This is a genomic window from Solirubrum puertoriconensis (assembly GCF_001483135.1).
Taxonomy (GTDB): domain Bacteria; phylum Bacteroidota; class Bacteroidia; order Cytophagales; family Hymenobacteraceae; genus Solirubrum; species Solirubrum puertoriconensis.
On the sequence record NZ_LNAL01000008.1, the window covers coordinates 285818 to 342612 of the forward strand.

A 56795-nucleotide genomic window follows, 5' to 3' on the forward strand; every position below is an offset into this window, starting at 1 on the left:
TCGAGCACCTAGGGGAAAAGGAGTATGCTGCCCGCATCGAAACTGCCCTGAACGAAACGCTGCGCCACAAAGAGCAGTGCACCGGCGACCTAGGTGGCCCTGCCACTACGCAGCAGTTTGCCCAAAACGTAATCAACAACCTGCGCTAACCCGCTGACAGTTGTATATTTGACGGAAAGCATGCCGTGCTGCCGGTAAACAGTGGCGCGGTTTTTCCCTCTTCTTGATTCCATGAAACGCACCTTGTTTTCGACCTTTCTGGTAGCCGGCCTGCTCTTTACGGGTGCTTGCAACCAGCAAAAAACCGAGGTAGGCGAAGCCGGTATGAACGTGGCGGCCACCCAGGCTGCCGATGCCGCTAATCCTACGGTAGACAACCCCAACGTGGCAACCGAATCGGAAGCCCCGAACCCGAACGCACCGGTAATGACTTTTGCCGAGGCAGAGCACAACTTCGGCGACATTCAGCCTAACTCGGTAGTAAAGCACACCTTCGAGTTTACCAACACGGGCAAAACCCCGCTGCTGATCGACAATGCGCAAGCGTCGTGCGGGTGCACGGTGCCCAACTGGCCCAAAGACCCCGTAGCACCGGGCCAAAAAGGCAAAATTGAAGTGCAGTTTGATGCCCACGGCAAAACGGGCATGCAAAACAAGCAGATTACCATTACGGCCAACACCCAGCCGAGCACTACGCAGCTTACCATTAAAGGCAACATTCTGCCTGATGGCGCCAGCGGTCCGGTTCGCCAGTAATTACTAAACCACGAAAAAAGGCCTGCGGCAACTGCCGCAGGCCTTTTTTATTGTAAACTTGTCTTTCTTCAACCATTTCTCTTCTGCCGTGCTTCTCACGCTCTTGTTGCAAGCTTCCGCCGCTAGCGGCCCGTTGCAGTACCTGTTTCCGCTGCTGCTGCTGGCCGTATTTTATTTCTTCATGATTCGGCCGCAGCAAAAACGGGCGGCCGAGGCACGCAAGCTGCGCGAAGGCCTCAGCAAAGGCTCGCAGGTAGTAACCATTGGGGGCCTGCACGGCCGCGTGGTGGAGCTCAGCGACGACAAAGTGGTGTTGGAAGTTGATAAAGGCACCCGCCTGACCTTCGACCGTACCGCCGTAGCTCGGCAGCTGAATGCAGGTAAGTCGGCCGAGGCAACCGCCTAGGTAGCTTTATCCAATGTTGTTCGTAACGCGCCATGCCGCTACAAACCGCACGTTCGCTGGCCCGCTGGTTTGTCCGGCCGCTATCGGAGCCGGAGCGTAGCTTTTGGCGCGTAGTTACCAGCTGTTTTTTGGCAGCCGTAACGCTGTGGGTGCTCAACGCGCTCAACAAAAACTACACCACGCGCGTGAGCTACCCTTTGCAGTGGCAGTACAACGACGCGCAGTTTATTCCGGTTAGGCCGCTGACCGAAAGCGTTTCGGTGCAGGTAACTGGGCGGGGCTGGAAGCTGTTGCGCATCGCGCTGGGGCTTGATATTCGGCCTGCCGAGGTAATCGTGCGCCGCCCAGGCGGTGCCGGAGCAGTGCCGGGTACGGCACTGCGCAGTGGCCTGATTGGCGCCATGGACGGGCTACAGCTAAACGCCGTACTAACGGACACCATCTATTTCGAGTTTGATCGGTTGGTTACCCGCCGGTTGCCGCTACGGCTCAGCCCCGATGCCACCGGCGAGGCGCTGCCGTTTGATGCGCGGTTTGTGCCCGCAGACATCACCTTTAAAGGCCCGGCAAATACGGTAAATGCATTGCCCAGCCCGTACCCGGTGCACCTACCGCAGGCCCCGGCCGGGAGCACCGATGGCAGCATCAGGGTACCTGTGGGCGGCCCGGCGTTGGTGCAGACCGATGTGCAGGAGGTGCAAGTAAAACTGCAGCCCCGGCAAGTGCACACCCGCACCATTATTGTGGAGCCCCAACTGCACCACTTTCCCGGCGACAGCACCGTAAAGCTGTGGCCAGCCCAGGTGCCGGTGGAGGTGCAGTTTTTTCCCGAAGACTCGGCCAAACTCAACACAAGCCAGGTGCAGGTGTTTGCCGACTACCGCCAGCTTCGCGAAGATGACTCGACGGTGCAGCTTTCGTTGCGCCCGCTGCCCGTCGTGATTCGGGGGGCGCGCATTGGCGTAACTACCGTGCGGGTATTGTCGGGTGCCAAATACAAGTCAGTACCTAGCCGCTAGCGTATGCTGAAAGTAGGAATAACCGGGGGCATCGGCTCGGGCAAGTCGGTAGTGTGCCGCTTGTTTGCGCTACTAGGTGTGCCCGTGTACGATGCCGATACCCGCGCCAAATGGGTGATGCACCACGACGCAATATTGCGAAGTAGCCTGCTAGCCGCCTTCGGTTCGGAGGTGTATGCTGCCAACGGCGAGCTGAACCGTACCTACCTAGCTGGCATGGCTTTCAGTAACCCCGAAAAGCTTGCCCGACTCAACGGCCTGGTCCACCCGCGCGTGGGCCACGACTTTGCACAGTGGGCCACCGCGCAGCAGCAAGCCGGGCATGCGTACATCTTGAAGGAGGCCGCGCTAATGTTCGAATCGGGCTCGTGGCAGCAGCTCGACCGTATTATCACGGTTTATGCGCCGCAGGAGCTTCGCCAGCAGCGTGTGCTACGCCGCGATGCGCATCGCACCCTGACCGATGTTACGGCTATCATCAGCAAGCAGCTCAGCGAGGAAGAAAAACTGAAGCGGGCCGATTTCGTCATCTACAACAACGACGAGCAATTGGTGCTGCCGCAGGTGCTGGCCCTGCACGAGGCATTTACGGCATTGGGTACTGCACCTGCAGCACGCGTAGCGCAATAATGCCATCGGCAGTGATTTGGTGCAGTGGGGTAGCGGGCGGCAGCGGCAAAGAGGGCGGCGACAAACGCTCGGTAGTGAGCAGGTACTTGGCCTGCGCGGGGCTGCTGAGTACTACCCGCTCGCGCTCGGCAGGGCGCAGCAACAGCCGGGCGTTGTAAAGGGGCATAAAGTGGGGGCCGCTCACGCGTAGCGGGCCCGAAGGGTAACGGCGCAGAAGCCATTCCAATCCCTGTCGGTACGATACGCCCCAATAGTCGCGCTCAAATAACCCGGCCGCGAAGGTGTTTGGGATGGAGAAGTATAGCTGCTGCTGCGGGTGCGCACGCACCAAGTAAGCCAAGGGGGGCAGCAATAGGCCGGCCGTAAGAAGGCTCGCCAAGGTTGCTCGTTGCCTAGGTGCCCAGCGCGTAAGGGCCTGCAAAAGAGTCCGAAATCCAGCTGCCATTAGCAGCACCAATGCCGGGTATACAAAGTACAAGTGGCGCCATCCATCGTAAATAACCGAGCGAAACACAATTACGGAGAGCAGCGGACCGAAAAGCCATGCCGCAACAAGCAAATCGAAACGCGTGGCAACGGGTACCGCCCATTGCCGCATGCTCCGCCAGGTGTCAGTTATCGTTCGGCCTAACCCAAGCAATGCCAACGCTATGAAAGGCAGGGGAGTAGTTACCACAATCCATACTGAGGCGTAGTGCCAAGGCAGGTGCCGCGCCGAAATAAGCTCGCCTAGGTAGAAGTTGTGAAGGGTGGAGCGGTAGCGGCTAAAAGAGCGAAACGCCAACAGGAAGTTCGCAAAAGGTGCTTCCCACAAATAAGGCCAGCCAGCCACCGTGAAAGCGGCCATTAAAGGCAGGTAGGCCGCTACGGCTAATAGTAGAGCGCGGCGGCGGGTAGGCTCTTGCCACGTTTCGAGTAGCCCAAACCCTACGGTGAGAGCTGGGAGCAGCACGCCCATGGTACGCACATCGATAGCAAAGGCCGAGGCAGCGGCATGCAGCAGCACCCACCATATATTGGGTCGCTGCAGCATCCGCCAGAGTGTGAATACACCTAGGATAAACACCGAGGCAAATACTACATCCTTGTAGTTGACGAATGCTTCGGCGAAAAAGCGGGGCGTAAGAACTAACAGAGCCGCGGCCAACAGGCCGGCTCGCCAATCGGAAAACCGCCTACGCGCCAACGCATAAAGTGCGGCCGCACCGGCCACAAAAAATAAAAAGTTGACAAAGTGGCGCAGTAAGTAGATAGCGCGCTGGTCGTGCGCTCCGCACAGGCGTTCGAGTGCGAGCAAAAGCAATTGGTAGGCTACGCCGTGGTCGGCGTCGGGCGATGCTGCCAACTCGGGCACAAGGTGGTAATTGGGTTCTTGCTGGGCCAACTGCCCAAGCCCTAGGTGCTGGGCTACGTATTTGGCATTAATGATGCCGTTGATGCGCTCCGTCGATTCATCCCAGCCAATGCCGTAGTCTTGGTGCAAGGCCGCGCCCAGAGCCAGCAGTGCCCCAAAAAACAGCGGTACTACCCAGCGCCGCACCGAGTCAGACGATAAATCAAACATAGAAACGAACTCATGAAGCCTACTGGCTGGAGCGGGGCAAAGGTAGCTTAGCGGGGCACAGCGTTACTTTGTGGTTTTCCTTGCTGGTTATGCTGCGTCGCCTGCCCTACGCTCTTTGGCTTGTTGCCTTGCTGCTGATTGCCTTGCGCCTGGGGCTGCTGTGGCACAACAACCCAGGGCTCGAGCTAAACTGGGACGAAGTGCGCAACGCCCGTATAGCCGATAACTGGCTGCAGGGCAAAGGCTACGTCAGCTACGATCATGTGCGGCAGCAACTGCGCCCGGATGCGTTTCATGCCACGTTTCCGGTGTGGGGGTATGCCGCATGGACTTGGCTGGGTTTGCCGCGGTACTACCTCGTGGCTGGCCTGATGCTGCTGATGGCAGTTGGCGGCGTTGTTACGTTGCTGTACGGGCAGCGCATTCTGCGGTGGTATGGGCTACCGCTGCGCTGGGCGTGGCTTGGCGCGGGGCTACTGGCCTTTTACCCCTCGGTGCTGTGGTACGTAGGAGCGTGGTTCTGGTACGAGAACCTTTGCCTGCCGGCCTTGGTGTGGGTTACGTACCAATTGCTGCGCCTGCAGGCGGGCCGCCCGCTGCCCCTTGCCAAAGCCCTGCTGCTAGCATTGGTGGTGGTAGTGTCGTGTTTGTTGCGCGGCTATTTGCTGGCCGTATACGGCCTGATGTTCGCGCTGGTACTTTGGCGCGGGTACCGGGCGGGCGCAGGTGTGCTGCGCCACGTATGGCGCCCGGCCCTGCTAACGCTCGTGCTAACGGTCGTGTTGCACCTCCCCATCCTGGTTAAAAATCACAGCTTGTTTGGGGCCTACATTCTCAGCACCCAGCCCGGGTTCGAGTTGCTGCAAGGGCACAACTTTGCCACCAAGGGCAAGTTTATGTTCAACTGGGACGAAGCCGACGAGCCGTTTGGCCGCTGGGTATTGCAGTCCATTCCCCGTTTGCATGCGCTTAATCAGTACCAGGAAAGCCAAGCCCGGGCCCGCTTGGCTCAGCAATGGATAGCTCATCACCCAGCTGAGGAGGTTCAGCTAATTGGGCGCAAGCTGCTAATGTTTTTCAGCTCCGAGAACTTTGTGGCCGATGCCGACCGCACGGGTTATCATCCCGTAACGGCCGCAGCGCACCTAGGCTTTCTGCTGAGCCTGCTGCTCACGGCACTACGCTGGCGCGGATTGCGGTTTCGGCCGGCCGATGCCCTGCTGCTTGCCCCGTTTGCCGTGGTGCTATTGCTCAGCTTGGCTTTCTTCGTGGGTTACCGATGGCGCCTGTTTGCCGAACCCGCCTTTGTGCTCTTCCCGCTGATTACGCTGTGGCGGCTGAAGGTGGCCCAATTGAAGAGAATTGCCGAGCCAAAGGCGGACCATAGGTAGTGCCGAAGCTAAACCAACTATGGCTATAGCCTTGCGTATGCTAGGCGAACGGCTCCGCACTCATGTCACAACTCCTGTACCGCACACCCTCCATCGAAATTCAGCTCGACCCGCTCAACGAATGGCTTTATGTAAACTGGGTAGGTAACCAAACCGAGCAATCGGTGCGCGAGGGTGCTACCAAAATACTGGATTATGTGCAGCAGGAGCAAGTGTGCAAAGTGCTGAACGACAACACCAACGTAACCGGCATGTGGGGAGGAGCGGCCGAATGGGTTGGCAAAGAGTTGATACCGGCGTTGAACGCGGTCGGGCTTCAATACGCCGCCTGGGTTTATTCGCCTGATATCTATAGCCGCCTGTCAACCGATAGCTCGTTGCAGCACGTGGCAGGCGGTGTAATCGTGCTGCCCTTCGACGATGTCGAAACCGCTGCCAGCTGGTTGCGGCAGATGTAGCAGCTACTGCCAGTACACGCGGGCAACACTGGCGAAAGTGTTATAAAGCAAAACAGCCACTCAGTTTTGCAACTAAGTGGCTGTTTACCAGTGGTGGGAGATGACGGGTTCGAACCGCCGACCCTCTGCTTGTAAGGCAGATGCTCTGAACCAGCTGAGCTAATCTCCCATTTACTACCGGGCTTGTTTCCCGATTGCGAGTGCAAATATGGGGGGTGTTTTCGGAAACCGCAACAGTTTGCCGACATTTCGGCGAAGAAATTTCTGCGAAAAAGTCGCGTTTTAGCGCAAGGGATTAATAATCAAGCTTAAAAATTTTGGAGTGCGGGCGCTAAAATGGTTAGGGTATGGGCTGCTGAGCGTGCTTTTGCTGGTGGCAGGGCTGGCCACAGCCTTATGGCTGGGCGAAGACCGCATCATCGATCTGTTTGTAACGGCTGCAAACCGGCACCTGCGCACGCCAGTGCAAGTGCAAAAGCTCGAGCTTTCGTGGCGCGCCGACTTTCCACGCGTGAGCATCTTGCTCAGCAATGTGCGGATAGGGGGCTCATTGCCGCTTGATACGGCTGCGCTGGCCCGCGTGCGGCGGCTGCACTGCTCATTCAACGCGTGGGATGTACTTAGCGGCCGCTACCACATCCGTACCCTCACGGTTGAGCAAGGCGCCGTGCAGGTGCGGCTCGATCATCGCGGGCAGCCCAACTACTTCGTGCTGCGGCCCGATACGGTAACTGCCGACGATGAGCCCCTGCGCTTTGATTTCGAACGTGTACGCGTGCGTAACGTAGCCGTGAGCTACGCCGACTCCTCGATGCGGCAGCGCTATGAATTACAGGCCCACGACCTAACGGCTGCCTTGCTGATTGCCGGGGACACAGTGCAAGTACGTGCCACGGGGCCAATGCGCGTAGAAGGCTTGCGTGTAGGCAAGGATACCTACTTTCGGCAGCGCGAACTAACCGTAAACACAGCGTTGGCGGTGAACAGGGCTACCCGGCAGGTGCGCGTTCAGCCATCGGAGGTACAGGTGGGAGCGGCCGTGTACACGGTGGCCGGCACCGCAGGCTGGCGCGGGCCCACGCAATTGGCGCTGCAACTCGGCGGCAAAAACACCGATGTGCAAAGCCTGCTCGCCTTACTGCCCCCTAGGTTCAGCAAGCCCCTGGCTGTGTACCGCAGCGAGGGTGCAGTGTACTTCGGTGGCACTGTTAAGGGCGAACTGTCGGCCAAGCGCTACCCGCAGATAGACGTGCGCTTTGGCAGCCGCGACGCTTCGTTTGTGCACCCCGAAACAAAGCAGCGCATCGAGCATGTGTTTCTGACGGGAACTTTCCGCAACGGTCCGCAAGCCTCGGCGCGCTCGGCCGTGCTGGAGCTAAGCAGCATTCGCGGGCGCCTGGGTGGCAAGCCGTTCAGCGGCAGCCTTAGCTACCGCAACTTCCACGACCCCTACGTGCGGCTGAACGTACGTGCCGAGCTGGATGTGGCCGATGCATTGCGTTTTTACCCAGTAGCCGCCCTGCACCAGGCAAGCGGGCAATTGCGCATCGAGGCGAAGCTGGCGGGTAACTTGCGCACCTTCAGGCTAAACCCAGCCCGGGCAGCGGGCGAGGCTTCGGGCGAGTTGCAGCTGCGCAACGTGAGCCTACGCCTGTGCAAACCGAACCTAGGGCTAACGCAGTTGAACGGTAGTTTTTTGCTGCGCCGCAACGATGTGGCCGTTAGCAATTTCATGGGGCGCGCCGGCCTTTCCGATTTTCGCCTGAATGGCTTGTTTCGCAATGCGTTGGGGTGGCTGCTGTTGCCGCGGCAGCCCTTGCGGGTTGAGGCCGATGTGGCCGCGCGCTTCCTTAACCTTGATGAGCTGTTGCAAGCTGGCTCCTCAGTAGCGGCCACCAACTCGGCACCCAGGGCTGCTAAGCGCAGCAACAACTACGCCCTGCAGCTGCCCGCCAACATCGACCTCGACCTGAACGCAACCGTGCAGCAATTGCGCTTTCGTCGCTTTCATGCCCGGGCGCTGAGCGGGGCGGTCCGGATGCACAACCAGGTATTAACGTCGCCCGGTATTGCTCTTGCAGCCGCGGCCGGGCGCCTGCAAATGCGTGGCGCGCTGGATGCCCGCCAGCGCGAGCTGCTGAAGGTGAGTATCGTAGCCTCGTGCCAACAGGTGCAGCTAGACAGTTTGTTTTACGCGTTTGAGGATTTCGGGCAGCACTTCATCACCAACCGGCATTTGCGTGGGCAACTTACCGGCACAGCCGAGGCCGATATGTACTTCGGCCCGCAGCTGCAGCCCCTCACTAACAAGCTGGAGGCCGAAATACGAGCTACCGTACGGAACGGCGAGCTGAACAACTTTGGGCCGGCCCAGCAGCTGAGCATGCTGGCCAGCCGGGAGCAACTGCGCCACCTGCGCTTCGACGAACTTACCAACACCATCTACATTCAGAGCCGTACGGTGTACGTGCCCGAAATGGAAATCCGTTCCAATGTGCAGCGGGCCTCGGTTATCCGCGTTACGGGCACCCATACCTTTGATCAGCAAATGGACTACCACCTGATCATTCCGCTATTGCCTGGGCTGCGCCGCCCCGTGCTAGCCGGTGCCGACGGTGGTTTAGCCAAAGGGCCCGATTTGTTGCTGCGCGTTTGGGGCAACGAGGATAAGTTTCGGGTGGCCTACGACCGGGAGCGGGCGGTGGCTCGGCGGCGCGAGGCAGGCGGTTCGGCGCCGGTTGATACCTCGCCAGCACCAGCGGCCAACAATGGTGGCGGAGCTGCGCCTGCTGCTCGTGTGCCCGCCGTACGTAGCCGCCAGCCCACGCCCACGCCGCCGCACCAGAAAAAGCCTGCTCAGCCACAACCGGGCGAGTATTTCGAATTCTAGCCCAGGGCCGAGTCGTCAACATTTAAGCTAGGCGTGCGTTTAGAGGCAACACCAGCGGACGGTGCGCAGTACTGTGAGTTACAGTGCGCGCTGTGCGCTGGTTTCCCACACCCAAAACCCCTAGCGTATGCAACCCGAAGAAGTATTTAGCCAGTATTCCGAGCAAGAAAAAACCGCTTACCTCAGCGTAATTGCCAGCCTCGCTACCGCCGACCGCCAAGCCACCCAGCACGAGGCCGAGTTTCTGCAGCAAATGGCGCAGGTGGCTGGTCTTTCAGGCCAAGGCACGCAACAGGTGCTCGGTGCCGCCCAGGATTCAACCAACGAGAGCATCAAAGCCAACCTCGATGTGCTGCGCAACAGCAACCTGCGCTACTCGTTGGTAACCGATTTGGTAAGCTTTGCCCGGGCCGATGGCGCTTACTCTAACGAGGAAGAAGCCATGGTTAACAAAATGGCTTCTTACTTAGGCCTGAACCAGCAGCAGGTGAGCACCATCGAAAATGTGGTGTCGCAAACCCAGCAGGCACAGGCCCAAAACCCGCAGCAAGCCCCTCAGGGTCTTATGGATTCGCTCGGTGATAAGCTGCGTTCGGTGGGCATTCCGCCCCAGGCTGCGCTTACGGGTCTGTTGGCTGTGGCTGCTCCCATGGTGCTTTCGCGCGTAATGGGTGGCAACCGCGGCGGCGGGATGGCCGGTGGCATGATGGGCGGCGGCGGCGGCACCCTAGGTGGTTTGCTTGGCGGGGCCGCTGCCTCAATGGGCGGCGCCGGCACCATGGGCGGCCTGCTTGGCGGCCTGCTCAACAGCGGCGGCCTAGGCGGTATGCTCGGCGGCGCAACGGGCGGCTACGGCACACGCCCGGCCGGCTACGGTGTGCCCGGCGGCGGCTTAGGCGGACTTATGTCGGTACTGGGCGGCTTGGGCGGCGGCGCGCACATGGGCCCGCGCAGCACCGGTGGCGGCGGCCTGGGCGGCCTGATGGGCGGTGGCATGGGCAGCCTGCTCGGCGGCTTGCTGGGCGGCCGCTAGGCCAATTCTCAGTAGATATAAACAACAGAAGCGGGCGGAGGTAGCTACCTCCGCCCGCTTCTGGTTTTCAGTCTAGGCCGTATTTAAATGATAGAGCCATCGGAGGCCTGGCCGGTGCCGGAGGTAATGCCTGGGTCGGTTACCATGCGCACCACCGTAGTGTTGGTGGCAAATACGCCGTCGTGCTCTTCCACTATCTCCAGGATGCGGTAGTTCACGGCTTCCTTCACCGTGAGGTACTCGTCGTAGGTGGCTACCTGCACAAAATACTGCACCGATAGGTCGCGGCCGGTTTGAGTGAGGGCGGCTAGCTTAATCTGCACTTCCTCGGGCATAATAAGCGGGTGCTCATGCAGATAGGTGCGCAAGTCGGCGGCAATGCTCAGTAGCTGCTCGCGGGTGGTTTCGTGGCCGAAGTTGAGGGTGAAACTGACGCGGCGCGCCGTACGCAACGAGAGGTTATCGAGCGGCTTGTCGATCATCGACTTGTTGGGCACCGTTACGTAGCTCTTCTCGGCCGTGCGCAAGCGGGTGCTCCGGAAACCCACTTTCTCCACCGTGCCCGTAATGCCACCGACAGTTACTAGGTCGCCTACCTGAAAAGGACGGTCGAGGAAAATAGTGAAAGAAGCAATCAGGTTTTCGAGGCTCTCCTTAGCCGCAAAGGCTACGGCCAAGCCACCGATACCTAGGCCACCGATCAGAGCCGTTACGTTTACGTTGAACACCTGGCCCAGCATCACCAGAAAAGCGAAAATCAGGATCATCACCTTCGCAAAGTCTTTGGCAAACGGGATGAACTGCGCATCGAGGCGGGTGTTGGTGGAGGTAAGAAGCTCGGCCCGGCGGCGGTATACCAACTCGGCAAAATCGATGAGGCGCAGCACCACCCACGTCAGCGCTGATATGACCCCAATCTGGTACACGGCAAAGGCCAAGCGCTTGGGCCAGGTTACGCTATGCGCCAAATCGTGCGTAACCGAGGTAGGGTAATCGAGCACGTTGAAGGCCAGGAACAACGTGAACAGGAACAGCACCACCGAGAGCGGCTGAATCAGAAAATCATTCAGCTCTTTTTCCGACACGCCCGCCGTATGACGCTTAATGATGCGGAAGAAAATGCTCGAAACAATGCGCGACAGCAGCCGACGCAAGCCAAAACCCAGCAGCAAAATCGCGCCGCAGAGTAAGTATTGACCTACCGTATTGCCCAAAAACTGTTGGTTCAGAAACTCCTTGGTGCTCATAGCAGAACAGGGATGAAAGCAACAGCGCCGCCGCACCCTAGGGAGGCGAAGCGGCGCCGGTAAATCGCGGGAGCGTAGTCGCTTATACGAGCTGACGCAACGCCAACTCGAACGACGTGCGTGCTACTTGGTTGGCATGGCCTTGCGAATGCGTGCGCTCCAATGCCCGCAAAATGGTGCGCGAAATGTCGCCAAAGATGGCTTGGTCGGTGATTTCGGCGTTGGTTTCCATCAGGTAGGCAAATACCCGGGCCATGCCGCAATTGGCAATAAAGTCGGGTACTACAGCCGTATGGGCATCGGCAAACTCGCCCGTAGGGCCGAAGAAGATTTCGGGGTCAGCAAAAGGTACGTTGGCGCCGCAGCTTATTACCTCGAGCCCGCCCGCGAGCAGCTGCTCCAACTGCTCGCGCGTAACAAGCCGCGAGGCCGCTGCTGGCACGAATATCTCAGCGCCCGACGACCAGATCTGCTGGTTTACTTCTTCAAATGAAAGCAGGTTGTCGGCCGTAAGAGCATTGCCCTGGCGGTTGAGCAGCAAAGCCCGGATTTCCTCGAACGAGAAGCCCTCGGGGCGCATTAAGCCACCGGCCCGGTCGATGATGCCGGTGATGATGGCACCTTGCTGCGCCAAGTAGTAAGCTGCCGCGGCCCCCACGTTGCCCCAGCCCTGAATAATGGCGCGCTTGCCGGTTACTTCTTGCTCGGGCCACAAGCGGTAGTAGTGGCGCACAGCTTCGGCCACGCCGTAGCCGGTAATCAGGTCGGCTACGGTGTAGCGGCGGGCGCGGTCGGGCGTAAACTGCTCGTCCTCTACTACTTTGATAACACCTTGGCGCAGTTGGCCTACCTTCTGGATCTTCTGCGGCTCGCTGGCGCGGTAGTGGCCCGTTACAATACCCTCCTGCGGGTGCCACAGGCCGTAGTCTTCGGTGATGGGGATTACCTCGTGAATTTCGTCCACGTTCAGGTCGCCGCCAGTGCCGTAGTAGTTCTTCAGCAACGGAATAACGGCGCGGTACCAGCGCTCCAGCACGCCGCGCTTGCGGGGGTCTTGCGGATCGAAATTGATGCCCGATTTAGCGCCGCCAATGGCCGGGCCCGACACGGTGAACTTTACCTCCATCGTTTTGGCCAAACTCTCTACTTCGCGCTTATCAAGGCCTTTGCGCATGCGCGTGCCACCGCCGGCTGCGCCGCCACGCAGCGAATTAATTACCACCCAGCCTTCGGCCTCGGTTTCGGAGTCTTTCCACTCAAATACGATTTCGGGGCGTTTGTTCTCGAAGGTGGCGAGTAAGTCGCGCATAATCAGCGGGTAAGAAGTTGGGTGGGAGAATTACTGGAAGATATAGGGCAGGCGGCCCCTCGGGCCCTTGCCGGCGCTCAAAGGTACAGCGACCTAGGCAATGGGGCGAAAATACATGGGCGGTAAACTCCCTCTGGAAGGCAGTATTCGCGGAAACGGCCAAAAATTTCGGCTGCGGGGGCCTTGTATAGGAACTTTACACTATAGGTAGCACGTATTACGCGTACTGCTCACCCAGAGTAATATTTCCACCTTGCAAGCCTCCATGAAACCACTGCTTTCGCGCGTAGAATCCAAGAAAGTGGATAAGGCTGCAGCGATGCTAAAAGTGCTGGCTCACCCCAAGCGTTTGGCCATCGTTGACCTGCTCGGCAAAGAAGATAAAATGACCGTGACGGAAATATACCGCACGCTCGGATTACCGCAAGCCATAGCTTCTCAGCACCTTATCACCCTTAAAGACCGCGGCATCTTGTCGTCGTTTAAGGTCGGCACCAAAATCTACTACTCCCTTTCCATCCCCAAACTGCTCGACGTGATTGATACGCTCGAGGGGTGCTGCGACACGATGTAAGGGACCTAACCCGCCTAGCTTCACCAAGCTCGAAGGCCCTGCCTCTAACCACGAGGCGGGGCCTTTGTGCGTTTAGACGGGTTAGTGGTACTTGCCCTATGTGCCCCCCAACGACAGCGCCCCCGCAAAAGGCGGGGGCGCTACATCAAATAGGCGGTACGTAGGAAATCTAAGCGGTGGCTTGCTGGCGCTCCAGATCGAATAAGTCGTTCAGCACGTCAATCATCTGGTCGGCGTCGTCGCGCTTGCAGGCGGCCTTGAGTTGCAACACGTGCTGCTTCAGGATTTTCTGCATTAGCGACTTGGTAACGTCGTCGAGGCGCTTGGCTTCTTCGGCCGATACTTTCTTCTGGTAGCGGTCCAGTTCTTCCTGGCGCAGCTGCTCTAGCGCACCTTTAATCTTCTGAATCACGGGCGACACCATCATTTCGCGGCTCCACTCGTCGAGGCCAGCAATACTGTCGGCAATGATGGCGCGCACTTGTGGCACGGCAGCCAAGCGGCGCTCCACGGCTTCGGAGGCGCGACCCTGAATAGCGTCGATGTTGTAGAGCAGGATGCCGGGCACTTGCTCTACCTCAGGCTCGATGCTGCGCGGCACCGACAAGTCGATGAAGAACTTGTAGCTGAGCACCTCTAGGCGGCCAACCATATCGGCCGTAAAATAGGGCGTGTCGCGGGCGATGGAGGAGATAACTACATCGGCCTCTTGCAGCGCATCTACCAGGTTCTCGAAGTCAATCACCTTCAGGCCTTCGCATTCGGCGGCCAATGCCTCGGCTTTAGTGCGGGTGCGGTTGCAGATGGTGACATCGGCAAACGACTTGTTATTGGTAAGGTGGCGGCACACATCGGCGCCAATCTCACCTAGGCCAACTACCAGCACGCGGGGGCTGGCAAAGTCGGTGGTTAGCTCCTCAACCAGCTCCACGGCCGCGTACGAGGTAGAAGCGGCCCCGTCGCGGAACGAGGTTTCTTGCTGTACGCGCTTGTTGGTGAAGAATACCGAGTGCAGCAGGCGGTGCAGGAAGGGCCCGGCCGCATCGGCATCGGCCGACCACTGGTAGGCCGTCTTCACTTGGCTGGCAATTTGCAAATCGCCGATTACCTGCGCATCCAAGCCCATGGCTACCTCAAAGAGGTGCTGCACGGCCTCGTCGGCAGTGTTGTAGAGGTTAAAGTACTCGTAGTACGACACCATATCGGCCACGCCCTTAAGGTTGCCCAGCGCCTCAATAATGGCGGGGCTCTGGTCGCGGTCGGCGGCGTAATAGATTTCGGTACGGTTGCAGGTGCTCAGCACGAGCAGGTCGGACAAGCCGAGCTCCTGATGAAGCGTGTCGAGAAAGCGACGGCAGGCCGGTTCATCCAACGCAATCAGCTCGCGAATGGCGAGCGGTGCGGTTTTATAGGATAGCCCTACGGCCTTAAACGGGTGGGTCATAGCTAGTGCTACGGGCGACGTAGAAGTGGAATGCAAAATTACGGCGCATTTTGCTAGGGAAAAACACCGAAAAATGTAAAGCGGTTCGAGCAAAAGGCGAAGTGCTGTTTTTTACCGTTAAAGCGGCATTGCGCCTCGGTGGGTTGATAAAAATCATCTTCACAGACCCACCAAAATGCCTTGCCAGCAACACATTAAACGTACGCGCAAAGTCAGCTTTGGTCAATCGCCAAATGATGTGATAGCAGCGGGTTGAAGCAGAAAAATGCCGCTTACCTGCTGCCATGCACCCTTCGGCACAGCGCAGCGTTCTTAAGAAGTACCGCCTAGCTGCCCAATTGTTAAGCATCGGTAGGCCTAGGTGCTGCGTACTTTCGCAACCATGCATGCGTTGCCAGCAGCTAATTGGTTGCCTGTTGCCGCTGTTTCTTTTGCTCTGTGCTCCCCATCTACGACCAAAAATCCCGGATTAAGCTGCTGATTGTGGTGATGGCGCTGGTAATCGGCGCCGTAACGGTGGTGTACACCAACTTGCTGGTGCGCCGCCTTTCGGAGCGCGAGCAACAGCAGATCGACTTGTATGCCAAAGCCTTGCGCTTTGTTATCAACTCCGAGTCCGACGACACGAACATTCAGTTTGCCTCCACCGAAATCATCGAGGCCAACAAAACCATTCCGGTAATTTGGGCCGATGCCGAGGGCACGGTGCTCGACTACCGCAACCTCGATGTGCCGGCTCGCCTCAACGAAGCCGACCGCGAGCGGCTGCTGAACCGCGAAATCGAGGAAATGCGCAGCCAACACCCGCCTATTGTGGTGGAGCTGGGCGCCGGCTTGCGCAACTACATCTACTATAAGGACTCGGTTATTCTGAGCCAGCTACGTACCTACCCGCTGGTACAGCTGGCCGTTATTGCCTCGCTAGCGGTGGTGGCGTATTTTGCCTTTAGCTACTCGCGCCGGGCCGAGCAAAACCGCGTGTGGGTGGGCTTGGCCAAGGAAACCGCGCACCAGCTCGGCACCCCGCTCAGCAGCCTCATGGCGTGGCAGAGCTACATGAAGGACTCGCCTAGGTTTGAGGGCGAGCCGGTAGTAGAGGAGCTGGCCAAAGACATCCGCAGGCTCGAAATCATTACGGAGCGCTTCTCCAACATCGGCTCCATCCCGGTACTCAAGGATGAGGATATCTACCAAGTGGCCGAGCGCGCCGTGGATTACCTGAAGGTGCGGGTATCGCGCAAGGTGGTGTTTAAGGTTGAAAGCCTGCTGCCGCCCGCTGCTACGGCCAAAGTAAACGTGCCGCTATTGGAGTGGGTAATCGAGAACGTCTGTAAAAACGCCGTCGATGCCATGGATGGGCGCGGCTCTATTACGCTGGTACTGCGCCACGGCGGGCGCAACCACAAACAAATAGCCCTCGACATTACCGACACGGGCAAAGGCATACCCAAGAGCAAGTTCGAAACGGTGTTTCTGCCGGGCTACACCACCAAAAAGCGCGGGTGGGGCCTAGGGCTGGCCTTGGCCAAGCGCATTATTGAAAATTACCACAAAGGCCGGCTATACGTGCGCTGGTCGGAGGTGGGCAAGGGTACTACCTTCCGGGTGCTGCTCAACGCCTAGGTGCTCAGCCTACTGCGCGGCGCCCTCTGCAGCTTCGGCGGCGGCTCCGCCGGCGCGGCGCGGCTCTTTCCGGTTCGTGATTTCGACGTAGCTATTGCCGCTCACAGGTTTGCCGTGGTGGGTGCCCGTTACGCGGCACATGCCTTCCCAATACGGCAGCTTAATGCCGGCAATCAGCTTCAGCACCAACTCTTGGTCGTTCATCACGGGCTCCACGAGCAGGTCGTAGCCTTTGCTTGGCACACGCACGCGCCATTTAGCCGGATAGCGCAGGCCGGTTTCTGGGCTCTTCCACCACTCCAGGGTTTCCAGCTGAAAATCCTTTTCGCCGAGGTGCGTGTTCTCGTTGGTAGTAGAGTTGTGCGAGCCGCCCCCTAGGTACTGGCCGGTGTTTTTGTTGTACACGGTGTACAGCATCAGCTCCTCGCGCGGCTCGTTCAGCTGAATGCTAAACCAATCCCAGCCGATGTCTTTGCGCGTTACGGAGCCGCAATTCCACTGCCGGTCGTACCACAGTTCCCCCAATACGGGGCGGGCCTGGCCACCTAGGGTGATGGTGCCGCGGGCATCGAGGCGCGGGTAGCTGTAGTAGCCCGCCGAGGCAATGTTGCCGTAGTTTTCGTAGCCGGTGCCGCCGTGCAGCAGCACGGGCTTGGTGGGCTGGGTGGTTAGGTTCAGCCCGAAGCCAGGGTGGTTTACCATGTCGGCCTGCAACTGGTACTTGCCCTCTTGGCCGCGCAGCGCCCAGGTTTGGTTTTTCTTCTGCAGGCGCAGGTTTAGGGGCAGGGTAGCGGGCAGTTCATCGGCCAGGCCGCTCCACTTATAATCGTACCGGAAGCTTTTTTGCTGCGGGTCCGTCAGGGCCACGTTCACCATCAGGTGGTCCTTCTTGCCGGTGGGGTTGAAGTGGAAGAACACGTACTCCAGCCCGTAGGTGTGGCCCGAAAGTGAGTCGCGCAGGTGGCCCGTGAAGTACCACCACTCCAGGGAGTTGCGCGGGTGCACGGCTTCTTCCTGCGGCAACTGGGCCTGCTGGTTAAATACGTCGTGCTTGGTGGTGGGCTTGAGCGAACAGGCGGGGCTGAGCAGCGTCAGGAGCAAGGCGGCGGCCGGGAGCAGCTTATTCATCATGGCCTTGGCATAAGCTGCTGAGGTGCCGAAAGGTTTCAGCGGCTAATGAGGTTACGTGTTTTGATGCGTAGGGTGCTGTACCAACGCAGCGGATGCCACCAAGGGCGAACAATCCCACAGCCGCCAACTACTACGATGTCGTTCAGTTGCGCAAGGTCAGGGCGCATTACTACATCGGGTATGGCAACGCCAGCATCCCGAACAAGCCGTTCTTCTGAATGATACCCAATGGAAGCAAAGGTTAACGTCAGCGGAATAGGTAAGCCCTCTATGTTCATGGTGTAGCGCCCTTCTGCGTCGGTCGAAATACCTCGGGTCGTGCCTTTTACAATAACAGCAGCACCGGGGACAGGGGCTAGGGTCGCAGAATCGAGCACAACGCCGCGCAACAAAGCAGGAGCGGCTGCCGCTGATTTTCAGTATTCTGTGCAGGCTGCAGTGGCTGTTGCACAGCTGTTGTGCGCTGGGCTACAGCTGCTGCAGGGGTGATTTCGCGCAACCCCCAGATTGTAGCCGCCGCTACCAACCACGTGCGCCATGCGCCACCCGTTTTGCTGACGCGAAGCGGACGGCCGAGTTGTGACGCTTTAAACCGGCCGCACGCTAGGCCGGAGTGTTGGCGCAGATAGGCTAAAATCTCGTCGTCCGTCTGTTGGGTGAAATCGACAACAACTTGCTCGCATGCAGTACAATAACGGCCGTCTTTAGCCGCATCCATCTGGTCCCAGTTCTGCTGGCATGGTTTGGGAACGGCAAGTTGTGTAGTAGAAAAGATCATAGGGTAGTTGCTGAGTGAACACAGCCAATGGATGCAGCAAGCTCACTCATTCCATAAGCAAGGGCAAACTTTCGCACGCAGCCCCGGCGCATTATTTTCTATCTTTTGCCCCTTATTTCATCCAATTCGCCTTGTCAGCTCCTCTACCTCCCACGCGCTCGGCCGGTTTGTTCCGCCGCAAAGCGCTTTCCGACCTGCTGGCCAACCCCCCGGCCGACGAAGACCTGCACGGCTCGCACCCCGGCGAGCATGGCCTGGCGCGCCACCTCACCGTGCGCGACCTCACCTCCCTAGGTATTGCCGCCGTAATTGGAGCAGGCATCTTCAGCACCATCGGCAACGCCTCGTACGACGGCGGCCCAGCGGTGTCGTTGCTCTTTGTGTTCACGGCTATTGCCTGCGCGTTTTCGGCCCTGTGCTACGCGCAGTTTGCGGCCACTATTCCGGTGTCAGGCTCGGCCTACACCTACGCCTACGCCTCGTTTGGCGAGCTGGCCGCCTGGATTATTGGCTGGGCGCTCATCATGGAGTATGCCGTTGGCAACATTGTGGTGGCCATCAGCTGGTCCGACTACTTTACGGGGTTGCTGAGCGGCGTAGGCATTGAGCTGCCGCTGTGGCTAACCATGGGTACGCAAAGCGCCTACAAGGGCTACCACGCGGTGCTCGAACTGATGCAGGCCGGCAAACCCCTCGCCGATGCCGCTCCCGATCAGCTGGAAGCTTACAAAGCCTGGGCCGCAGCCCCCGAGCTATTCGGCGGCTTGCGCTTTGTGGTCGATTTGCCGGCGTTCCTCATTACGGTGCTCATAACCAGCTTGGTGTACGTGGGTATTAAGGAATCGAAAAACGCTTCGAACCTGCTGGTGCTGCTGAAGCTGGCGGTGGTGTTTGTCGTAATTGTGGTGGGCGTGTTCTACATCAAGCCCGCCAACTGGAGCCCCTTCGCGCCCAATGGTATTGGCGGCGTGCTCAAGGGCGTATCAGCCGTATTCTTCGCTTATATCGGTTTCGACGCCATCAGCACCACGGCCGAGGAGTGCAAAAACCCGCAGCGCGATTTGCCTCGCGCCATGATTTACGCCCTAGTAATCTGCACGGTGCTCTACGTGATTATCACGCTAGTACTCACGGGCATGGTGAACTACAAAGAGCTGGCTGTGGGCGACCCGCTGGCGTACGTGTTCAACAAGGTAGGCGTGGAGTGGCTTGGTGGCATTGTGGCCGTTTCGGCCATCTTTGCCATGGCCTCGGTGCTGCTGGTGTTCCAAATTGGCCAGCCGCGCATCTGGATGACCATGTCGCGCGACGGGTTGCTGCCGCCGGTGTTTGCCCGCGTGCACCCCAAGTTCCGCACGCCCTCGTTTAGCACCATTGTAACGGGCCTGTTTGTGGGCGTGCCGGCCTTGCTGCTGAACATGGACCTCGTTATCGACCTGACGTCTATTGGTACGCTGTTCGCGTTTGCGCTGGTGTGCGGCGGCATCCTAGTTATCGACCCGCGGGGGCAGAGCAATGCGCGCTTTAAAGTGCCCTACATCAACGGCCGCTACCTGGTGCCGCTGATTTTGTTGGCCGGTGCCGCGCTGGTGATGGTGTACAACCGCGAAAACATCGACGATTTTGTGCGCAAAGTGAGCTTTGCCGACGGCTACGAAGGTTTCCGACACCAGATACCTATGCTTGTGTTCTTGCTGGCCAGTCTGCTGATAGCAGCCATCTCGTTCCGCAAGCAGCTTTCGTTGCTGCCGGTGCTGGGCCTGCTCACCAACTTGTACCTCATGACGCAGTTGGGCATCAGCAACTGGGTGCTGTTCGGCGGCTGGCTGATCATCGGCTTGGCTATCTACTTCAACTACGGTATTAAGCACAGCAAGCTCAACCGTGCCGTGCCGGCTTAGGTACGCTGGCCTCTTTATCCAACAAACCCCGGTTGCCACCTAGGCAGCCGGGGTTTTGTTTGCTTGGGCTGCCGTCGACTTGCACTAACTTGCATGGATAGCTGCTGAGCAGCGCTGTTACCTAGGGGCAATCATTCCCTCTCAATTTCCGCATGAATTCTTCGTCTGGCCTGAGCCCCTTGGAGCGCGAACGGTTGCTGGCCCTGCTGAACTACACTCGGGAAAGCGTACGGTTGAAAGCATCGCCCGCCGCCGATGTTACCCGCCAGTCGTCCTTTTGCGCCCTCGAGTCTCAGCTGGACGGCTTGCCAGGCATAGCGCTGAACGTTGACGCCGATGAGGAAGAACTGTGGCTGCGCGTGGAGCGACTGAAGGAAACGTGCGCGCCTGTCATTGCCGATACGGTGCTGTCTACCCTCACGGAGCTAACCAACAACCCCGGCAAAAGCCCCCGGCTGCGCCCCCAACTGCCGGCCCAAACCCTGCTGCGCCTAGGTCTGCTGCCCGAAGGCGTGGCCGAGAGGCCCGATTACGACCCTCTGGCGTCCGTGCAGTTGGCTGCGCTGCCTCAGTTCAACCAACTGACTACGGAACTAACCCAGTATCAACAGCAGGAGTGGCAGCCTTGGGCCCTGGAAGAAACGCGACGCCGCCGCACCATCGGCTGGTATTCGCGGCTGTACGCCCTTAAGCAACAGCTCGATGGCGGCTTGGCCGATGCGTCCCTGGAGCTAGTATGGGGCGTGGGCGTGGCTGCCTGGCAATTGCCCAACATGGAGGTACGCTACCCTGTGCTTACGCGCTTGGTTGAGCTGACGCTGAACCCACAGACCATGGCCCTAGAGGTGCGCCCCCGCGAGGTTGTTACCCGCCTGGAAGTGGACGTGTACGCCGCCCGCGAGGTGCAAGGTGTAGCTGGACTGGAGCAGGGCAGCCGCCCGCTGCTGGCCGGAACGCCCTATCTGTCGCCGTTCGAGGCTGTTACCTACGAGCCGGTGTTGCGGCTCGCCGCCGCCTTGCTCGATGCCCAGGGCCGCTACTTACCCGATGAGCCCACCGGTGCCGCCCGCAGTGTGCCCGCCGCTACCCCGCAGCTTCAGCTGACCGACACCTGGGTGCTATTCGCGCGCCCCCGCAGCGCCAACACGTTTCTGCAAGACCTGGAAGCCCTGCGCACCCGCATTGAGGTGCTGACCGGGGCGCTGCCGCCCGCCGTGGCAGCGCTGGTGCGCGAGCCTGCCAGCCACCACACCAACCAGCCGCTGCCTGCCTTCCGGGGCCTCTCGCTGGTAAGCGACGTCGGCGGTACTGAGCCGCAGGAACTCTATTTTCCGCTGCCTTTCAACGACGAACAAGTGCGCATTGTGCAGCTGCTGGAGCACGCGCCCGGCGTAGTTGTGCAGGGCCCGCCCGGTACCGGCAAAACCCATACCATCGCCAACGTCATTTGCCACTACCTGGCGCTGGGCAAAAGGGTGCTCGTTACCTCCATGCGTGACCCAGCTCTGGGCGTGCTGCGCGACAAGCTGCCCGCCTCGGTGCGCCCCTTGGCCATCAGCCTGCTGACCAGCGAGCGGGAAGGCCTGCGCCAGTTTGAGCACGCCGTGCAGCACATTGCCGAGCAGGTGCAGCGCCTCGACCGCGACGCGGCCCGGCGCCACATCGGTCAGCTAGCCGAACAGCTCGATGGCTACCACAGCCGGTTGGCCTGCATCGACCGCCGTATTGCGGAGCGGGGTCGGCAAAACCTCGGAGCCGTGATGCTGGATGAGGAGCGCCTCGAACCTCATGAAGCCGCCCGCGAAGTGGCCAAAGCCGAAGCCTCAGCCGAGTGGCTGCCCGATGTCCTGACGCCAGATTCAATCCATCGGCCGCAATTCGACGAGGCTGCCGTGGCTAGTTTGCGGGCTGCCCGCCAATCTTTAGGCGTCGATCTGGACTACCGCACTGCCTGCCTGCCGGCTATAGCTGCCCTGCCCGAACCCCGCGACCTGCTGCTCACGCACCAGCAGCTCAGCCGCTCGATAGAGCTGCAGGAGGCAGTAGCTACCGGCGAGTTGCCACCGCTGGCTTCTGTGCCCAATGCGCTTACCCGCATTACCGCCGCGCTGCAACAGCTCACCAACCTAGAAGCGCGGCAGCTGAAGCTAAACCATCTACTGTGGGCTGCCGCGCAAGCCGCCCGCTTAGCTGCCGGCACCGCAAGCGGCCTGTACACGCTGCTCGAAGTCCTGGGTGCCGAGCTGCAGCAGGCCCTGGCAGCAAGGCAGCAATTTATACCTAGGCCAGTGCGGGTACCCGCCGGACTGGAGCTGGAGCCCGAGCTGCTGGCCGCCGTGGCTGCCCAGGCCCGCGGTGGGCGGCCTTTCGGCCTACTAGGTGTATTTGGCAAAACGGCTCAAAAGCAGCGCCTAGGCGAAATCAGGGTGCTAACCAGCCCGCCTGCTTCGGCAGCCGACTGGGCCTACGTGGCTAGTTACCTCAATTTGCTCCGGCGAATGCACGAGCTGGTGGCCCGTTGGCAAGCGCTGGCACCTGAACTGGGCTTACCCGTGCTTACCCAACAGGAGCCAATTGCCGCTGCCAACGAGGCCCGGCAGCTTTACGAAGCCTACGAGGAGGTGCGCGATGCCCAAGCTGCCGAGGCTGCACTACGCCTCGAAATACACCAGCTGCTGCCTGCCTGGGCCGCGGCTCACCCCGCAGCGGCGGTGCCGGTAGCCTTGCCCGAGGCAGCGGCCCTGCTGCGGCAGCACCAGCTACGCCTGCAGCTGGAAACGGCCTGGGCCGTGCGCCAGCAGTACGAAACCGCTCTGCACAACACCTCCGGCCGCATCAGCGAAGCGTTGCGGCGTTTTATGAAGCAGGAATTGGGCAACCCCGCCGTTGCCGATGCCGCCTTGCAAGCCCAGTGGGTTACCCTGACGCAGGAGCTGCGGTGCGTACATGATTTGCAGCCGCTGCTCGACACAGTAACTGCCGTCACTGAACAAATAGCCGCATCCGGGGCCCCGCTGTGGGCTGCGCGTTTGCAAACCGAGCCCGCCCTGGGCGCCACCGACGAACTACTGCCCAACGACTGGCGCCAACGCTGGCGGCTGCGCCGCCTGGCTACCTGTCTCGCCAACCTCGACGGCCGCGCCGAACTAAGGCAGCTAGCCACCGAGCGCCGCGAAGCCGAAAAAGGCTTGGCGCTGACCTATCAGGAGCTGATCAACCAGCGCACTTGGCTGCAGCTGGCCGAAAATGCCACCCCGCAGGTGCGTAGTGCGCTGGAAGCGTACCGCAACGCCATTACCAAAATCGGGAAAGGCACCGGCAAGCGGGCCAGTCGCTACCGCCTCGATGCGCAGCGGGCTGTGGCCCAGGCCAACGCGGCCATTCCCTGCTGGATTATGCCGCACTACCGCGTGTCGGAGTCGCTGCCGGCTGAATTGGGAGCTTTCGATCTGGTGATTGTGGATGAAGCCTCGCAGTCGGACCTGACGGCGCTGCCTGCGCTGCTGCGGGCCCGCAAAATCTTGGTAGTCGGCGACGACAAGCAGGTTTCGCCCGAAGGCATTGGGCTGGAAGAAGAAAAAATCCGCAGCCTGATGGCCCGCTTCCTTACCTCGCAAGTTGGCCTGTACGCGCCGCAGCTGGCGCCCGACCGCTCCATGTACGACTTGTTTAAAGTAGTATTCGCGGAGTACGGGGTGATGCTGAAAGAGCATTTCCGCTGCGTAGGGCCTATTATCGAATACTCCAGGCGCGAGTTTTACAATCACGAAATCCGACCGCTGCGCCTGCCCAGCGCCTCCGAGCGGCTCGATCCGCCGCTGATCGATGTGCTGGTGGAAGACGGTGAGCGCCGCCACGATACCAACCCCGCTGAGGCACGCTTCATCGTCGACGAAATCAAGCGCCTGGTGGCCGACCCCACCATGGCTGGGCGTACCCTAGGTGTGGTTTCGCTGCTGGCCGACAAGCAGGCGCGGCTGATCTGGGACATGCTGGAGCAGGAAATCGGCCTCGAAACCATGCTGCGCCACGAACTGGCCTGCGGCGATGCGCGCACGTTCCAGGGCAAGGAGCGCCATGTGATGTTCCTCTCGCTAGTGGTGTCGAAGGGGCAGGCCACAGCCGTGGGCCGCGACGATTTTGCCAAGCGCTTCAACGTGGCCGCTTCCCGGGCCCGCGACCGAATGTACCTGGTGCGCAGCCTCGAAGCCGACGAGCTCAGCCCCAACGACCGCCTGCGCCGCGCCCTGCTGGCGCACTTTGCCACGCCCTACGGCCTCGACGAAGTCCGGGTGAGCAACCTGCGCGAACTGTGCGAGTCGGCGTTTGAGCAGGATGTGTACGACGTGCTAACCGAGCGCGGCTACCGCGTGCAGCCCCAGGTGCGGGTGGGCCAGTACCGCATCGATTTGGTGGTGGAAGGTGCCGGCGACCAGCGTCTCGCCGTAGAGTGCGACGGCGACCGGTACCACGGTCCCGACCGTTGGGCCGACGATCTGCGCCGACAGCGTGTGCTGGAGCGGGCGGGTTGGCAGTTCTGGCGCTGCTTTGCTTCGGCCTGGGTGCGCTGGCACGCCGAAAGCGTGCAGGATTTACTCGACACGCTTGCCCGCGTGGGTATTGAGCCCCTAGGTGCCCACGATGCCCCACCCAGTAGGCACGTGGAAGCGCGTCGCTATGTGGCCTTCCCCGAGGTAGCCGAGCCGGAGGCGGCTGTGCTGCCCACAGAGGTGGAGTTGTAGCGTGTTAGCAAAAGCGTTGAACCCGTTCGGCTTATGGCTACTTCCGGCGAGACCTTGCTGCTTACCTTGCGACTGGCGGGCTCCGTTCCGGTTCGCGCCGGCCGCGAATTGCAGCAACAGCGTGTCGCGGCGCAGGAGGCAGCCCGCTCAGTTGACTCCGTCGATGAAACTCAGGCTGCCCACCGCCGCGCCGAAAAGCAGTTCTTCGCCGCCTTCGATGCCTTGCTTGATGAAGCTCCTACGGGTCCAGCCTACCTAGGCAAAGAAAAAATTGCCGAGGCGGTAGCCGGCGAGCTGCTAATGCTGGAGGAGCTAGGTCTGCACGTGCCCTGCTTTGTGCTGCTGCCCACCCACCTGCACGCTGTATTGCACCAGCCTGGGGGCCATAGCCTCTCGCTCTACAAAACCGTGGAGCTGCTGCACCAGCGCACCGCCCAGCAGGCCCACCGCATCCTGCGCGGTCAACTGCCCGCACAGGCCGATTTCTGGCATCCTGGCTTCCATGAGTTGCCGGTGCTCGGTGCTGGCGAGCAGCAGCGCGTGCAGGCCTATTTGCTGGCTCATGCCCAGCGCCTGAAGCTGCCCGCGCGCTACGGTGAGTGGCCGTACGCTTATGTGGCTCCGGTGGCCCGTGCAACCTAGGGCTGGTGGCTAACCGCCAGCCTCAGGTGCCAGAGCCGGGTGCAGAAACAGCACCATGGTTTCCTCGTCGAAGTACTGGCCCTGCCATTTCATGGCGCGCGGCTCGATGCCTGTGCTCACGAAGCCTTCGGAGGCATACAGGGCACGGGCTGGAGCGTTGGTAGCCACCAGCGTCAGGAGCACTTGCTCGAGACCCGGCAACTGGCGAACAAACTGCAGGGCAGTGCGCAGCAACGCCCGGCCCAGGCCGCGGCGGCCCGCTTCGGGGCGCACGTACATGCCCCTGATTAGCCCTTTGTGGCGCATTTTATCGAGGGGCTCGCGCACAAAGCCCAAGGTGCCTACCAGTGTATCATCGGCAAAAGCGCCCCAAATTACTTCCTCGGCATTTGGCTGATACGCGGTCCAGCGCAGCGGGCGGCGGGCATCGTCGGCGGGCGTTACCCGGAAGCATTCGGGCTGGCGCGTAAGGCTTTCGGTGCGCAGGGCTAAGTAAGCCGGCTCATCGGCCGGAAATACAAGTGGGCGAATGGTATCGGCCATAAAGTGCAGGTGCCGGAGGCGGGCTGGTGGCAGGGCGCCAACCCAGCTACTTTGCCCGGTTAATGATGAACACACTCAAGAGGATAATGCCCATGCCCAGCAGGTGCCACCCGTTGATGATTTCGCCATCCAGCAAGCCCCAGCCTAGGGTCATGATGGGCACTAGATAGGTATTGGAGGAGGCAAACAGCGCCGTCGACTGCTGAATAAGTTTATTGAAGAGCACCATGGCTACGGCGGTACTCAACGTAGCAAGCAGGGCAATGTAACCGAAGGCCGTCCAGGCGCCGGGCACGTGCTGCAACTTATATAGGAAATCGGTACCTAGGAGCAAGTAAGCCGCAGCCGGCCCGCCAATCAGCATGAGCAGCAGCCCCGTTACTGCCAACGACGGAATGCCGTGGAAATGGTGCTTGATGACGTTGATGCTTACGCCGTACCCCAAGGTAGCCAGCACGATGTAGAGCCCGTACCAGGCGTTGCCTTCGCCGGTAGGGGTAGCGTCGCCGCCACTGCCACCTAGGCCCATTAACACGATGGTGCCCAGCAAGCCGGCGCCAATGCCAGCCGCACGTAGCCACGTAATGCGTTGCCCGAAAAACATGGCGCCCATTAGCAGCGTGAATACGACCGTTAAGGCATTGAGCACGCCAGCCAGGCCCGAAGCCAGTCTGGTTTCGGCGTAGGCAAACAAGAAAGCCGGAATGAGTGTGCCCACCACACCGCTCAGCAGCAGCCACTTAAAGCGGCTGCGCTCCACTTTGCGCACGTAGCGCAGCGCGAAGGGTAGCAACAGCAGCGCCGCTACCGTTACGCGGGTTGCGCCCAGCTCCAGCGCCGAAAACACCGCCAAGCCTTTCTTCATCAGAATAAACGACGTGCCCCAGATAGAGGCCAGCACCACCAGCAGCACCCAGGCCGATAGGGGCGTGTGGTGCGGCGGCGGACCGGCTACAACGGGTGGGGCTGGAGCGGCGGCAGCCGCGGGAGCGGGGGGAGGGGCAGATGACATGGGCAGCAAAGGTCGGAACAAGGCGCGAGGTATGCCATTGCCGAGGTTATGTGCCTAGGTGCTTGGGTTGCCAACTGGCAAGAGGCAAGTCGTTCAGGTGCCTTTCACCCGATGATGTGATTGACACCTAGGCATGGCGCGGGTAGTATTGCTGCCGGGTTGGTAATGCCTTGGCTTACCGGCTCTTTTTTGCTCTAGCCCCTCAATACCCGCTATGAAAACCCTCGAAGCCACTCCCGCCACCACCGAAGCCAACAAACAAGTAGTACTAGCTTACGTCGAAGCCTTCAACCGGGCCGACATGGCTGCCCTGCGCCGCATTTTTGCCGATGATGCGCTGGTGTATGGGGTGCTTGGCTGGGGCACCATGGATCAGGTAATACCCGTCTGGCAAGAACTGCACGCCGCTTTTGCCTTACACCTGCGGGTAGAGGCCATTGCCGCCGACGGCGACAACGTGATGGTGCGCTACCTGGAGCAGGGGCAGTCGGTGGGCTCGTTCCGCGGTGGCCCGGTTACCGGCAAAACCTACGAGATAGTGGCCATGGAGCACTTTGTGGTGCGCGAGGGCCGCATTGAGCGCCGCTGGGGCGCCCGCGACTCCGCCGCCATGAACCGGCAAATGGGCTTGCCGTTGGGCTAACGTGCCTTAGCTGATACTAACAACGGAGGGCCTTCCTGCTGGGTACTAACCCTAGGCAAGAAGGCCCTCGGTTTGCAAAAGGAGTTGAGCCGATAGCTTTTAGTCGGCCAGCACGGCTTCGCTTTGCGCAATAGTGGCCAAGATGGCGCGTACTTCGTCGGGGGTATTGGCCTCCACCAGCTGCGTGCGCCACTGCTTAGCGCCTACCAAACCCTTGAAGTAGTGCGCGTAGTGGCGGCGCATCTCGAAGATGCCCACTTTCGGGCCCTTCCACTCAATGCTCTTCTCGAAGTGCATCTGGCAGGCCTGCACGCGCTCCTCCAGCGTAGGCGGTGCCAGCTTTTCGCCGGTAGCCATGTAGTGCTTGATTTCGCGGAAAATCCAAGGGTAGCCGATGGAAGCGCGGCCAATCATGATGCCGTCGACGCCGTAACGGTTTTTGTACTCTAAGGCTTTTTCGGGCGAGTCGATGTCGCCGTTGCCGAAGATGGGAATGCGGATGCGCGGGTTCTCCTTGATCTTGGCAATCAAGGTCCAGTCGGCTTCGCCTTTGTACATCTGCACGCGGGTGCGACCGTGGATGGTTAGCGCCTCAATGCCAATATCCTGCAGGCGCTCGGCCACTTCCTCCACGTTCCGGGTCGAGTCGTCCCAACCCAGGCGCGTTTTCACCGTCACGGGCAGGTGCGTGGCTTTCACCACGGCCTCGGTCATCTGCACCATCTTCGGAATATCGCGCAGCAAAGCCGCGCCAGCACCCCGGCAAGCTACCTGCTTCACGGGGCAGCCGTAGTTAATATCGATGAGGTCGGGCCCGGCTACGGTGCTGATTTTGGCGCACTCGGCCATGGTTTGCACATCGGAGCCGAAGAGCTGAATGCCGATGGGCCGCTCGTAGTCGAACACGTCGAGCTTTTTCTTGCTCTTGGCCGCGTCGCGGATCAGGCCTTCCGACGACACAAACTCGGTGTACATCAGATCGGCGCCGCCTTGCTTGCACACGGCACGGAACGGCGGGTCCGATACGTCCTCCATGGGGGCGAGCAGCAGCGGAAAATCGGGCAGGGCGAGGTCGCGGATGTAGACCATACTGTGGGGGCGCCGCGCAGTCGTCGGGTTGACGTTGAACGGCGCCGGTTAGCGTATTTTGCGCAAATTTACGACACAAGAGGAGTCAGTTGCCGGTATGGCATGCTGAGACTCAGCCTTTGGGGCAAAACGTACCGGCCAATGCAGCCATTTGGCGCGTTTATTCGTCTGACTACCGCCTACCAACTACCCAATACGCATGAAAGGTTTCGCCCGCCCCGAAACGATGCATCCCGCTCTTACAATGCTGCTGCTGGCGCTGCTAGTAGTCGCGGGCATGTGCATCGGCATGTTTCTGGCCGTATCGGTAGTTACCGTAACCTACGGGGTCAATTTGCTGCGCCTGCCGGACGTACTGGCCTCGCCCTCGCGCTACTCCTACGGCTGGGCGGTGCTGATGTGGTTGCAGGGCCTTTCCTTGTTGGCCGGTTTTGGCGCTGGCGCTTACTTCCTGCCCGTGCTGCGCGGCATGAAGCCCGTTGAATACTTTGCGCCGCGCCGTCCAGTGCCAGCTTGGTGGTTGGTGGCGGCCATGGTGCTGATGATTGTGAGCATGCCAGCGCTTTCGGGGCTTGTGGCCTGGAACGCCGACGCCCACCTGCCCTCGTGGCTCTACGACCTAGAGAAAGCCGCCCGCGAAAAAGAAGACCAAGCCCAAGCGCTTACGGCCTTCCTTACCAAGTTCAGCACCACCACGCGCTTCCTGATAGCGTTGCTGGTGGTTGCTGTAGTGCCAGCTATTGCTGAGGAATTGACCTTTAGGGGCGTAGTGCTGCGGCAGTTCAGCCGCTGGACTAACTCTATGCACTGGGGCGTGTGGCTATCGGCCATCGTGTTCAGCGCCATTCACATGCAGTTCTTCGGGTTTGTGCCACGCATGCTGCTGGGTGTGTTACTGGGCTACTTGTTTGCCTGGAGCGGCAATATTTTGGTGCCCATGGCGGCGCACTTTGCGCAAAACGGCTTTCAGCTGTTGCTGCTTTTCTTGCAGCAGCGCGGCACCATCAGCTTCGATGCCGACGCAAACGAACCCATGTCGTGGCCGCTGATGCTGATTTCGTTGGTGCTTACCCTAGGGTTGCTTTACTGGTTGCAGCGGCAATTTGCGGCCCATGAAGCCGCCACTACCGAGGCGCATGTGCTCACGGGCCACGGCGTGCAAGTACGCGCCGAGGCCGATGTGCCGCCGGCTGCGCCGCCAGTAGCCGGGCATACCCTTACTTCGCACGGCATCGAAACGCCGCCCAAAGCACCTTCCGTATAACTCTTCAGCGCTGCCGCCGCTACTTCTGCTTTTTCCTGCCACCAGCGCTTTGCACTCTTGATTACCTCCACAACTCCGTCGCCCCCCAACTCGCCCGAAGCTGCCAAGCCGCCCGGCATGTCCAATATGTGGCAGCGTATTATCTCCGGCGCCATCGGGGCGGTGGTGCTGCTGGGCTGCATTTGGTACAGCGGCTTTACGTTCGGTTTGTTTTTCGGTGTGGTGCAAGCCCGCATGCTGTGGGAGTTTTACCGCATGATGCGCGTAGCCGGCTACCAACCAGCCGCCATGATCGGCACGGGCACAAGCATAGTGGTATTTGGCTTGCTCTACGTGCTCGGCGACGTAGATGCCCGCCCGTACGAAACCATTGAGCCTGTATTGCTTACGTTGGCTTCGCTTATCCTAATTGTGCCGCTGGTGTTCCTGCTGCGCGAAATGGCTTACTGGAACGACTCTCAAGAGCACCAGCCCTTTGCCAACCTAGGGGTGGCCATGGGCGGCTTGTTCTACGTGAGTTTGCCCATGAGCCTTCTGTGTCTGATTGGCTTCACCGAAGAAGGCTACGACTACCGCCGCATTTTTGGCTTGCTCTTCCTGGTTTGGGCGGCCGATACCGGGGCTTACATCGCCGGCAAAAGCTTTGGCAAGCACAAACTGGCGCCCAGCATCTCGCCCGGCAAAACCTGGGAGGGTTGGTTAGGCGGCACCCTGCTCACCCTAGCAGTGGGGTGGGGCCTGGGTTACCTGCTGCCCGATATGCCACTGGCGCACCGCTTGGTAGCTGCCGCGGTGGTGGCGGTTTTCGGCGTACTCGGCGATTTGGCCGAATCGATGCTGAAGCGCAGCGTGGGCGTAAAGGATTCGGGCCGCATTTTGCCCGGCCACGGCGGTTTGCTCGATCGGTTCGACGCATTCCTGTTTATTGTGCCGGTGCTGGTGGTGCTGCTGCTTCTATTCGATTTGTAAGCGTCACCTAGGGCCGCTGCACTGCTATTTCTAGCCTTGTAAGCCATTTTATGCGTATTGGGGAAACCTAGTACCTTTGGCGCGTCATTTTTCCGCCCGCTTGCTGGCTGCTCGGCTGGCCTCGGGCGGCCGCTGTTTTTGCATTCCCCCATTCTTCAACCCCACTTACCCGATCAACAGCATGGCCACTACGGTGTATAAAGAGCCGGCCCCCAAGGTGGACCGCGAGAACCCCCTCGAATCCATGATGTCGCGTTTCAACGTAGCCGCCGATATTCTCGGCCTCGACGACGCGACGTACAACGTGCTGAAAGCGCCCGACAAGCAAGTTATCGTGCACATTCCTGTGACGATGGACACTGGCGAAGTACGTGTTTTCGAGGGCTACCGCGTGGTACACAACACGGTGCTCGGTCCGTCGAAAGGCGGCATTCGTTACGATAAGAACGTGCACCTGGACGAGGTTAAAGCCTTGGCCGCGTGGATGACCTGGAAGTGCGCCGTAGTTGATATTCCGTACGGCGGTGCCAAAGGCGGTATCATTTGCGACCCCACCACCATGAGCCCCGGCGAAATTGAGCGCCTCACCCGCGCCTACACGCTGGCCATGAAGGATGTATTCGGTCCTGACAAGGACATTCCGGCTCCCGACATGGGCACCGGCCCCCGCGAAATGGCGTGGCTGATGGACGAATTCTCCAAAACCGTAGGCATGACGTCGCCGGCTGTGGTTACGGGCAAGCCGCTGGTAATGGGCGGTTCGCTGGGCCGCACCGAGGCTACGGGCCGCGGGGTAATGGTATCGGCGCTGGCTGCCATGCGCAAGCTGGGTATGGACCCCAAAGGAGCTTCGGCCGCCGTGCAGGGCTTCGGCAACGTAGGTTCGTGGGCCGCTAAGCTGCTCTGCGAGCAAGGCGTGAAAATCAAAGCCGTGAGCGACGTTTCGGGCGCGTACTGGAATGAGAATGGCATCAACATCGACGAGGCCATTGCTTACAAAAATGCCCACAAGGGCCGCCTCGATGGCTACACCGGCGCTACGCTGATGGAAAACCCTGAGGACCTGCTCACTGCGCCTGTAGATGTGCTGGTGCCCGCTGCCGTTGAAGACGTAATTACCGAGCACAACGCCCACGACATCAAGGCTCGCCTGATTGTGGAAGGTGCCAACGGCCCCACTTCGGCCTCCGCCGACCCCATCATCAATGAGAAGGGCATCATGGTAGTGCCCGACATTCTGGCCAACTCGGGCGGCGTAACGGTTTCGTACTTCGAGTGGGTACAAAATCGCCAAGGCTTTAAGTGGTCGGAAGAAATGGTAACCGAGCGCGCCGACCGCATCATGAACGATGCCTTTGAGAAGGTGTACGCCACGAGCCAGAAGTACAACATTCCGATGCGTATTGCCGCCTACGTAGTGGCCATTGATAAAGTAGCCCAGACTTACAAATTCCGCGGTAGCTTCTAAGCTTCGCAATTGCTTTTCGCTATCTGCCAAGCAACCTTGGAGATTCGGACAGCATCAGAGTTCTGCATAAAGTATAGCCCGGACCGCGAGGTCCGGGCTATCTTTGTAACCGCGTTCCGCCGTACCACCGCTTTCCCGCTTCGTTTGCCGCTCGTTTGTTTTGCCTGATTGCGTTCAGAATCAGTTGCATATCCGCAATCAGTGCTAATCTGCGATTTATGAAAATTCACAAAGAAGGTCGCCGTATTCTCTTCTTCACGCTGCTTATTCTGCTTGCCCTAAACTTGTTGCTGTACCAGTTCAACGAGCAGGCCGAAGGCTTCAACCGCGTGTTTTCGGTTGTTTCGGTAATTGCCTTCTTGCTGCTGCTGCAGTTTTTCCGCAGCCCGTTCCGCAACCTGCTCACCCACGAGGACCTGGTAATTGCCCCAGCCGATGGCAAAGTGGTGGTGATTGAGGACGTGCACGAGCCCGAGTTCTTCGGCGACGTGCGCAAGCAGATCAGCATTTTCATGTCGCCGATCAACGTGCATATCACCCGCAATCCGGTATCGGGCACGGTGAAGTACTTTAAGTACCACCCCGGCAAATACTTGGTGGCCTGGCACCCCAAGAGCAGCACCAAAAACGAGCGCACCACAGTAGTGGTTGAGTCGGAAGCTGGTCCGCTAGTGCTATTCCGGCAGATTGCCGGTGCCATGGCCCGCCGCATTGTGTGGTACGTGAACGAAGGCGACGAGGTAAGCCAGGGCGAGGAGTTCGGCTTCATCAAATTCGGCTCGCGTGTCGACATCTTCGTGCCCGTCGACACCGAAATGAAGGTGCAGATCGGCGAAAAAGTTAAAGGCGGCCAAACTGTAATAGCTCAGCTGAAAACCCAGTCGTCGGGCTTGTTTTAAGCATTTACTTACGCATAACAAAAGGCCCGCTGCTCCTATAGCAGCGGGCCTTTTGTTTTACCTAGGACTAGGTAGCCTAGTTTTACACCACTATGTGCGGCACAAACTCCGAAAGGTTGGTGATGATGCCGTTGGCCCGCCGGAAGCCTAGGGCACAAGCTTCGCCGGCCCAAAATACACCTGCCTGGTAGCGGCGGCCCTGCGCATCGGCGGGCAGCTCGAGCCAGCGTTGGCGCACTTGGGGCTGCTGGTCGTACTCGCCCGGCTCGGCGTACTGCACGTGGCCATCCTGCACCTCCGTCAGGCTTTGGCCTTCGCGGCCGAACAAGGGCTTGCGTACGTAGTGCCCGCCTAGGTCCTGCATCGAGGCTTCGACGAGCAGGGGGTGGTGCGGAAACACCTGCCACAGCCACGCCAGCATGGCTTTGCTCTGAAACAGCAGCGTGTAGGCGGGGTTGGCAATAATCAGGTCGCGGCTTTGCAGCAGCTGTGTCAGGTCGGCGGTAAGCACGGGCTCCTCTTCGGCCAGAATCTCCCAGGGTACCAGCTTAAACACGAACGGGAAACGCTGCCACTCGCCGGGCGCTACTTCGGCCCAGGCGCCCCGCTCTTCGCCCATCACCGATACCTGCATAGCATCAATAGGGCACACATGTACGGAGGCAAAACCGGCCTCGCGGGCGGCTTCAGCTATTACCTGGCAATTGGTTTCATCTTCCTGGCTATCGGGCAAGTGCACCAGCAGCAGGTTAGGCTCCAGGTCGGCGTTGAGGCCCAGCCACTCGCGTAGCTGCAACTCCAAGCCTTCGAAGAGCCCATTGGCTTGCTGCTGATCCTCGGGGCGGCCGGCAGCCATGAGGCTGGCCCACTGCACCACGGCCGTTTCGGGGATGCTCGTGGCCGTGTCGGCGTTGAACTCAACGAGCTTAACGCCCTCGGGGGTGCTGGCCAGGTCGAAGCGGCCGTAGAGGTGCCAGTGCCGTTCGTCGTTCCAGGAGTGCCGCACGGCTTGCCACAGGTTGGTGGGTATGCCCATCAGCTGCAGGAAGTCGTCGGGGATGGGGTCGGGCACGGCCTGCACCAGCATCTCGTAGAGCGTGTCGGCAGCCTGGAGCAACTCTTCGGCTTGCGGCTCGCTCAGCTCCAGCGCCTCCGGGGCAAGGTACGTGGCGCAGGCATCCTCAACGGCCCAATCCCAACCTAGGCGCCGAATGGCTGGGGTAACATCACCCGTGAGTGGAAGGAGACGAATCATTAATTGCTGATTACTGATCAAACCACATTACCCGCCGAAGCCACGCGAACCACTGCTGCTCCGGGTGCCAAAGCCGCTGCTGCGGCCGTAATTCGGGGCCGAGCTGCGGTACGTACCGGTGCGGTAGGCGCTGCGCCGGAACGAAGGGCTTTCCTGAATACCCGCCGTGCGCGAGCCGCGGGCGCCGGTAAAGCCGCGCCCGTAAAAGCCTCGGCCTTGGTTTTCACGCTCGCGGGCAATGTTCTGGCGCCAACCATAATTCTGCTGCATCAGGCCAGGGTTGGCATAAAAGCCCGGGTTGGGCGTGAGAAAGCGGCCCGCCATGTAGCCAATGCCGCTCCACATCAGCACATCCATCAGGCCGGTACTGCCCACCCGGTTTTCGGGGTGTTGGCGGGCGTAATCCTGCATTTGCCGCTGCAGGGCTTGGCCTTGCAGGGTATCTACCTTGCCATCGAAGTGGCGCAGAATGGCGGCTACTTCTTCCTTCCCGGCTGGGCGCTCAGCTGTTATTTTCCATTGGCCGGGCTGTACCTCCGTCATTTCGGTAATAACGCCTTGGCTAAAGGTTTCGCCGCTCCAGTCGCCGGTGGCTTCGGTTTCGGGGCGGCTGTTGTTGGAGGTGCAGGCTGGCAGCACCGAAAGTCCCAGGCTGGTAGCCGCGGCTACCAACAGCAGGTTGCGGCGCCAGTCGCCGAGCCGGTAAAAGGTCTTGTTCATGGCAAAAGGTGGCTTAGGCAGCCGGGTGGGAGGGTGGTGATGGGTACGCGAGAAAGCATTGCCTAGGTGCCTAATGCTTGTTGGGGTTCAGGCACCTAGGGTTTGGTAAAAGTTAGAACCACTGCGCCATGCGCTGGCACAGCTGCTCGAGGTATTGCTGATCAGTTTCGTCGAAGTCGTTGAGCTGGTCACTGTCTACGTCGAGAACGGCCACTACGCTGCCTTCTTTAATGATGGGCACCACGATTTCCGACTTCGAAAGCGAGCTGCAGGCAATGTGCCCCGGAAATTGCTCGACATCGGGTACGAGCAAGGTGCGGGCCTGTGCCCACGAGCTGCCGCAAACGCCTTTGCCGTGTCGGATGCGCGTGCAGGCCACGGGGCCCTGAAATGGCCCCAGCACCAGCTCGTCGTTCTTCACTACGTACACGCCTACCCAGAAAAAGCCGAACGTTTCTTTCAGGGCCGCCATGGCGTTGGCCAGGTTAGCTACTTGGTCGGGTTCGCCCCCGGTCAGGGCTTCGATCTGGGGCAGGAGGGATTGGTATTGTTGGGCTTTGGAAAGCGTGCGGTCTATCAGCAGATCTTCGGCCATGGTATGCGGAGGCGGTGAGAAGTAAAACGGAGTGTTGAGAACGTAACAAAAGTACGGCCCGAAGGTGCACACGTTGGGCGCAGATAGCCGCCTTCCGGAACTTAGTAGAACACGAACAGCTCGTCGGCACCTAGGGTGCGCTGCTCGCGCAAGCCCGTGAGGCTAAGCGGCGGAGCCACTACCCCGCCGGCGCCGATGCGTACGTTCAGGCTGCGAAGCACGCGTATTTCGTCCCATAAGCCCGCTTGCAGCAGCAGGGTGTGCAAGGCCGGGCCGCCCTCTACCAGCACCGATTGCACGCGGCGGGCATTCAGGTCGTCGAGAATGGCGGGCAGCAAATCCTGACTGGGCGGCACAGTTACGAAGCTGAGGTTTTCGGCATCGGGCCGCTCGCGGTTGGTATAAACCACGGTGGGCTGCGAGCCATCGAGCAGGCGATGCCCAGCAGGCAAGGAGAGGTTGCGGTCGATAACCAAGCGTAGCGGATCGGGGCCGGGCCACTCGCGCACGTTCAGCTGGGGGTTATCGTTCAGGGCCGTGCGCGTGCCTACCATGATGGCTTGCTCCTCGGCCCGCCACCGGTGCACCAGCATGCGCGAGGTAGGGCAACTGATGGCTACGGGTTGCCCTCCGGCGCCAGCCACAAACCCATCCTTCGATTCGGCCCATTTCAGGATGAGGTACGGCCGGTTGCGCTCCTGCACCGTGAAGAAACGACGGTTAAGACGGCGGCCTTCGGCCTCGAGCAAGCCCGTGCGTACCCGAATGCCCGCTTCGCGCAGCTTGGCAAAACCCCGGCCAGCCACCAGCGGATTGGGGTCGGCGTTGCACACCACCACGTCGCGCACCCCGCGGGCAATGAGCAAATCGGCGCAGGGCGGCGTTTTGCCAAAATGCGAGCAGGGCTCTAAGGTTACGTACACGCGGCACTCGCCTAGGTCGATTTCGGGCGGCACGGCGGCCAGGGCGTTTACCTCAGCGTGGGGGCCGCCGTACTGCTTGTGCCAGCCTTCGCCCACAATGCGCCCGTTGCCATCGGCCACTACGCAGCCCACCATGGGGTTGGGGCGGGCCGCAAACTGGCCCAGCAAGGCCAAGTCGAGCGCCCGGCGCATCAGCAGTTCGTCGTGGGCAGTGAAGTCGGAAGGCTCGGTCATGGGCAACGAAGCAGGTGGTGTAGCTTTGCCCCGACAAGATACAGCCCTGCCCGAACGTGACCATTCGCCAGCTTACCGACCACCTTACTCAGGCGCTGCTGCCCCTGTACCCGGCGCCCGAAGCCAGCAACATAGCCGGCATTGTGGTGGAGCACCTGCTGCAGCTTTCGCCGTTGCAGCGCCGCATGCAGAGTACCGATGCCGTACCCGCCGCTGCGCAGGCAAGTGCTCAAGCGGCCCTAGGTCGGCTGCTGCAGCACGAGCCGGTTCAGTACGTACTGGGCGTGGCACCTTTCCTTGATATGGAACTGCTGGTAACGCCGGCTACGCTTATCCCCAGGTCCGAAACCGAAGAACTGGTGCAGTTGATCGTGCAGGAGCAAGCCGGCAAGCAAGGTCTGCGGATTTTGGATGTGGGTACAGGTTCCGGCTGCATCCCGATAGGACTGGCACGGCAGCTGCCCCAAAGCCAAGTATGGGGGCTTGATATTTCAACCGACGCATTGGCTGTGGCGCGCCAAAACGGGCAGCAACATGCCCCGGAGGTGCAGTGGCTGCAGGCTGACATTCTGCAGACCAATCCGCCGGGTATTGAAGCACAAAGCCTCGCTGTGCTGGTAAGCAACCCGCCCTACGTGCGCGAATCGGAGCAAGCCCAGATGCGGCCCAACGTGTTGCGGTACGAGCCCCATACGGCCCTGTTCGTGCCCGACAACGACCCGTTGGTGTTTTACCGCCGCCTTACGCACCTAGGTACGCAGCTGCTGAAGGCTGGCGGAGCTATCTATTTCGAAATCAACGAGGCACTGCCCCAGGAAACCGTAGCCTTGCTCGAGCAAGCCGGCTATGTGCAAGCCCGCGCCCTGCCCGACCTAACCGGGCGTGCGCGGATGGTGCGGGCCACGTGGCCTGGCTGAAGCCTTGGCGTCCAAGCCAATGACGTCTAAGTGAAAAGGCCTACCTTTGCCCGCCGAAAACCACTGCTGCTGGCTTGCCAATGACCCAAACTGCCCCCGACTACTTTGCGCACCCCACCGCCGTACTCGACGAGGGTTGCCGCATTGGCGCCGGTACGCGCATTTGGCACTTTTGCCACGTGAGCAGCGGCGCCGAGCTAGGCGAAGCTTGCTCCCTGGGGCAAAACGTGTTTGTGGCCGATGGCGTGCGCCTAGGGCGCAACGTGAAGGTGCAAAACAACGTGAGCCTCTACTCCGGCGTGCACTGCCACGACGACGTGTTTATTGGTCCGTCGGCGGTGTTTACCAACGTGCGTAACCCGCGCGCCGGCGTGCCCCGCCGTCATCAGTACCAAGCAACCGTGCTGGAGCAAGGCGTGAGCATCGGGGCCAACAGCACCATCGTGTGCGGCGTGCACCTAGGCGCTTACGCGTTTGTTGGGGCTGGCTCAGTGGTTACGAAAGATGTGTTGCCTTACGCTTTGGTGTACGGCAACCCCGCCCGCCAACACGGTTGGGTAAGCCAGCATGGCCACCGCCTGCAGTTCGATGCAACCGGTGCAGCAGCTTGCCCCGAAAGTGGTTGGCAATACCAGCTAACCGGCCAGCGCGTTTCGCGTATGAGCGCCGAGCACTAATCCGAATATCCAAGCTCCCGTTTCCAAGTTCCTCCGACCCGTGTACGAGCAGTTATTGAACAAAGAGGCCAAGCTGGCCGTCATCGGCCTAGGCTATGTAGGCCTGCCTATTGCCTTGGAGTTTGCCCGAAAAATCAGCGTTATCGGCTTCGATATCAACGCCCAGCGCGTAGAGATGATGCGCAACAACCAGGACCCTAGCGGCGAGCTGGAGCCTGAGGCGTTCGAGGGCTGCGATATCACCTTCACCGACTCGCTGGATGTGCTGCGCGAAGCCCGCTTCTTCGTAGTGGCCGTGCCTACGCCTATCGATGAGCACGCCATGCCCGACCTTAAGCCCCTGATTGGTGCCTCTACCACCGTAGGCAAAGTGCTGAAGAAGGGCGACTATGTGGTGTACGAATCGACGGTTTACCCTGGCTGCACCGAAGAGGATTGCATTCCCATTCTGGAGCGCGAATCGGGCCTGAAATTTCCCGGCGATTTTAAAGTGGGCTACTCGCCCGAGCGCATCAACCCCGGCGACAAGGAGCACACTTTGGCTACCATTGTAAAGGTGGTATCGGGCTGCGACGACGAGTCGCTCGAAGAAATAGCCAAGACGTACGAGCTGGTGGTAACGGCCGGTGTGCACCGCGCTTCTTCTATTAAAGTAGCCGAAGCCGCCAAAATCATCGAAAATACCCAGCGCGACGTGAACATTGCGTTGATGAACGAGCTGTCGATGATTTTCGACCGCATGCGCATCAACACCTACGAGGTGCTCGAAGCCGCAGGTACCAAGTGGAACTTCCTGAAGTTCTCGCCTGGCCTGGTGGGCGGCCACTGCATCGGCGTCGATCCGTACTACCTCACCTACAAAGCCAAAGAGTTGGGTTACGACGCCAAGGTTATCCTATCGGGGCGTACTACCAACGACGGCATGGGAGCTTACATCGCGCGCAAAACCGTGCAGATGATGATTAAGCAAGGCAAGGACGTGGCTAAGTCGAAGGTGCTGGTGATGGGCGCTACCTTCAAGGAGAACGTGGAGGACATCCGCAACTCCAAGGTGGCCGACGTTATCAACGAGCTGCGCAACTTCTCCGTCAACGTCGACATCGTCGATCCGCATGCCGATTCGGAGGAGCTGACCCACGAGTACGGTTTTAGCCTGATTCCTGAAAATCAGATCGGTAACGATTACGATGCTGTAGTGGTAGCCGTAAGCCACAAGCCCTATACCCAACTCGACGAAGAGTACTTTAAGTCGATTACGACGCCCAAAGCCGTATTGGTCGATATCAAAGGCTTGTTCCGCGAGAAGATCAACGAATTGCAGTACTGGAGCCTGTAACAACCGGGGCCTACAAGCTCAGAAAGTTGAGCGTAGGCCCTGTGTTTTAATCTTCTAAGACCTAGCTATGCAAAAGATTCTTGTTACGGGTGGTGCCGGCTACATCGGCTCGCACACGGTAGTTGCGCTGAAAGAAGCCGGCTTTGAACCCATCATCGTTGATAACTTCTCCAACTCGAAGGAAACCGTGTTGGAAGGTTTACGGGCAATTTTGGGTGCCGACGTTAAGTGCTATCATACCGATTGCACCGATAAAGCAGCCTTCCGCCAGGTCTTCGAAGCCGAAGCAAACCTAGGCGGGGTTATCCACTTCGCAGCTTACAAAGCAGTAGGCGAATCGGTTGAAAAGCCACTGGCCTACTTTCAGAACAACGTAGGCTCGTTGCTGGTGCTGCTGGAGCTAATGCAGGAGTTCAAGGTGAAAAACCTGGTTTTCTCCTCGTCGTGCACCGTGTACGGCGTGCCCGACCAGCTTCCCGTAACAGAACAAACCCCCACCAAGCCAGCCAGCTCGCCTTATGGCCGCACCAAGCAGATGTGCGAAGACATTCTGCGCGATGTTGCTCAGGCTCCCGGTAACGAACTGCGCTCGGTGTTGCTTCGCTATTTCAATCCCATCGGGGCTCATCCGTCGGGCCGGATTGGCGAACTGCCCCTAGGTGTACCTAATAACCTAGTGCCGTTTGTAACCCAAACAGCTGCCGGCTGGCGCGAGCAACTCACCGTGAATGGCGTGGATTACGACACGCCTGACGGCTCGTGCGTGCGCGACTACATTTACGTGGGCGACCTAGCCCGGGCCCACGTTGTTGCGGTGCAGCGTCAGCTTAGCAACAAGGCCGAAACCGTGGAGGTGTTCAACGTGGGTACGGGCCACGGCAACTCGGTACTGGAGGTGGTAACGGCCTTCGAGAAGGTAACTGGCCAGCCCGTGAAATACCGTACCGGCCCGCGTCGGGCGGGCGATGTACCCGCTATTTATGCCGATGCTACCAAAGCAGGCGACGTATTGGGCTTCCGCACCGAAATTGGCTTAGAAGAAGCTTTGGCTACTGCTTGGCGTTGGCAGCAAACCCTAGGTGCCAAGCCCGAATAACTCTCAACAAGACCTCTGCTCCAATCATGAAAATTCTTATTACCGGCGGCGCTGGTTTCATTGGCTCGCACGTAGTACGACTGTTCGTAACGAAGTACCCCGATTACCAAATCCTGAACCTGGATGCGCTAACCTACGCTGGTAACCTAGAGAACCTGCGCGACATCGAGGACCGGCCGAACTACCGCTTTATCAAAGGCGACCTGACTGACCAAGCTTTTGTTGATCAGCTGTTTGCTACCGAGCAGCCCGATTCGGTAATTCACCTAGCCGCTGAGTCGCACGTCGACCGCAGCATTACCGACCCCCTCGCGTTCGTGAAAACAAACGTGTTGGGTACGGTGCACCTGCTTAATGCTGCCCGCCACCTGTGGCAGCCCAATGGCTACGAGGGCCACGTGTTTTACCACGTAAGCACCGACGAAGTGTACGGCTCGCTCGAGATGGACGGCGGCATGTTCACAGAAGATACGCCTTACGACCCCCGCTCGCCTTATTCGGCCTCAAAGGCTTCGTCGGACCACTTTGTGCGGGCCTGGTACCACACCTACCACATGCCGGTGAAAATCAGCAACTGCTCGAACAACTACGGCCCCAACCACTTCCCCGAGAAGCTGATTCCGCTGGCACTGCACCGCATCCAGAAGGGCGAGGCCATTCCGGTGTACGGCCGCGGCGAAAACGTGCGCGACTGGCTGTTCGTGAAAGACCACGCTACTGCTATCGACGCAGTGTTCCACAAAGGCGAAGTGGGCGACACATACAACATCGGCGGCGTAAACGAGTGGAAGAACATCGACCTTATTCATCTGCTGTGCGACGTGATGGACGAGAAGCTAGGCAAAGAGCAGGGCACCTCGCGCCAGCTGATTAAGTTCGTAACCGACCGCGCCGGGCACGACCTGCGCTACGCCATCGACTCCAGCAAAATCATGAACGAGCTGGGCTGGAAGCCCTCGGTTACCTTCGAGCAGGGCCTGCGCCAGACCGTGGACTGGTACTTCGAAAACCAAGAGTGGTTGGAGCGCGTGACCAGCGGCGCCTACCAAGACTACTACCGCCAGCAGTACGCCGCTCGCTAACCGGGCACCGCTGAATTATGAATTCTGGGTTATGAATTGCTCTGAAACGAGATGCGCTGATGAGCAAGCCATAATTTGGAATTCATAATTCATAATTCAGAATTATAGAAATGTACGATCAGCCTTTTCACGAGCAGCCGCTCGAGAACCTAACCTTCCTTGTTACGGGCGGGGCTGGGTTTATTGGCTCCAACATAGTTGAGTATCTGTTGAAGTACGGAGTAAAGAAGGTGCGCACCTTCGATAACTACTCCAATGGCTTCCGCAAGAACCTACGCTTGTTTGAAGGCCACCCGGCCTTGGAAATTCTCGACGGCGACATCCGCGACCCGCAAGCGTGCCGCGCTGCCTGCGAAGGCGTTGATGTGGTGTTGCACCAGGCGGCCCTAGGTTCGGTACCGCGTTCTATCAACGACCCCATCACCTCTAACGACGTGAACGTGGGCGGTTTTGTGAACATGCTGGTGGCAGCTAAGGACGCCGGCGTGAAGCGCTTCGTGTACGCGGCTTCGTCGAGCACCTACGGCGATTCGCCGCACCTGCCCAAAATCGAGGACCGCATCGGCAAGCCCCTGTCGCCATACGCCGTAACGAAGTACGCCAATGAGTTGTATGCCGATGTGTTTGGCAAAACCTACGGCATGGAAATCATCGGCTTGCGCTACTTCAACATCTTCGGTCCTCGCCAAGACCCGAATGGTGCGTACGCTGCCGTGATTCCGTTGTTTATTGATGCCGTGCTGAAAGGGAAAGCACCGCGCATCAACGGCGACGGCGGCCAAACCCGCGACTTCACGTTTGTAGAGAACTGCGTGCAGGCCAACATTCGGGCTGCGTTGGTGCAGAACCCCGAGGCGGTAAACCAAGTGTACAACATTGCTGTGGCCGACCGCACCTCCCTTAACGACCTCTTCAACATTCTGAAAGAAGAAGCTGGGGTTGACATCACTCCCGAGTACGGCCCCAACCGTGCCGGCGATATTCGCGACTCACTGGCCGACATCAGCAAAGCGCAACGTTTGCTCGGCTACAATCCGCAGGTGCGGATTCGCGAAGGCCTTAAGCGCACGCTCGACTGGTTCCGCACCAACGAAGCATTCATTCAAGAACGTAATTAGCCATCTGCGGCTACGCAGCCTGCTGCACTAGTAGGCAACAGCCACTCCTAGGTTCCTCCACTCCATGAAAGGCATTATCCTCGCCGGCGGCTCCGGCACCCGTTTGCATCCGCTAACGCTAGCCGTGAGCAAGCAGCTCATGCCGGTTTACGACAAGCCGATGATCTACTACCCGTTGTCGGTGCTGATGATGGCTGGTATTCGGGATATTCTGATCATTACCACGCCGCACGACCAAGCGCAGTTCCAGCGCCTGCTCGGCGACGGCCAGAACCTGGGCTGTAACTTCCAGTACGCCGTGCAGGAGGTGCCCAACGGCTTGGCGCAGGCCTTCGTGATTGGCGAAGAATTCATTGGCGACGACAAGGTAGCGCTGGTACTCGGCGACAACATCTTCTACGGCGCGGGCATGGAAGAGCTGTTGCAGAGCAACAACAACCCCGACGGCGGCGTGGTGTACGCCTACCACGTGCACGACCCCGAGCGCTACGGCGTGGTGGAGTTCGACGACAATTTGCAGGCGCTGAGCATCGAGGAGAAGCCCAAGCAGCCCAAGAGCAACTACGCCGTACCCGGCTTGTACTTCTACGACAACGAGGTGGTAAGCATTGCCAAGGCGCTGAAGCCCAGCGCCCGCGGCGAGTACGAGATTACCGACGTAAACCAGGAGTACCTGCGCCGCGGCAAGCTGAAGGTGGGCATCCTGGGCCGGGGCACGGCCTGGCTGGATACCGGCACCTTCGAGTCGCTGATGCAAGCCAGCGAATTTGTGCGCGTAATTGAGCAGCGCCAAGGCCTGAAAGTTGGTTCGATTGAGGAAGTGGCGTACCGCCAAGGCTTCATCGATGCCGCACAGCTGCGCAAGATTGCTGAGCCGCTGCGCAAGAGCGGCTACGGCGACTACTTGATGCACCTGCCGGAGCAGTTGGTGTTTTAAGTAATGATCAATTAATAATGAACAATGCCCGGTGCCGCCTAGGTGCCGGGCATTTGTTTTGGGTCGGCACCTAGGCGCCGTCGAGTCTTGGCGCCTCACGAGCCATCCTACTGTTAATGGCTCATTGATCATTATTCATTGCCCCAAACCACTTAGGGCAGTAGCGCACCGGCCAGCAAGGAACCAAGCACCAGCATATAAGAAGGAATACGGTCCCAGAGCAGGACCAGAAACGTAGCGCCTACCAATACCGGGTTCAAAGGCAGATCGACGCCGTAGCGGCCCGGTAGGTGCCAGATGATGCCATCGGGGAGGGGGTGGTAAAGCAGAAACGTAGCTGCTACTACTAAGCCCGCGCTAACGGCGTTGATGCCTTCGAGCGAAGCCTTGACTACGCGGTACTGTTTGAGTTGGTCCCAGAAGCGAATAAGAAAGAAGATGAGCAGCGTACCCGGCATGAAGATGCCAGCCGCCGCTACAAACGCCCCGAGCAGCTGGCCGCCAATGCCGTACTCGCGCATGGCTAATGCTCCGATGTAGGAGCTAAACGCGAAGTTAGGCCCGGGCAAAGCCTGCGTCAGGCCGTAGCCTGACAGAAACTCCGTGCTGCTGAGGTAAGCCTTGAACTCCACAAACTCGGCATAGAGCAGCGGCGCCAGCACTTGCCCACCGCCAAACACCAGCGAACCGTTGCGGTAAAAGTTCTCGAACAGACGTACGGGCAGCAAACGGGTATAGTGGCCCAGCAAAGCAGCTACCAAAGCTACTCCCAGCCACAGCACAAAATTCGACCACTCCACCCTAAGCGGCTCTTTCTCCTCAACTTTTGGGAGCTTGCTGTAGCGGAAGGTAGTAATCAGCCCGCCACCTAGGAGCAGCAGCGGCAACACCCAAGGCAACTGGAAGAAATATGCAATCAGAGCTGAGGCAACCAGCAGCGCCACCGACGTTTTGGTGTGGATAACCTTCTCGGCAATCTTGTAAGCTGAATAGGCCACAAACCCCACAGCCACGGGCTGCACAAATCGTACAAGCCGGGCTACTAGGTCTTTGTCGAGGTAGTTAATGGAAAGGCCGGCAATCGTCATGAGGCAAACTGCCGGCAGCATCCAGACCAATAGCGTGAGGTAAGCCAGGTTGGGGCCACCCAAGCGAAAGCCAATGGCCGTGATGGTTTGGGTAGAGGTGGGGCCGGGCAGTACTTGGCACAAAGCCATTAGCTCGAGTAACTCGGCCGAGGTAAGGTAGCGCCGCTTGTCAACCAAGAGGCGCAGCATCATGGCCGTATGGGCTTGCGGCCCGCCAAACGCGGTTAGCGCCAGTACTGCCACGTCCTTCAGAAAGATGATGCCGCGTACACGTTTGGCGTGCATGCGCCTGGGTGGGGGCGCCAGCTTTACAACGGCGGGTTCCGGGAGCTGCACGGGCAAAGGAGGTGAGTAGTAGCAGTAAAGAAGCACAATCTGCCCCGAAAGGCAAGCAGCTGCGCTTAAGCATTGCGACGATTAAATAAAGCAACTGGGCCAGTAACCATGCACCGAGGCAGCGGGCAAGTTGGCCTAGGTGCCAAAACCAAGGGCTACCACTCGGCAGAGTGGTAGCCCTTGGGGTAAACCTGCTGTGCAGGCAATTACATCGTCGATTTGCCCTTTTTCAGGCCCAGTTCGATCAGACGCTCGTCGAGGAATTCGCCGGCGGTAATGTCGGGCTGCTGCTTGGGGTTGTCGGCTGTTACGCAGTTTTCCAGCGCCGCCAGGCTCATTTCGGAGCGTGGGTGCATGAAGAAAGGAATTGAGTAGCGCGACGAGTTCATCTTCTCGCGGGGTGGGTTTACCACGCGGTGGATGGTGCTCTTCAGCACGCCATTGGTGAGGCGCTGCAGCATGTCGCCTACGTTCACCACGATTTGGTCGGGCAGAGCCGTAATCGGAATCCAGTGACCATCGCGGCGCAGTACTTGCAGACCATCGGCCGAAGCACCCATCAGCAGCGTAATCAGGTTGATGTCGCCGTGCTCGGCAGCGCGTACGGCATCGGCCGGCACTGCGTCGGGGTTCTCGATGGGGTAGTAGTGAATGGGGCGTAGGATGGAGTTACCGTTGCGCACCTTGTCGTCGAAGTAATTCTCCGGCAGGTTTAGGTACAGAGCAATAGCACGCAGCACATCTTTGCCAGCAGCCTCCAGCGTTTTGTAGGTGCGCAGGGTGCTTTCTTGGAAGCTCGGTATTTCGGCGGGGAAGATGTTGTCGGGGTACTCCTTCGCCACGGGGTCGTTGGCGTCGTCAACCTCTTGGCCCACGTGGAAGAACTCCTTCAGGTCGCCGGTGTTGCGGCCTTTGGCGTGCTCCTTGCCTTTGCCGGTGTAGCCGCGTTGGCCAGCCAACTCGGTGTTTTCGTACTTCTGCTTCACCTCGTCGGGCAAAGAGAAGAACTCTTTCACGTCAGCGTACAGCTGCGCGGTTTGCTCGTCGTTGAGGCCGTGATTTTTCAGCGCTACGAAACCAATGTTTTGGTAGGCTTCGCCCAGCTGCTGCACAAACTTGGCTTTGCGCTCAGGGTCGCCCGAGCGGAAGTCGGCCAGGTCAAGCGACGGAATTTCGTCCAACAATTTTTCGCTCATAGCGAATTCGCAATATACTTTTGGAAAACCTTTCGTACTCGGCAAGGTACTCAAAAAATCGTTTGCATAGTTGGTTTAGTGCCATCTGCAAACGCTGCTTACTGCCCCGTCCCTACCTAGCAACCTCCTATTTTGATCGTGCAACCCAGAAAGCCAACCTGCCGCCCGTTGAGGCCAGCGCTGGTTAAATACGGCTTTTCTCACCTGCAGCAGGCCCAGCTAAAGCCAATGCCCATTTGCAACGGAGCCACCATCCCCGACCGGCTTCCGCCTGAGGGCTTCATTTTCTAACGCCTTCCTCGCGTTTTTTTAGCCCTTCAAGCCAAGGTAAACTCCGTAGCACCTAGCCGCCGCTAGCATGTGCCCGAGCACACATGGGCTTATCTGTAAGTTTGAATGGTATAGGAAATACTTGGAAGAGTTATATATTCACTTGCTCATCACATGCCGGTGCAGTGCTCACAGGTGCGATAAGCACCCGAAGTCGCATTATCGTGTGGTGGCGCCTGCGCCCGGGTGATTGTAATTTTGAAGCTGCTTTTCACCCCAACCGAAACTTGAACCCGCTTACGGACGTCTTGGGGTAACTGTCGACTTTAACGCACCGCTCGGCCGCCTTCACCTAGGCCCTCTGATTTGCTAGCAACCGTATGAGCATACGCACATCCATCCTGACGTTTGGTGCATTACTGGGAATAAGCAGCGCAGCTACAGCGCAACACGCGGTTTGGGCTTCCAAAGTAGTGGAAGTATCCTCGCAAAAATCCGAAGGCAAAGAGCCCTTTTCGCCCGATAAAGTACTGGGCGAACCCGATGCCCTGCCCCTAGGTCAGATCAGCGATAACGGCTGGATCCCGAAAAAGGAGGGCCCCAAAGAGTTTATCGAGGTGAAGTTTGCCAAGTCGGTGGTGGCTCGCCAGGTTACCGTTGTCGAGAACTTCAACCCTGGTTCCATCATCAAGATTGAACTGGTGGACACCCGCAACGAACGCCACCAGGTATACGAAAACCCTAGTCCTGGCCCATTGCCGGAGGTGTTTCGCACGCTGCAGGTAACCTTTTCGCCCGGTACGTACCGCACCATTGGCGTGGTAGTTACCCTGAATACGGCCAAAGTAAACGGCGTAAACCAAATCGACGCCATTGGCGTGGCCGACGTCACGGACGTGATGGTGAAGAAGGATTTCCGGGCTGCGCCGACCGAGAGTATCTCCTTCGACTCGGCCATGGTGAACCTAGGGCCTACCGTAAATACCAAGTTTACGGAGGTGCGCCCGGTAATTGCCCCCGATGGCCGCACGTTGTTTTTTGCCCGACAGGGCAGCCCCCAGAACAACGGCGGCGCCCGCGACCCGCAGGACGTGTGGTACTCCACGCTCAGCAACGCCAAAACCAAAGCTTGGAGCCAGGCCAAGAACATCGGAACGCCCATTAATACGGCTTGGGGCAACGGGGTAGCCTCGGTTTCGGCCGATGGCAACACGGCGGTGCTGATCAGCATCTACAAGCCCGACGGTACCTTCGACCCCAAGGGCGCGAGCATTACGCGCCGCACGCGCAACGGCTGGACGGCACCGGAAAAGCTGAACATCCAAGACTTCTACAATGACGACCCCGAGAACGTCGACTTCTTCCTGACTACCTCGGGCAAGCAATTGCTGATGGCCGTCGACCGCAAAGACGGTAAGGGACAGCAGGATTTGTACGTGAGCCTTCGGCAGGACGACGGCTCGTTCAGCCGGCCCATTAACCTGGGCAGCAACGTCAATACCAAAGCGGCTGAGTTTGCCCCCTTCCTAGCTGCCGACGGCAAAACGCTGTACTTCGCCTCCGAAGGCCTGAAGGGCTACGGCAAGAGCGACATATTTTACTCCAAGCGCCTCGATAACTCTTGGACGAACTGGAGCAAGCCGCGCAACCTAGGGCCCAGCATCAACTCGCCGGCAGCCGATGCTTATTTCACGCTGTCAGCCGCCGGCGACGAAGCCTACCTGGTATCAGACCGCAACGGCACCGATGAATCGCGCGACATCTTCCGCATCAGCTTAACACCCAAAAATAAACCCGAGGTGGTAGCCCTGGTGCGCGGCCGCGTGCTCGATGCCGTAACGCGTAAGCCCGTAACGGCTACCGTGCGCTACGAAAACCTGATTACCGGCGAGGAAATTGGCGTGGTTGAAACCAACCCCACCGATGGTTCCTACACCATTGTGCTGCCCGCTGGTGCCCACTACGGCTACCGCGCCGATGCTAAAGGCTACCTCTCCGAAGACCAAAACCTCGACGTAACCGACCGGCAGAAGTACTCCGAGCAAACCCAAGACCTGTTCCTGATTCCGTTTCAGGTGGGGCAAACCATTCGCCTCAACAACATCTTCTTTGCTCAGAGCAAGTATTACTTGCGCGAAAACTCCTACCCCGAACTGATGCGCCTGGTCCGCATCATGAAGGACTACCCGCAGATGGAAATCCGTGTGGATGGCCACACCGATAACCAAGGTGACCCGGCCCTGAACATGAAGCTTTCCATCGACCGCGTAAACGAGGTGAAGAAGTACCTCGTGTCAAAGGGCATTCCGGGTAACCGCATTACTACCCAAGGCTTCGGCGACACCAAGCCCATTGCCTCGAACGAGCAGGAAGAAACGCGCAAGATGAACCGCCGCGTGGAGTTCGTGATTACCAAAAAGTAAAGGCGAGTACACCAGCCGCCTAGGTGGTTACTACCGCCGGGCAAACACAAGGGCCCCGCACTATTTAGTGCGGGGCCCTTGTGTTTAGCAAACTGCCGAAGCGGCCAGCCGGTTAGCTCATGCGGGTTTCGTCGCGGCCGGGTTTGGTGCTGCCGCTCGAGCCACCAGGGTTGGCTATGGAGTCGCGCATGTCGGTGTCGGCCTGGATGTTGCGCATTTTGTAGTAATCCATAATGCCTAGGTTGCCGGTACGGAAAGCCTCGGCAATGGCCTTCGGAATTTCGGCCTCGGCCTCTACCACGCGGGCTTTGGCTTCCTGGGTTTTGGCGCGGTTTTCTTGCTCCATAGCCACGGCCATAGCGCGGCGCTCCTCGGCGCGGGCTTCGGCCACGCGCAAGTCGGCCGAGGCCTGGTCGGTTTGCAGCTTGGCGCCGATGTTTTCTCCGATGTCCACATCAGCAATGTCGATGGACAAGATTTGGAAAGCCGTACCGGCATCGAGTCCTTTTTGCAGCACCAGCTTCGAAATTTTATCGGGGTTTTCGAGCACCTCCTTGTGCGAGATGGACGAGCCAATGCTGGTTACGATGCCTTCGCCCACGCGGGCCAGAATGGTTTCTTCGCCGGCGCCGCCCACCAGCTGCGAGATGTTGGCGCGCACCGTTACGCGGGCTTTGGCGATAAGCTGAATGCCATCTTGCGCCACGGCTGCCACGTTGGGTGTATTGATAACCTTGGGGTTAACCGAAGTGGTTACGGCGTCGAACACGTCGCGGCCGGCCAGGTCGATGGCGGTGGCTTGCTTAAAGTCGAGCGGAATATTGGCCTTATCAGCCGAAATCAGCGCCTTGATAACTGTGGGCACGTTGCCGCCGGCCAGGTAGTGCGTTTCGAGGTCGTTGGCCGTGATGTTGAGGCCGGCTTTGGTGGCCGTAATCAGCGAGTTAACAATAAGCGAGGGCGGCACCTTGCGCACGCGCATTAGCACTAGCTGAAACAAACCTACCCGCACCCCCGAGAAGATAGCCGTAATCCAGAGGCTAATTGGGAAGAAATACAGGAACACCAGCAGCACAATGCCTGCCAGCACAATCGGAATAATAGGAAACTCGTTCATGACCAGAAATATTGCTAGCCGTAGTTAGCTGATTTCCCCGAGAAACCCGCTAGGCCGACGCCACCACGATGCGGTTTTGCTCGATGCCGAGCACCCGCACGGCCGCGCCAGCCGCCAAGAATTCGCCGCGGGTGGTAGCTTCGCGCAGCTCGTCGCCGAACAGCACGGTGCCGGCGGGCCGCATAGCCGATAGGGCCCGGCCTACTTGCCCCGGCTCTACGCCCACGGCCCGGCGCACATCATCCACGCGGGCGGTATTGCGCTCGGTAAGCGCAAACTTGTTGACGGACTGCGGCCTGAGCCCATACCATACCACCACCACCGTGAGTACCAACGAGGCACCCAAAATGATGTGGCCCGTGGTGGAGCCTAGGTCGCGGTAGCTCAGCCAGATACCCACCGTAAGCAAAATGAAACCGGCCAAACCCACGATGGTGGTGCCAGGAATGAGCAGCACTTCGGCCACCAGAAACGCGGCGCCGAACACAAGCAAAACAACGATCAGAAACCAGTCCATGACAGTGGGGTGAGATGCCTACAGAAAGATACGCACAAAGCACCTAGGCGGGGTTAGTTAGCTATTCTTCCGTAGCTTTTCGGTGCTCACTCGTGTTTTTATGTTAGCCGACGCCCTAGGTCAGGTTCCGTATTTCAGTGCCCGCGAGGTGGAGGCGCTGGTAGCCGCCTGGAACAAGCCCATTACGCTGCGCCGCGGCGAGTACCTGGTGCAGCACGGGCAGGTAGAGCGCAACTTGTACTTCGTGAAAAGCGGCTTGCTGCGCATTTACTACCCCACCGAAACCGAGGAAATTTGCGTGGGTTTTGCTTATGCGCCCAACGTGGTGTGCTCGTTTCCGTCGTTCGTGCACGGTACGCCCTCAGAATACTGCATACAGGCGCTGCGGCAAAGCGAACTGCTGGGCATCAGCAAAAACGACTTCGCGGCTTTGCTGGAGCTGCTGCCCAACATTGCCCGCTTTTGGCGCGAAGAGCTGGAGAAGGTACTCGTGGGCCGCATCGACCGCGAAATTGATTTGTTGCTGGCTGAGCCCGAACGCCGCCTGGAAAGATTGCTGCGCCGCAGTCCGCACATCTTTCAGCTGGTACCCAAAAAGTACATTGCCTCGTACCTGCGCATGACGCCCGAAACGCTCAGCCGGCTGCGCTAAATCTTGCGTTCAATCAAGGTTTTGAGGCAGGAGGGAAGGCCACCTTTGTAAAAACGCAAAAGCTATGAACGCCAACACCTTCCTTCAGCAACTGCAAGCCGCAGTGCGCCGCCTGCAGCAAACCACCGAAGCCGAACTAGCGCCGCTTTCGAGCGAAGTGCTCAACTACAAGAGCAACGCCCAAAGCTGGAGCGTGTTTGAGTGCTTGGAGCACCTCAACCGCTACAGCCGCTACTACCTGCCGGCTTTCGAAAAAGCCATGCAGCACCCCCAGCGTTCTAGCGCCGAGGTAGGCTACAGCTGGCTGGGCAAGAAGTCGCTGGAAGTGGTGCGGCCCGGCAACGGCAAAGCCAGCAAAACCGTGAAGCACATGAACCCTGCCGGCAGCCAGCTGAGCCGCGGCGTACTCGAGGAGTTTTTGCAGCACCAGTCGCGCCTGCTGGCCGTGCTAGCTGCCGCCCACACCGCCGACCTCAACCGCAAAGCCGTGCCCGTAGAGTTCTTCCGGCTACTGAAGCTGCGTTTGGGCGAGGCATTGGAGTTTGTGGTGCTGCACGAAGAGCGCCACGTGCAGCAAGCGCAGCGCGCGGCCAAGCAGGCCCAAGCCGCCGCACCGGCGCTGGTAGTGTAGCTGCGGGCACCAAGTTGCCAACCCCGCACCTAGGGCGCTGCGTAAGCGGCAACATGATGCAACAACGCGAAGTAACCGACAAAGACAATACTACCTGGACGTGCGTGCAAGCCTACGCCGGCGTGGACAGCCAAGCCGCCGCCGAAGCCACCGAACGCTCCGAATCCGAAGAAGGCACCGTGCCCGTGGTGTGCACGCCCAGCGGCGGCGCCCAAACCGTGCGCCTCGAGCTGCAGAAAGACTGGCTTGAGAACCTCTCAGACGAAGAGCTGGTGGCTACCATTGCTGCCGAACGCTAAGCTGCCATTCGGCACCTAGGGAAATACAAAGGCGCCCCTGCTACCGAAAGCAGGGGCGCCCGTGTTGTTGGCAGCACCTAAAGCGCTAAGCCAATGCTAGTACGCGCGGGCGAAGTGGGCGCGTCGCGTCGAGGGCTTGCCCGTTACGATGCATACGCCTTCTTCGGCGGGCTCGGCCAGGGCCAAGCAGCGAATGGTGGCCTTGGTTTCCTCCTTGATGCGCTCCTCGGTTTCGGAAGTGCCATCGTAGTGGGCCAGCACAAAGCCGCCTTTGCCATCGAGCACCTGCTTGAACTCCTCGTAGCTCTCCACGCGGGTGGTATGCTCTTCGCGGAAGCGCAGGGCCTTGCGGTAGATGTTCTGCTGAATATCCTGCAGCAGCTGGTCGATGCTGTTCACGATATCGGCCAGCGGCAGGTTCATCTTCTCTTTGGTGTCGCGGCGAGCTACCTCCACGGTGCCGCTGTCGAGGTCGCGGGCACCTACGGCCAGGCGCACGGGTACGCCTTTCAGCTCCCACTCGGCAAACTTGAAGCCGGGGCGCTCGGTGTCGCGGTCGTCGACTTTCACCGAAATACCGCGCGCAATCAGGCCCATCTGAATGGGGCGAATGCGCTCCAGCAACTCGTCGAGTTGGCCGGTTTTGTAAATCGGCACAATCACTACCTGAATCGGAGCCAGCTTGGGCGGCAACACCAAGCCTTCGTCGTCGGAGTGCGCCATTACCAAAGCACCCATCAGGCGCGTGCTCACGCCCCACGAGGTGCCCCACACGTGCTCCAGCCCACCATCTTTGGTCTGAAACTTCACGTCGAATGCCTTCGCGAAGTTCTGCCCCAGGAAGTGCGAGGTGCCGGCTTGCAGCGCCTTGCCATCCTGCATCAACCCCTCGATGCAGTAGGTTTCAACGGCTCCGGCAAACCGCTCGTTTTCGGTTTTCACGCCTTTTACCACGGGCAGCGCCAAGTGTTCTTCGGCAAACTCGGCGTACACGTCCAGCATCTGGCGGGTTTCAGCCAAGGCTTCGGCGTCGGTGGCGTGGGCGGTGTGGCCTTCCTGCCACAGGAATTCGGCCGTGCGCAGGAACAAGCGCGTACGCATTTCCCAGCGTACCACGTTGGCCCATTGGTTGATGAGCAGCGGCAGGTCGCGGTAGCTCTGAATCCAGCCTTTGTACGTGCTCCAGATGATGGCCTCCGAGGTGGGGCGCACCACCAGCTCTTCCTCTAGCTTGGCGTTCGGGTCGACGCGCAGCTTGCCGGCATTATCGGGGTCGGTTTGCAGGCGGTAGTGGGTAACTACGGCGCACTCTTTGGCAAAACCCTCGGCGTTTTTCTCTTCGGCCTCAAACAAGCTTTTGGGTACGAAGAGCGGGAAATAAGCATTCTGGTGGCCGGTGCGCTTGAACATGTCGTCCAGGGTGCGCTGCATTTTTTCCCAGATGGCGTAGCCGTAGGGCTTGATGACCATGCAGCCCCGCACAGCGGAGTTTTCGGCTAGGCCGGCGCGCTTAACCAACTCGTTGTACCACAGGGAATAATCTTCGCTGCGCTTGGGCAACTGTTTGCTCATATCAGAGTATCTTAGAGAAAGAGAAAAGTTCCCGGTTCTGGTACAAGATTTGAGAGTAGAAACCGGGCACCGTTTCGGCCCCAAAATACGTTATTAAAACGGAGCATTCCGCTCTGCCACGGGCGCGTCGGCGCAAACAAGCCTACCCCACGCTCGTTCTTTACTTACCGGTCCTTACCTTTTCTGCGCACGCTGCCATGAAACATATTCCTGCAACCCTAGTGCCCGCCTTGGCTTTGCTTACGCTTGGTGGCTGCACGGTCGCGCAAACGACCGCTACAACCGAGCCGGACGGGGTGTACTATTCTTCTAAGGACCGGACTACCGAGCTGGTAACAGCGTCGACGGAAACCGGTCCGTCGGACCTAGGTGCCGCTACCGACGACCCTAATGCCGTAGCCAACCCCGAGTACCGCGACGGCAGTACCCGCCCCCGTGGCAGCGCCTCCGATGAGTACTATGCCGACGACTACGATTATTCGTATTCGGCCCGCATCCGGCGCTTTCACCAGCCGAGCTACCGTGGCTTGGGCTTGGGTTACTACGATTACGCTTATACCGATTACTACTGGTACAACCCAAGCCCGTTTTACTACGGCTACGACATATATGGCCGCCCGTGGGGGTACGACCCGTTCTGGGGGCCTAGCTGGTCGGCGTGGGGCGGCCCGTACGTAAGCGTCAACCTAGGTTGGGGCAACCCCTGGGGTGGCTACTACAACCCGTACCGGCCTTGGGGCTACGGCTTCGGCGGCGGCTATAACCGCGGCTTCTACGATGGTTTCTACTCCGGCTATTATGGCAACAACGGGGGCGGCTGGCGCAGTTACCGCAACGGCCGCAACTGGGGTGGCTACGGCAACGATAACCGCAACGTAAACTACCGCCCGCGCCGCGACCGTGGCGTTGAGGCTATCAGTGCGGGCAACACGGGCGCCGGCCGCCCGCGCGTAGATGGGCCAACTGGTGGGCGTATGGCAAACACCGGCAACGTGGTTACCACGCCTAACGCTGCTGTACCGGCAACGCCGCGTGCCCGAGGCCGGGTAGAGGATGCGCCCGGCACCGAAACCGTTACGGGTGGTAGCACTACTACTGCGCCGCAGCCCGGCCGGGGCCGCTTGTACCGCATCGTGGAGGGTGGTACCGTGCCCGCCGAGGGTGGTGGCCGCGTTCCATCGGGCACTACTGCCGATCAGCCCGCCCGCACCGGCTACGACCGGCGCCGCAGCCGCATCGACGAGGGCAGCAGCCCTGCCGGTCAGCCCCAGCGCGAGGTTGATTATTCGCAGCCGCGCCCGCGTCGCGAACGAACCGCCGATTATAGCTCGCCCGCACCGGAGCGCCCACGCAGCTACGATGCCCCGCAACGTTCCTACGAAGCTCCGCAGCGCTCTTACGAGGCGCCCACGCGCTCGTACGACCGCGGCAACAGCAGCAGTGGCGGCTTCAACGGCGGCAATAGCGGAGGCGGCGGCAGCCGCGGCGGCCGTGGCCGGGTTGATTAAGCACTGCCTTCCTTGCTAACTCTCTCGGAGTTCTTCTCTCAGCTATGAAACAATACTTTGTAGGGCTGGCCTTGCTAGGCTTGGCCAGCCCTCTTTTTGCCCAATCCGAAGCCGATGCCTTGCGCTACTCGCGGCTTCAGTTTGGTGGTACGGCCCGTACGCAAGCCATTGGCGGCGCCAACGTGGCCCTAGGTGCCGACCTAAACAGCCTCAGCAGCAACCCGGCCGGCCTGGGTTTGTACCAACGCTCGGAGTTCACCTTTTCGCCTGGTCTGGGCATTGGCAACTCCAACGCACAGGTTACCAACGTACAAGGTTCGCAGGTGCTGCCCGATGGGCGCAACAGCGTGCACCTGGCCAACGCCGGTCTGGCTTTTGTCAACCGCCGGCCCGATAGCGACAACAACGCTTGGCGCGGTGGTACGCTGGCTTTCGGTTTCACGCGCGTCAACGATTTCAACGCCAGTTTCAACTACCGCAGCAACATCGCCGACGACCGGTCGTTGTTTCAGCGGTTTCGCGAACCTAGGGCTGGTGCCGGGCAGACCTTGGCCGATGTGTACGACGACGTGGATCAGCAGTTTGCTGATAACCAATATGCTACGCTCGATGGCTTGGCCTACGGCGCTTACCTGGTGAACTACGACCGGATGCCCAACGGCAACTACGTGGTGAACACACCCTCGGCCTTGCGCCGCACGGTGGTGCGGCAAGAGGAAACCGTGCTGAACACCGGCTCACAAACGCAGTTCGATGTAGGCTACGGCGGCAGCTACCGCGATAAGCTATACATCGGTGGTGGGTTGGGCATTGTTACTACCCGGTTCAACTCCACACGCGAGCTGCGCGAAACCGACGAAGCGGGCACCAG

At 59.5% G+C, this 56795-nt stretch carries 51 protein-coding genes and 1 tRNA gene (2 of these 52 running past the window's edge); 32 read left to right on the forward strand and 20 right to left on the reverse strand.

Going from position 1 to position 56795, the window contains the following annotated elements; genetic code table 11:
• The 5 genes from ASU33_RS15395 to coaE all read left to right on the forward strand — a co-directional run.
• Nucleotides 1-149 carry the final stretch of an isocitrate/isopropylmalate dehydrogenase family protein gene (locus ASU33_RS15395; RefSeq protein ID WP_059071733.1) on the forward strand. Its footprint begins 853 nt before the window's first position, so the window shows 149 of its 1002 coding nt (coding positions 854-1002); the start codon falls outside the window, past its left edge; the stop codon is at nt 147-149.
• 82 nt (nt 150-231) lie between these two features.
• Nucleotides 232-756 carry a DUF1573 domain-containing protein gene (locus tag ASU33_RS15400; protein ID WP_059071734.1) on the forward strand — a complete coding sequence of 175 codons (525 nt, stop codon included), beginning with the start codon at nt 232-234 and terminating at the stop codon, nt 754-756.
• An 88-nt stretch (nt 757-844) separates the two neighbouring features.
• Nucleotides 845-1162, forward strand: coding sequence for a preprotein translocase subunit YajC (gene yajC, locus ASU33_RS15405; protein WP_059071735.1), 318 nt, complete (start codon nt 845-847; stop codon nt 1160-1162).
• A gap of 32 nt (nt 1163-1194) precedes the next feature.
• Nucleotides 1195-2181 carry a YbbR-like domain-containing protein gene (locus ASU33_RS15410; protein WP_059071736.1) on the forward strand — a complete coding sequence of 329 codons (987 nt, stop codon included), beginning with the start codon at nt 1195-1197 and terminating at the stop codon, nt 2179-2181.
• A gap of 3 nt (nt 2182-2184) precedes the next feature.
• Nucleotides 2185-2811 carry a dephospho-CoA kinase gene (gene coaE, locus ASU33_RS15415; protein ID WP_059071737.1) on the forward strand — a complete coding sequence of 209 codons (627 nt, stop codon included), beginning with the start codon at nt 2185-2187 and terminating at the stop codon, nt 2809-2811.
• Here the strand turns inward: coaE and ASU33_RS15420 are convergent.
• Nucleotides 2768-4375 (reverse strand): glycosyltransferase family 39 protein, encoded by a 1608-nt coding sequence (locus ASU33_RS15420; protein WP_059071738.1) that lies wholly within the window; start codon nt 4373-4375, stop codon nt 2768-2770. The genes coaE and ASU33_RS15420 overlap by 44 nt on opposite strands.
• Before the next feature lie 89 nt (nt 4376-4464).
• On the opposite strand from ASU33_RS15420, the gene ASU33_RS15425 reads away from it, so the two are divergent.
• Both ASU33_RS15425 and ASU33_RS15430 read left to right on the forward strand, forming a co-directional pair.
• Nucleotides 4465-5766 carry a hypothetical protein gene (locus ASU33_RS15425; protein ID WP_059071739.1) on the forward strand — a complete coding sequence of 434 codons (1302 nt, stop codon included), beginning with the start codon at nt 4465-4467 and terminating at the stop codon, nt 5764-5766.
• 62 nt (nt 5767-5828) lie between these two features.
• Nucleotides 5829-6224 (forward strand): hypothetical protein, encoded by a 396-nt coding sequence (locus ASU33_RS15430; RefSeq protein WP_059071740.1) that lies wholly within the window; start codon nt 5829-5831, stop codon nt 6222-6224.
• Between the two features lie 91 nt (nt 6225-6315).
• On the opposite strand, the gene ASU33_RS15435 is transcribed toward ASU33_RS15430, so the two are convergent.
• Nucleotides 6316-6393, reverse strand: a tRNA-Val gene (locus ASU33_RS15435).
• Nucleotides 6394-6597: 204 nt separating this feature from the next.
• Between ASU33_RS15435 and ASU33_RS15440 the strand changes: the two genes are divergently transcribed.
• Nucleotides 6598-9114 (forward strand): AsmA-like C-terminal region-containing protein, encoded by a 2517-nt coding sequence (locus ASU33_RS15440; protein WP_149867256.1) that lies wholly within the window; start codon nt 6598-6600, stop codon nt 9112-9114.
• 127 nt (nt 9115-9241) lie between these two features.
• Nucleotides 9242-10147 carry a tellurite resistance TerB family protein gene (locus tag ASU33_RS21840; protein WP_059071742.1) on the forward strand — a complete coding sequence of 302 codons (906 nt, stop codon included), beginning with the start codon at nt 9242-9244 and terminating at the stop codon, nt 10145-10147.
• A gap of 83 nt (nt 10148-10230) precedes the next feature.
• On the opposite strand, the gene ASU33_RS15450 is transcribed toward ASU33_RS21840, so the two are convergent.
• Together ASU33_RS15450 and ASU33_RS15455 are read right to left on the reverse strand one after the other, a co-directional pair.
• On the reverse strand, nt 10231-11394 hold the full coding sequence (locus ASU33_RS15450) for a mechanosensitive ion channel family protein (protein WP_059071743.1): 1164 nt from the start codon (nt 11392-11394) through the stop codon (nt 10231-10233).
• A gap of 82 nt (nt 11395-11476) precedes the next feature.
• Nucleotides 11477-12703 carry a Glu/Leu/Phe/Val dehydrogenase dimerization domain-containing protein gene (locus ASU33_RS15455; RefSeq protein WP_059071744.1) on the reverse strand — a complete coding sequence of 409 codons (1227 nt, stop codon included), beginning with the start codon at nt 12701-12703 and terminating at the stop codon, nt 11477-11479.
• Nucleotides 12704-12968: 265 nt separating this feature from the next.
• On the opposite strand from ASU33_RS15455, the gene ASU33_RS15460 reads away from it, so the two are divergent.
• The gene (locus ASU33_RS15460) at nt 12969-13277 is read left to right on the forward strand and encodes an ArsR/SmtB family transcription factor (RefSeq protein ID WP_059071745.1); all 309 of its coding nucleotides are present in this window, start codon (nt 12969-12971) and stop codon (nt 13275-13277) included.
• Nucleotides 13278-13446: 169 nt separating this feature from the next.
• Here the strand turns inward: ASU33_RS15460 and hemA are convergent, their stop codons facing one another.
• Entirely contained in the window at nt 13447-14721 is a 1275-nt protein-coding gene (hemA, locus tag ASU33_RS15465) for a glutamyl-tRNA reductase (RefSeq protein ID WP_059071746.1), read from the reverse strand.
• Nucleotides 14722-15159: 438 nt separating this feature from the next.
• Between hemA and ASU33_RS15470 the strand changes: the two genes are divergently transcribed.
• Nucleotides 15160-16344 carry an ATP-binding protein gene (locus tag ASU33_RS15470; RefSeq protein ID WP_059071747.1) on the forward strand — a complete coding sequence of 395 codons (1185 nt, stop codon included), beginning with the start codon at nt 15160-15162 and terminating at the stop codon, nt 16342-16344.
• A 9-nt stretch (nt 16345-16353) separates the two neighbouring features.
• Here the strand turns inward: ASU33_RS15470 and ASU33_RS15475 are convergent, their stop codons facing one another.
• From ASU33_RS15475 to ASU33_RS21330, 3 genes are read right to left on the reverse strand one after another with little or no spacing between them, the layout of a single operon-like run.
• Entirely contained in the window at nt 16354-17472 is a 1119-nt protein-coding gene (locus ASU33_RS15475) for a lipocalin-like domain-containing protein (RefSeq protein ID WP_160328211.1), read from the reverse strand.
• Between the two features lie 38 nt (nt 17473-17510).
• The gene (locus ASU33_RS21945) at nt 17511-17852 is read right to left on the reverse strand and encodes a carboxypeptidase-like regulatory domain-containing protein (RefSeq protein WP_160328212.1); all 342 of its coding nucleotides are present in this window, start codon (nt 17850-17852) and stop codon (nt 17511-17513) included.
• Entirely contained in the window at nt 17831-18253 is a 423-nt protein-coding gene (locus ASU33_RS21330) for a hypothetical protein (protein ID WP_059071749.1), read from the reverse strand. Before ASU33_RS21330 ends, ASU33_RS21945 begins: the two co-directional genes overlap by 22 nt.
• A 131-nt stretch (nt 18254-18384) precedes the next feature.
• Here ASU33_RS21330 and ASU33_RS15485 point away from each other — a divergent pair, with 131 nt between their 5' ends.
• The 3 genes from ASU33_RS15485 to ASU33_RS15495 all read left to right on the forward strand — a co-directional run bounded on the left by ASU33_RS15485 (nt 18385) and on the right by ASU33_RS15495 (nt 25538).
• Nucleotides 18385-20154, forward strand: a complete 1770-nt coding sequence (locus ASU33_RS15485; protein ID WP_434060536.1) for an amino acid permease — start codon at nt 18385-18387, stop codon at nt 20152-20154.
• A 152-nt stretch (nt 20155-20306) separates the two neighbouring features.
• Nucleotides 20307-24896, forward strand: coding sequence for an AAA domain-containing protein (locus ASU33_RS15490; protein WP_059071751.1), 4590 nt, complete (start codon nt 20307-20309; stop codon nt 24894-24896).
• Between the two features lie 33 nt (nt 24897-24929).
• A complete protein-coding gene (locus ASU33_RS15495; protein WP_059071752.1) occupies nt 24930-25538 on the forward strand; it encodes a hypothetical protein in 609 nt (202 codons plus the stop codon).
• 9 nt (nt 25539-25547) lie between these two features.
• Here ASU33_RS15495 and ASU33_RS15500 read toward each other — a convergent pair whose 3' ends face one another.
• Nucleotides 25548-26081, reverse strand: coding sequence for a GNAT family N-acetyltransferase (locus ASU33_RS15500; protein WP_059071753.1), 534 nt, complete (start codon nt 26079-26081; stop codon nt 25548-25550).
• Between the two features lie 46 nt (nt 26082-26127).
• A complete protein-coding gene (locus ASU33_RS15505) occupies nt 26128-27093 on the reverse strand; it encodes a DMT family transporter (protein WP_078063179.1) in 966 nt (321 codons plus the stop codon).
• Between the two features lie 214 nt (nt 27094-27307).
• Between ASU33_RS15505 and ASU33_RS15510 the strand changes: the two genes are divergently transcribed.
• Nucleotides 27308-27736, forward strand: a complete 429-nt coding sequence (locus ASU33_RS15510; protein WP_059071754.1) for an ester cyclase — start codon at nt 27308-27310, stop codon at nt 27734-27736.
• Nucleotides 27737-27835: 99 nt separating this feature from the next.
• Here the strand turns inward: ASU33_RS15510 and dusB are convergent, their stop codons facing one another.
• The gene (dusB, locus tag ASU33_RS15515) at nt 27836-28825 is read right to left on the reverse strand and encodes a tRNA dihydrouridine synthase DusB (RefSeq protein ID WP_059071755.1); all 990 of its coding nucleotides are present in this window, start codon (nt 28823-28825) and stop codon (nt 27836-27838) included.
• Nucleotides 28826-29024: 199 nt separating this feature from the next.
• Between dusB and ASU33_RS15520 the strand changes: the two genes are divergently transcribed.
• From ASU33_RS15520 to ASU33_RS15535, 4 genes are all read left to right on the forward strand, one after another.
• On the forward strand, nt 29025-30089 hold the full coding sequence (locus ASU33_RS15520) for a CPBP family intramembrane glutamic endopeptidase (RefSeq protein WP_059071756.1): 1065 nt from the start codon (nt 29025-29027) through the stop codon (nt 30087-30089).
• Nucleotides 30090-30146: 57 nt separating this feature from the next.
• Nucleotides 30147-31058: a phosphatidate cytidylyltransferase gene (locus ASU33_RS15525; RefSeq protein ID WP_059071757.1), complete on the forward strand. Its 912-nt coding sequence runs from the start codon at nt 30147-30149 to the stop codon at nt 31056-31058.
• 181 nt (nt 31059-31239) lie between these two features.
• Nucleotides 31240-32526 carry a Glu/Leu/Phe/Val family dehydrogenase gene (locus tag ASU33_RS15530; protein WP_059072745.1) on the forward strand — a complete coding sequence of 429 codons (1287 nt, stop codon included), beginning with the start codon at nt 31240-31242 and terminating at the stop codon, nt 32524-32526.
• Between the two features lie 218 nt (nt 32527-32744).
• On the forward strand, nt 32745-33425 hold the full coding sequence (locus tag ASU33_RS15535; protein WP_059071758.1) for a phosphatidylserine decarboxylase family protein: 681 nt from the start codon (nt 32745-32747) through the stop codon (nt 33423-33425).
• A gap of 82 nt (nt 33426-33507) precedes the next feature.
• On the opposite strand, the gene ASU33_RS15540 is transcribed toward ASU33_RS15535, so the two are convergent.
• From ASU33_RS15540 to ribD, 4 genes are all read right to left on the reverse strand, one after another.
• Complete coding sequence (locus tag ASU33_RS15540; RefSeq protein WP_059071759.1) at nt 33508-34680, reverse strand: glutathionylspermidine synthase family protein; 1173 nt, start codon at nt 34678-34680, stop codon at nt 33508-33510.
• Between the two features lie 27 nt (nt 34681-34707).
• Nucleotides 34708-35400 carry a Cj0371 family chemotaxis-regulating polar lipoprotein gene (locus ASU33_RS15545; RefSeq protein WP_059071760.1) on the reverse strand — a complete coding sequence of 231 codons (693 nt, stop codon included), beginning with the start codon at nt 35398-35400 and terminating at the stop codon, nt 34708-34710.
• A 112-nt stretch (nt 35401-35512) separates the two neighbouring features.
• On the reverse strand, nt 35513-35995 hold the full coding sequence (locus tag ASU33_RS15550; RefSeq protein ID WP_059071761.1) for a GAF domain-containing protein: 483 nt from the start codon (nt 35993-35995) through the stop codon (nt 35513-35515).
• A gap of 101 nt (nt 35996-36096) precedes the next feature.
• Nucleotides 36097-37152 carry a bifunctional diaminohydroxyphosphoribosylaminopyrimidine deaminase/5-amino-6-(5-phosphoribosylamino)uracil reductase RibD gene (gene ribD / locus ASU33_RS15555; RefSeq protein ID WP_059071762.1) on the reverse strand — a complete coding sequence of 352 codons (1056 nt, stop codon included), beginning with the start codon at nt 37150-37152 and terminating at the stop codon, nt 36097-36099.
• 56 nt (nt 37153-37208) lie between these two features.
• Between ribD and prmC the strand changes: the two genes are divergently transcribed.
• The 7 genes from prmC to rfbA all read left to right on the forward strand — a co-directional run bounded on the left by prmC (nt 37209) and on the right by rfbA (nt 44315).
• A complete protein-coding gene (gene prmC / locus ASU33_RS15560) occupies nt 37209-38069 on the forward strand; it encodes a peptide chain release factor N(5)-glutamine methyltransferase (RefSeq protein ID WP_059071763.1) in 861 nt (286 codons plus the stop codon).
• A gap of 80 nt (nt 38070-38149) precedes the next feature.
• Nucleotides 38150-38746 carry an acyltransferase gene (locus ASU33_RS15565; RefSeq protein WP_059071764.1) on the forward strand — a complete coding sequence of 199 codons (597 nt, stop codon included), beginning with the start codon at nt 38150-38152 and terminating at the stop codon, nt 38744-38746.
• A gap of 40 nt (nt 38747-38786) precedes the next feature.
• Nucleotides 38787-40082 (forward strand): nucleotide sugar dehydrogenase, encoded by a 1296-nt coding sequence (locus ASU33_RS15570; protein WP_059071765.1) that lies wholly within the window; start codon nt 38787-38789, stop codon nt 40080-40082.
• A 67-nt stretch (nt 40083-40149) separates the two neighbouring features.
• On the forward strand, nt 40150-41178 hold the full coding sequence (gene galE, locus ASU33_RS15575; protein WP_059071766.1) for a UDP-glucose 4-epimerase GalE: 1029 nt from the start codon (nt 40150-40152) through the stop codon (nt 41176-41178).
• A gap of 26 nt (nt 41179-41204) precedes the next feature.
• On the forward strand, nt 41205-42260 hold the full coding sequence (gene rfbB / locus ASU33_RS15580; protein ID WP_059071767.1) for a dTDP-glucose 4,6-dehydratase: 1056 nt from the start codon (nt 41205-41207) through the stop codon (nt 42258-42260).
• Nucleotides 42261-42370: 110 nt separating this feature from the next.
• Nucleotides 42371-43378, forward strand: coding sequence for an SDR family oxidoreductase (locus ASU33_RS15585; protein ID WP_059071768.1), 1008 nt, complete (start codon nt 42371-42373; stop codon nt 43376-43378).
• Nucleotides 43379-43442: 64 nt separating this feature from the next.
• A complete protein-coding gene (rfbA, locus tag ASU33_RS15590; protein ID WP_059071769.1) occupies nt 43443-44315 on the forward strand; it encodes a glucose-1-phosphate thymidylyltransferase RfbA in 873 nt (290 codons plus the stop codon).
• A gap of 152 nt (nt 44316-44467) precedes the next feature.
• On the opposite strand, the gene chrA is transcribed toward rfbA, so the two are convergent.
• Both chrA and ASU33_RS15600 read right to left on the reverse strand, forming a co-directional pair.
• Nucleotides 44468-45688 carry a chromate efflux transporter gene (gene chrA, locus ASU33_RS15595; RefSeq protein WP_059072746.1) on the reverse strand — a complete coding sequence of 407 codons (1221 nt, stop codon included), beginning with the start codon at nt 45686-45688 and terminating at the stop codon, nt 44468-44470.
• A gap of 257 nt (nt 45689-45945) precedes the next feature.
• Nucleotides 45946-46935, reverse strand: a complete 990-nt coding sequence (locus tag ASU33_RS15600; protein ID WP_059071770.1) for an isopenicillin N synthase family dioxygenase — start codon at nt 46933-46935, stop codon at nt 45946-45948.
• Nucleotides 46936-47585: 650 nt separating this feature from the next.
• Between ASU33_RS15600 and ASU33_RS15605 the strand changes: the two genes are divergently transcribed.
• The gene (locus ASU33_RS15605) at nt 47586-49628 is read left to right on the forward strand and encodes an OmpA family protein (RefSeq protein ID WP_078063180.1); all 2043 of its coding nucleotides are present in this window, start codon (nt 47586-47588) and stop codon (nt 49626-49628) included.
• 112 nt (nt 49629-49740) lie between these two features.
• Here the strand turns inward: ASU33_RS15605 and floA are convergent, their stop codons facing one another.
• Nucleotides 49741-50745, reverse strand: coding sequence for a flotillin-like protein FloA (gene floA, locus ASU33_RS15610; protein WP_059071772.1), 1005 nt, complete (start codon nt 50743-50745; stop codon nt 49741-49743).
• 49 nt (nt 50746-50794) lie between these two features.
• Nucleotides 50795-51262, reverse strand: coding sequence for an NfeD family protein (locus ASU33_RS15615; RefSeq protein ID WP_059071773.1), 468 nt, complete (start codon nt 51260-51262; stop codon nt 50795-50797).
• 100 nt (nt 51263-51362) lie between these two features.
• On the opposite strand from ASU33_RS15615, the gene ASU33_RS15620 reads away from it, so the two are divergent.
• The 3 genes from ASU33_RS15620 (at nt 51363) to ASU33_RS15630 (ending at nt 52844) form a co-directional block, all read left to right on the forward strand.
• Entirely contained in the window at nt 51363-51914 is a 552-nt protein-coding gene (locus ASU33_RS15620) for a Crp/Fnr family transcriptional regulator (protein WP_059071774.1), read from the forward strand.
• Between the two features lie 64 nt (nt 51915-51978).
• Entirely contained in the window at nt 51979-52545 is a 567-nt protein-coding gene (locus tag ASU33_RS15625) for a DinB family protein (RefSeq protein WP_059071775.1), read from the forward strand.
• 14 nt (nt 52546-52559) lie between these two features.
• The gene (locus tag ASU33_RS15630; RefSeq protein ID WP_286130596.1) at nt 52560-52844 is read left to right on the forward strand and encodes a hypothetical protein; all 285 of its coding nucleotides are present in this window, start codon (nt 52560-52562) and stop codon (nt 52842-52844) included.
• 96 nt (nt 52845-52940) lie between these two features.
• Here the strand turns inward: ASU33_RS15630 and proS are convergent, their stop codons facing one another.
• Nucleotides 52941-54416 (reverse strand): proline--tRNA ligase, encoded by a 1476-nt coding sequence (gene proS, locus ASU33_RS15635; protein ID WP_059071776.1) that lies wholly within the window; start codon nt 54414-54416, stop codon nt 52941-52943.
• A gap of 197 nt (nt 54417-54613) precedes the next feature.
• Here proS and ASU33_RS15640 point away from each other — a divergent pair, with 197 nt between their 5' ends.
• Together ASU33_RS15640 and ASU33_RS15645 are read left to right on the forward strand one after the other, a co-directional pair.
• Nucleotides 54614-55924 carry a hypothetical protein gene (locus ASU33_RS15640; protein ID WP_059071777.1) on the forward strand — a complete coding sequence of 437 codons (1311 nt, stop codon included), beginning with the start codon at nt 54614-54616 and terminating at the stop codon, nt 55922-55924.
• A gap of 44 nt (nt 55925-55968) precedes the next feature.
• Nucleotides 55969-56795, forward strand: partial view of an OmpP1/FadL family transporter gene (locus ASU33_RS15645; protein ID WP_059071778.1) — the 5' portion only. Its footprint extends 739 nt past the window's final position; 827 of the gene's 1566 nt are visible here — the first part of the coding sequence; the start codon lies at nt 55969-55971; the stop codon falls past the right edge of the window.

Coding starts and splice junctions, on each gene's coding strand:
- coaE (WP_059071737.1), top strand. CDS start 2,185: ATGCTGAAAGTAGGAATAACCGGGGGCATCGGCTCGGGCAAGTCGGTA.
- ASU33_RS15550 (WP_059071761.1), bottom strand. CDS start 35,995: ATGGCCGAAGATCTGCTGATAGACCGCACGCTTTCCAAAGCCCAACAA.
- ASU33_RS15460 (WP_059071745.1), top strand. CDS start 12,969: ATGAAACCACTGCTTTCGCGCGTAGAATCCAAGAAAGTGGATAAGGCT.
- ASU33_RS15605 (WP_078063180.1), top strand. CDS start 47,586: ATGAGCATACGCACATCCATCCTGACGTTTGGTGCATTACTGGGAATA.
- ASU33_RS21840 (WP_059071742.1), top strand. CDS start 9,242: ATGCAACCCGAAGAAGTATTTAGCCAGTATTCCGAGCAAGAAAAAACC.
- dusB (WP_059071755.1), bottom strand. CDS start 28,825: ATGGTCTACATCCGCGACCTCGCCCTGCCCGATTTTCCGCTGCTGCTC.
- ASU33_RS15520 (WP_059071756.1), top strand. CDS start 29,025: ATGAAAGGTTTCGCCCGCCCCGAAACGATGCATCCCGCTCTTACAATG.
- ASU33_RS15495 (WP_059071752.1), top strand. CDS start 24,930: ATGGCTACTTCCGGCGAGACCTTGCTGCTTACCTTGCGACTGGCGGGC.
- ASU33_RS15530 (WP_059072745.1), top strand. CDS start 31,240: ATGGCCACTACGGTGTATAAAGAGCCGGCCCCCAAGGTGGACCGCGAG.
- ASU33_RS15420 (WP_059071738.1), bottom strand. CDS start 4,375: ATGTTTGATTTATCGTCTGACTCGGTGCGGCGCTGGGTAGTACCGCTG.
- ribD (WP_059071762.1), bottom strand. CDS start 37,152: ATGACCGAGCCTTCCGACTTCACTGCCCACGACGAACTGCTGATGCGC.
- rfbA (WP_059071769.1), top strand. CDS start 43,443: ATGAAAGGCATTATCCTCGCCGGCGGCTCCGGCACCCGTTTGCATCCG.
- ASU33_RS15510 (WP_059071754.1), top strand. CDS start 27,308: ATGAAAACCCTCGAAGCCACTCCCGCCACCACCGAAGCCAACAAACAA.
- ASU33_RS15540 (WP_059071759.1), bottom strand. CDS start 34,680: ATGATTCGTCTCCTTCCACTCACGGGTGATGTTACCCCAGCCATTCGG.
- ASU33_RS15625 (WP_059071775.1), top strand. CDS start 51,979: ATGAACGCCAACACCTTCCTTCAGCAACTGCAAGCCGCAGTGCGCCGC.
- ASU33_RS15545 (WP_059071760.1), bottom strand. CDS start 35,400: ATGAACAAGACCTTTTACCGGCTCGGCGACTGGCGCCGCAACCTGCTG.
- ASU33_RS15565 (WP_059071764.1), top strand. CDS start 38,150: ATGACCCAAACTGCCCCCGACTACTTTGCGCACCCCACCGCCGTACTC.
- ASU33_RS15410 (WP_059071736.1), top strand. CDS start 1,195: ATGCCGCTACAAACCGCACGTTCGCTGGCCCGCTGGTTTGTCCGGCCG.
- ASU33_RS15430 (WP_059071740.1), top strand. CDS start 5,829: ATGTCACAACTCCTGTACCGCACACCCTCCATCGAAATTCAGCTCGAC.
- ASU33_RS21330 (WP_059071749.1), bottom strand. CDS start 18,253: ATGATCTTTTCTACTACACAACTTGCCGTTCCCAAACCATGCCAGCAG.
- ASU33_RS15640 (WP_059071777.1), top strand. CDS start 54,614: ATGAAACATATTCCTGCAACCCTAGTGCCCGCCTTGGCTTTGCTTACG.
- ASU33_RS15455 (WP_059071744.1), bottom strand. CDS start 12,703: ATGCGCGACTTACTCGCCACCTTCGAGAACAAACGCCCCGAAATCGTA.
- ASU33_RS15600 (WP_059071770.1), bottom strand. CDS start 46,935: ATGAGCGAAAAATTGTTGGACGAAATTCCGTCGCTTGACCTGGCCGAC.
- ASU33_RS15585 (WP_059071768.1), top strand. CDS start 42,371: ATGTACGATCAGCCTTTTCACGAGCAGCCGCTCGAGAACCTAACCTTC.
- ASU33_RS15500 (WP_059071753.1), bottom strand. CDS start 26,081: ATGGCCGATACCATTCGCCCACTTGTATTTCCGGCCGATGAGCCGGCT.
- rfbB (WP_059071767.1), top strand. CDS start 41,205: ATGAAAATTCTTATTACCGGCGGCGCTGGTTTCATTGGCTCGCACGTA.
- ASU33_RS15535 (WP_059071758.1), top strand. CDS start 32,745: ATGAAAATTCACAAAGAAGGTCGCCGTATTCTCTTCTTCACGCTGCTT.
- ASU33_RS15425 (WP_059071739.1), top strand. CDS start 4,465: ATGCTGCGTCGCCTGCCCTACGCTCTTTGGCTTGTTGCCTTGCTGCTG.
- ASU33_RS15490 (WP_059071751.1), top strand. CDS start 20,307: ATGAATTCTTCGTCTGGCCTGAGCCCCTTGGAGCGCGAACGGTTGCTG.
- galE (WP_059071766.1), top strand. CDS start 40,150: ATGCAAAAGATTCTTGTTACGGGTGGTGCCGGCTACATCGGCTCGCAC.
- proS (WP_059071776.1), bottom strand. CDS start 54,416: ATGAGCAAACAGTTGCCCAAGCGCAGCGAAGATTATTCCCTGTGGTAC.
- chrA (WP_059072746.1), bottom strand. CDS start 45,688: ATGCACGCCAAACGTGTACGCGGCATCATCTTTCTGAAGGACGTGGCA.
- ASU33_RS15475 (WP_160328211.1), bottom strand. CDS start 17,472: ATGAATAAGCTGCTCCCGGCCGCCGCCTTGCTCCTGACGCTGCTCAGC.
- ASU33_RS15620 (WP_059071774.1), top strand. CDS start 51,363: ATGTTAGCCGACGCCCTAGGTCAGGTTCCGTATTTCAGTGCCCGCGAG.
- ASU33_RS15450 (WP_059071743.1), bottom strand. CDS start 11,394: ATGAGCACCAAGGAGTTTCTGAACCAACAGTTTTTGGGCAATACGGTA.
- hemA (WP_059071746.1), bottom strand. CDS start 14,721: ATGACCCACCCGTTTAAGGCCGTAGGGCTATCCTATAAAACCGCACCG.
- ASU33_RS15615 (WP_059071773.1), bottom strand. CDS start 51,262: ATGGACTGGTTTCTGATCGTTGTTTTGCTTGTGTTCGGCGCCGCGTTT.
- ASU33_RS15505 (WP_078063179.1), bottom strand. CDS start 27,093: ATGTCATCTGCCCCTCCCCCCGCTCCCGCGGCTGCCGCCGCTCCAGCC.
- ASU33_RS15400 (WP_059071734.1), top strand. CDS start 232: ATGAAACGCACCTTGTTTTCGACCTTTCTGGTAGCCGGCCTGCTCTTT.
- floA (WP_059071772.1), bottom strand. CDS start 50,745: ATGAACGAGTTTCCTATTATTCCGATTGTGCTGGCAGGCATTGTGCTG.